Below are 57,671 nucleotides of genomic sequence, written 5' to 3' on the forward strand. Positions count from 1 at the left end.
TAAGTACTGTTAATTTGTCTTAAAACGCAAAGAAAGAAATTTTTATTATGGAAATATAACAATTCGTAAATAAAAATATATTTTTTACAAACCTACGCCTGTCTGGAAATCTCCCATTACAGAAAATATGTAAAAAATGTTAAAGTTTGGGAGGCAAATATAAAACATATAAGATTATAATCAAATAAGATGTTTGAAATATTTCTTTTTTAATTGAAAATAATACCAATTCATTGGCTAGTAAGCTAACAGTTAAAGAACTATTCTGAACGATCAGAAAATAAGCTGTGATAAGGATAATTGAAAAACTCGTAGTTAGGAAGGAGAATGAATTAAAAATCCCAATAAAAGACGTTAGCACTACTGATATTCAGCGAAATCTTCCAGAAAACGAATATCCGATACCATATAACTAATCAAAAAATTCATTACTTTCGCAAATTGATTTTACAAAGCGATAAAAATGAGTACAAAATTTACTGAATACAAAGGACTTGACTTGCCAACAGTGGCATCTGAAGTGCTTGATTTTTGGAAAAAACAAGAGATATTTGAAAAGAGTGTAACCACACGAGAAGGTAACAGCCCTTATGTGTTTTTTGAAGGTCCACCTTCAGCAAACGGATTGCCGGGTATTCACCACGTAATGGCACGCGCGATTAAGGATATTTTCTGTCGCTATAAGACTCAAAAAGGGTTTCAGGTAAAAAGAAAAGCAGGCTGGGATACGCACGGACTGCCTGTAGAATTGGGTACTGAAAAAGAATTAGGAATTACTAAAGAAGATATCGGAAAGACAATTTCTATTGAAGAATATAACGAAGCCTGTAAAAAAACGGTTATGCGTTATACTGATGTATGGAATGACCTGACCGAAAAAATGGGCTATTGGGTAGACATGCAGGATCCGTATGTGACCTATAAGTCAAAATATATGGAAACTGTCTGGTGGCTGTTGAAGCAGATTTATGATAAAGGTTTGCTTTATAAAGGTTATACTATCCAGCCTTACTCTCCAAAAGCAGGAACAGGATTGAGTTCGCATGAAGTCAACCAGCCGGGAGCTTACCGTGATGTGACTGATACTACCATCGTAGCGCAGTTCAAAGCTCTTTCGGAAACGTTGCCTTCTTTTTTGAAAGGACTTGGTGATATCCACTTTTTAGCATGGACAACTACACCTTGGACATTGCCATCTAATACGGCGCTTACAGTAGGGCCAAAAATTGATTATGTTCTGGTAAAGACATTTAACCAATATACATTTGAGCCGGTAAACGTTATTTTGGCAAAGAACTTGGTCGGAAAACAATTTGGTAAAGGATATTTTGAAAGTACAGAAGAAGCTGATTTTGATAAAGTGAAAAACGGCGACAAGCAGTTACCTTATAAAATAGTAGCCGAGACTTTAGGTGCTGACTTGGTAGGTATCCGTTATGAACAACTATTGCCTTTTGTTTTACCATATCAGAATCCTGAAAATGCTTTTAGAGTAATTTCAGGCGATTTTGTTACTACAGAAGACGGTACCGGAATCGTGCATACGGCTCCTACATTTGGTGCTGATGACGCCAAAGTAGCAAAAGAAGCAACACCAGAAGTACCGCCTATGTTGGTTTTGGATGAAAATGGTATGCCGGTTCCATTGGTAGACCTGCAAGGGAAATTCACCTCACATATGGGTGAGTTTGCAGGGAAATATGTAAAAAACGAATATTATAATGCAGGTGAGGCTCCTGAGAAATCAGTAGATGTGGAAATTGCAATTCGTTTAAAAGAAGAAAACAAAGCCTTTAAGGTTGAAAAATATGTACACAGTTATCCGCATAGCTGGAGAACAGACGAACCATTGTTGTATTATCCGTTAGATTCCTGGTTTATCAAGGTTACGGATATAAAAGACAGAATGTTTGACCTGAATGAAACCATTAACTGGAAGCCTAAATCTACCGGAGAAGGCCGTTTTGGGAACTGGTTGAAAAACGCCAATGACTGGAACCTATCTCGTTCAAGATACTGGGGAATTCCGTTGCCAATTTGGAGGACTGAAGACAAAAGAGAAGAAGTAATTATTGGTTCTGTTGAAGAACTATATAACGCTATTGAAAAGTCGATTGAAGCCGGCTTCCAAAAAGAAAATCCGTTTAAAGGATTTGAAATCGGAAATATGTCGGAAACCAACTATGATTTGGTAGACCTTCATAAGAATGTTGTAGATGAAATTGTATTGGTTTCACCTTCTGGAAAACCGATGAAACGCGAAAGTGACCTGATTGACGTATGGTTTGATTCGGGAGCAATGCCTTATGCACAATGGCACTATCCTTTTGAAAACAAAGATAAGATTGACGGAAATAAAGACTTCCCGGCTGACTTTATCGCTGAAGGAGTAGACCAGACACGCGGTTGGTTCTATACGCTCCACGCTATAGCTGCTTTGGTTTTTGATAAAGTAGCTTATAAAAATGTAGTTTCAAACGGTTTGGTGTTGGACAAAAACGGACAAAAAATGTCCAAGCGTTTGGGTAATGCTGTTGATCCGTTTACGACACTTGCAGAATATGGAGCTGATGCCACGCGCTGGTATATGATTTCAAATGCCAATCCGTGGGATAACTTAAAATTTGATATCGAAGGAGTTGCCGAAGTACGTCGTAAATTCTTCGGAACCTTATATAATACGTATTCGTTCTTTGCTTTATATGCAAATATCGACGGTTTCTCTTATTCGGAAGCCGAAGTACCATTGCAGGAAAGACCGGAAATTGATCGTTGGATATTATCAGAGCTGAATACTCTTATCAAAAATGTTGACAGTTATTATGCTGACTATGAGCCAACAAAAGCGGCAAGAGCTATTTCTGACTTCGTTCAGGAGAATCTAAGTAACTGGTACGTTCGTTTGTGCAGAAGAAGATTCTGGAAAGGCGAATATGCGCAAGACAAAGTTGCTGCATATCAAACACTTTATACCTGTCTTCTGACGGTTGCTAAACTAAGTGCTCCTATCGCTCCGTTCTTTATGGACAGGCTTTACAGAGATTTAACACAGGCAACACATAAGGAAACATTCGATAGCGTACATTTGGCCGATTTTCCGGAATATGCTGATAACTTTGTTGATAAGTCGTTGGAAAGCAGAATGGAGAAAGCGCAGACGATTTCGTCATTAGTATTGTCGCTACGTAAAAAAGAGATGATAAAAGTGCGTCAACCGCTGCAAAAGGTAATGATTCCGGTACTTGACGCCAAGCAAAAAGCAGAGATTGAAGCTGTATCTGACTTGATAAAAGCGGAGGTAAATGTAAAAGAAATTGAGCTGTTAGATGATGCTTCAGGTGTATTGGTGAAGCAAATCAAGCCTAATTTTAAGGCATTGGGGCCACGTTTTGGTAAGGATATGGGTCTGATTTCCAAAGAAATACAAAATTTCTCGCAGGAACAGATCAATGAATTGGACAAAAACGGTTCGCTAGATATTGTTATTTCAGGGAAAAGTATTAATTTAACCTCTGAAGATGTTGAGATTTCCTCTCAAGATATCGAGGGATGGTTGGTAGCAAACGCAAACGGAATTACAGTAGCTTTGGACATCACCATTTCAGAAGAATTGAGAAAAGAAGGAGTTGCAAGGGAATTGGTCAATCGTATTCAAAATATCAGGAAAGACTCAGGATTTGAAGTAACAGACAAAATCAAGGTACAAGTCCAGAAAGACGGAATTATTGAAGAAGCGTTACTAGCAAATCAAGACTATATCAAGGCTGAAACGCTGACAGAAGAGCTGATAATTCTGGATAAAGTAGAAAACGGTATAGAAATTGAGTTTGACGATATAAAAACAAGTATATTAATTTCAAAATAATATAATATGGTAGATGAAGTTGCAAGATACTCAGATGCTGATCTAGCAGAGTTCAAAGAAATTATTTTAAAGAAAATACAAAAAGCACAAGCAGACTTGGATTTGATCAAAAGCGCCTATATGAATGACCTTAACAATGGAACGGATGATACGTCACCTACATTTAAGGCATTCGAAGAAGGAAGCGAAACCATGTCAAAAGAAGCGAACTCTCAGTTGGCGATCCGTCAGGAAAAATTTATCCGTGATTTGAAAAATGCTCTTTTCAGAGTAGAAAACAAAACCTACGGTGTTTGCAAAGTGACAGGAAAACTAATCAGTAAAGAAAGGCTTAAAATCGTTCCTCATGCTACAATGAGTATCGAAGCCAAAAACCTGCAGCGATAGTTGCTTACTAATAACAAATAATAAAAACGCTCCTAATAAGGGAGCGTTTTTTTAATATTTAAAAGCGAAGTCAAAACGAACCCGTCGCAGCAAGTGATTTTATAAATAATATTTCTATTTTTGCGCAATAAAGTAAAGAAAATGTCATTAAAAAAAGCATATTTATTAGTTATCCTAATTCTTATCGTTGACCAGATATCCAAGATATATATTAAGACTAATTTTATCTATGGTGAAGACGGGCAGATAAACGTAGCCAGCTGGTTTAAGATTTTGTTGATTGAAAACGAAGGAATGGCTTGGGGAACCCAAATTCCCGGAGATTATGGAAAACTAATCCTGACGCTTTTTAGGCTTGTAGCCGTTACTGGAATTGGCTGGTGGCTTTGGGATTCTGTCAAAAAGCACAGTTCTAAATATTTAATCGTAGCCATTTCGCTTATTTTAGCTGGAGCTTTCGGAAATATTATCGATTCTGTTTTTTACGGAGTAATCTTTGACCATAGCATAGGCCAGACTGCTACACTTTTCTCCGATCAGCCTTATGGTACCTGGTTTCACGGAAAAGTAGTTGATATGCTCTATTTTCCAATCTGGGAAGGCAATTTGCCACAATGGCTGCCAATCTGGGGAGGCAAACACTTCACCTTTTTTAATGCTATTTTTAATATAGCTGATATGGCGATTTCTACCGGAGTAGGAATATTGATTGTCTTCAATAAAAAAGCATTTTCGGGATCTAATAAACGTTCAGAACTGGCTTAATTTTGTCCCGGAGCATATTTTTTAGCGCTCTTTTCTCCAGTTACTTTTTTAGCCTGTCCCGGAGGCAATGATTTTGTTTTGCTGGATTTGCTAGAAGTTCCGGTGCTGACGCTTGCACTACATCCTGACATTGAAAATACAAGGCAAAGCAAAAACAATCCAATAGATAGTTTAAAAGTAGTCTTCATCTTTTTTATTTAAAGATACGTTTTTTAGAATTTATAAATGTTATCCGGAGTTACGCAAAAATCCAACCTGACGTCATTTTCAAAGACATCGGTAATTTCTTCTTCTGCATCAAAAAAGGAAAGCCCGATTTTGAGTACGTCTTTTTTACACCCGGATAAGAAAAGATCATAAAATCCTTTTCCATAACCCACACGATGTCCTTTCGCGTCAAAAGCCAGTAATGGTACAAAAACCACATCAATTTTATCAGCCGGTACTTCAATTCCGTCAACAGGTTCCGGGATGTTATATTCGTTTTTTCGGAATTTAGTGTTGTCAGTCATTAAAAAATGGGTCATTTTTCGGGTCTCAAAATCTGATTTTGAAACCACAATTTCCTTGTCTTTTCCAGCCAGTACTTGAAGCAGGAATTCGGTATCGACTTCCTTATGTTCGCTGATAGGTAGAAAAATATGATAATATAATCTGTCCCAGATATCCATTCGGGCAATCTGATTGGCAATAGCAAGACTTCGCTCTTCCATGTCTTCTTGCGAAAGTCCGGCCCTTAAAGCCTTATATTTTGATCGTAATTCTTTCTTGTACATTTGTTTTGTTTTTCAATCCTGGTTTTCCAACGCTGTTGTAATATGAAAAATGGCATCGCCCTGATATACGATAGGAGCATCATTGACATTGATGATGTATCCGGAATTGGGAGACTTTACTTTATATTCCACTTTTCCGTAAGGATCTGAAATGGTAGCCAACACCTGACCTTTTTCTACATACGAGCCAATTGTTGTCAGACCATGAAACAGGCCAGATGCTTTGGCTCGAATCCAGGTTGATTTTTCAATATAAATAATCTTTTGATCGGCATCAGTAGCTTTTCTTTTAGGATTCAGCATCTCAAAATGATTGAGAAAGCGTTTTGTACCTTCAATACCATGCTCCGTAATCGATTCGTTAATGTCAAGCGATTTTCCGCCTTCAAACAACAGCATTTTTACGCCCAAACGATCACAGGAATTTCGGAACGAACCCGAAATATTTTTGGAATACAGGGCAAAAGGTGCATGAAAAACATCAGCTAGTGCTTTTAACTCATGATTGTTAGGGACGATGCGTATTTGTGGAGCATTAAATCGGCTGGCACCGCCGGCATGAAAATCAATACAATAATCAACATTCGGAATGATTTCCTTCAAAAGATAGTAAGCAAAGCGACTGGCCAACGAGCCATTTTTACTACCCGGAAAAACACGGTTCATATCGCGACCATCTGGAAATTCACGACTTCGGTTCAAAAAGCCAAAAACATTAATAACCGGAATACAGATAATAGTGCCTATTTTGGGCCTGTTGATTTTCTGTACAATGAGCTGCCGTACAATTTCAATTCCGTTAATCTCATCTCCATGAAGTCCTGCAGAAAATAAAACCGTAGGACCATCTATTTCCGAACGTTCAATAATTACGGGAATCTTCAGCTTTGTCATCGTATGGAGTTTCGCAATTTCCATATTCAGAGTTCGGCTTTCGCCCGGAAGAATAGTTTCGCCCAAAATGGTAAGGCTTTTATAGGATGGTTTCGCCATGTTGTATTTAAAAATATAAATGTATAAAAATTGAGTTTTGGAACGCTAAATATTTCCTAAAACCATTTAAAAATTGAAATAGGGTGCTTGCAATTCGGAATTTTTGAAACTAACTTTGTAAGATGCGAACTCCTCTTGAACTTCAGATTCAGACATTGCCCGATGGACCGGGTGTATACCAGTATTATGATAAGGATGATAAGATTCTGTATGTAGGAAAAGCAAAAAATCTTCGCAAGCGTGTCTCGTCCTATTTCAATAAGCTGCATGACAACGGAAAGACCAATGTTTTGGTTCGTAAAATCGTTTCCATCAGGCACATTGTCGTACCCACAGAAACGGATGCCCTGTTGCTTGAAAATAATCTGATAAAAAAACTCCAGCCACGATACAATGTCTTGTTGAAAGACGATAAGACCTATCCTTGGATTTGTATCAAGAAAGAGCCGTTTTCAAGGATATTCACCACTAGAAATATGATAAAGGACGGATCGGAGTATTTTGGTCCTTATACGAGCTTTAAAACGGTCCACACGCTTTTGGATCTTATTAAAGAACTTTATCCTTTGAGAACCTGCAATTATGATCTTTCGAGAGAAAATATTAATTCCGGAAAATACAAAGTCTGTCTGGAATACCACATCGGAAACTGCAAAGGACCATGCGAAGGATATCAATCTTTGGAAGAATATCAAGGAAATGTAGAAGCTGTTCGCGAAATACTAAAAGGAAACTTCAAGGAAAGCCTAAAAGACTTCAAGACGCTAATGAAAAATCTCGCTTCGGAAATGAAGTTTGAAGAAGCGCAAAAGATAAAAGACAAAATCGAAACCTTAGAGAATTACCAGTCACGATCTACGATTGTCAATCCAAGGATTTCAAATGTAGACGTGTTTTCTATTATTTCTGACGAAAGCATGGCGTATATCAACTTTTTGCAGATTTCACACGGAGCGATCATTCGTTCGCATACGATGGAATTGAAGAAAAAGCTGGACGAATCAGACGAAGAACTGCTGGAATTGGCTATTGTAGAAATGAGAGAGCGATTCAGATTGCTGTCAAAAGAAGTGATCGTGCCATTTGAAGTCGATTTGGGCGAAAACATTAAAGTAACCGTGCCGCAATTGGGCGATAAAAAGCAGATTTTGGAACTCTCAATCCGAAATGCGAAATTCTATCGTATGGATCAGTTGAAACAGCTACAAATTGTTGATCCGGACAGGCATACGAACAGAATCATGGCGCAGATGAAAAAGGACTTGCGTCTTTCTGTCGAACCAAGACATATTGAATGTTTTGATAATTCCAATATTCAGGGAACCAATCCTGTTGCTGCCTGCGTGGTATTCAAGGATGGCAAGCCAAGCAAAAAAGACTACCGCCATTTTAATATCAAGACGGTTGAGGGGCCAAACGATTTTGCTTCTATGGAAGAAGTCGTATACAGAAGATATAAAAGGCTGTTGGATGAAAATCAACCTTTGCCGCAGCTCATTATCATCGACGGAGGAAAAGGACAGCTGTCTTCAGCATTGAAAAGTTTGGAAGATTTGGATTTACGGGGCAAAATAGCAATTATTGGTATTGCGAAGCGTTTGGAAGAACTGTTCTATCCGGGCGATTCGATTCCGCTGTATCTGGACAAGAAATCTGAAACGCTGAAAGTAATCCAACAGCTGAGAAACGAGGCGCACCGTTTTGGGATAACACACCATCGCGATAAAAGAAGCAAAGGCGCTTTGAAAACTTCGATAGAAACCATACCTGGAATTGGTGAAAAAACGATGGTTACTCTGATAAAACACTTCAAATCTGTTAAAAGATTGTCTCAGGCAACAGAAAAAGAAATTTCTGACGTTGTAGGTGTTTCAAAAGCCAAAAAAATTACCGACTTTTACAATTCCACCAAGTAACTTATCCTATGAAAAAAATAGCTCTTATACTTCTGCTGATGTTTTCTGTCTCGGTTGTATTTTCACAAGAGCAGAAAAAACCAAAAATAGGATTAGTCTTAAGCGGAGGTGGGGCAAAAGGACTTGCCCATATAGGAGTTTTAAAAGTACTTGAAGAATCCGGAGTAGAGATTTCGTATATCGGAGGAACCAGTATGGGAGCAATTATTGGCGGACTCTATGCTTCAGGATATAGTGCAACACAAATCGACTCCATTTTTAAAACGACGGACTATGATGCCTTGATACAGGATTATATCCCAAGATCGACTAAAAACTTCTACGAAAAAAGGAATGACGAGCTATATGCACTGACCTTGCCTTTCAAAAAAATGAAAATCGGAATCCCGAGAGCCTTGTCAAAAGGGCTCTATAATTTTAATATGCTCAACAAATTGACACACAATGTGAGGCATATACGGGATTTTAACCAACTGCCAATTCCTTTTTTGTGTATTGCTACTGACATTGAAACCGGACAACAAGTGCTGCTAAATAAAGGTTCCCTGCCACAGGCGATGACAGCAAGTGCGGCTCTGCCATCCTTGTATATGCCTGTTGAAATTGACGGTAAATTGTTGGTAGATGGAGGTGTTACAAATAATTACCCAATTCTGGAAGTAAAAAATCTAGGAGCAGACATCATTATCGGTGTTGATGTCCAAGACGACCTGAAAGACAGAGATGCCCTAACGGATGCAACAAAAATTCTGGTTCAGATATCAAACATGCAGATGATCCAGAAAATGGATCGCAAAAGAAAAGCAACCGATATTTACATAAAACCGGACATTACGGCCTTTTCTGTTATTTCATTTTCTCAAGGTCAGCAGATTATCAAAACCGGAGAAGACGCGGCACGAAAAGTGATTGGCCAGATTCAAAAAATAGGAAATGCTGAAAAGCCGGTAAAACGAATGGTTCCTTTACTAAAAGACAGCCTGATTGTTAGTGAAATCAGGACGCCGCAACTTGAAAACTATACCCGTACCTATGTAATCGGAAAACTTGGGTTTGTGGCAGGCTCTAAAATAAGCTATGAAGATTTGGATAAAGGAATTAATACTTTGAGTGCAACCCAGAACTTTAGTGGTATTGGCTACTCATTTTCCAAATCGGCTTCCGGAAATGATGTATTAAACATGACTTTGGTAGAAAATCCGATCAAGACCTATCTGAAATTCGGACTGCATTATGATGGATTGTACAAAAGTGCCGTTTTATTGAATATAACTCAAAAAAAGCTCCTTTTGAAAAACGATATCGTTGCTTTAGATATCGGATTAGGAGATAATTTCAGGTATTATCTGGACTATTATATCGATAATGGGTTTTACTGGAGCTTTGGTGTCAAATCCAGATACAACACCTTTAATCGCAATGTGCTTACAGACTTTAATAATGGTGAGCTTCTAAGTTTGTACGGTTTAAGTTCCATAAATATCGATTATTCTGATTTTACCAATCAGGCCTATTTTCAAACGCTTTTTGCACAAAAGTTTCTCATTGGAGCCGGGGCAGAATACAAGCATTTGAAAATTAAGACAAAAACATTTGAAGCCACAGATCCCGTATTGGAAAACAGCGATTACCTAAGCCTTATTGCTTATTTGAAATACGATTCTTTTGACAAGAAATATTTTCCAAAAAATGGTTTCCTTTTTAGTGGCGATTTCCAATCGTTTTTGTATTCTTCGGACTATACCGGCCTGTATCAGAATTTTAGCATCCTGAAAGGTGAGATGGCCTTTTCGAAAACCTTTTTTAATAAATTTACGCTAAACCTTCAGTCAGAAGCCGGATTTACGGTAGGCGAACAGACAGTTCCGTTTTTTGATTTCGTACTGGGCGGTTATGGTTACAATATGATTAACAATTTCAGGCATTTCTATGGATATGATTTTGTAAGCCTTTCCGGGAATAGCTATATCAAGGGAGCTGTGGGCGTTGATTATGAAATATTCCGAAAAAACCATTTGAACTTTACGGCAAATTATGCCAATATCGGCTATAAGATTTTTAATACAAACGATTGGATCGAGCGGCCAAGATATTCAGGATATGCTTTTGGGTATGGCTTGGAAACAATTATCGGACCTGTAGAAATCAAGCATTCTTGGTCGCCGGAAACCAAAGACCACCACACTTGGTTTAGCCTAGGATTCTGGTTTTAAAGAATCTATTCCCAAAAAATTATATCTTCCGTTTATGTGTTAATTATTCCATAAAAAAACTATATTTGGAACCAATAAACACTAAACTAATCAAATATATGTCTATTTGGAGAAGAAAATCACTTACACAATTACTAGCAGAAGCATCGGAAGATGAAAAAGGCTTAAAGAAAACATTAACTGCACCAGGATTAGTAGCTCTGGGAATTGGAGCGATCATTGGAGCCGGATTATTTTCAATAACAGGCCTTGCTGCATCAATGAATGCAGGCCCAGCAATTACGATTTCTTTTTTAGTAGCAGCATTTGGATGCGTTTTTGCAGGTTTATGCTATGCTGAATTTTCTTCAATGATTCCGGTAGCCGGAAGTGCCTATACCTATTCATTTGCAACGATGGGAGAATTTGTAGCATGGATCATAGGTTGGGATTTGGTGTTGGAATATGCTGTAGGAGCCGCTACGGTTTCGATTAGCTGGTCCAGGTATCTCGGAAAATTTTTGAGCGGTTATGGAATCCATATAGACGATGCCTATATGCTTTCTCCCTTTGAAGGAGGAATAATAAATGTTCCCGCTGTATTGATTGTTATGATAATGTCATTGGTATTGATGAGGGGAACCAAAGAGTCCGCTTTCGTAAATGGAATCATCGTACTCTTAAAAGTGAGTGTTGTATTGATTTTTATTGCTGTTGGATGGCAATACATCAGACCCGAAAACTATACTCCTTATATCCCGGAAAATAAAGGAACTTTTGGTGAATTTGGATTTTCAGGAATTATTAGGGCTGCCGCTATTGTGTTCTTTGCTTATATCGGTTTTGACGCCGTTTCTACTGCAGCACAAGAAGCTAAAAACCCAAAAAGAGACATGCCGATAGGGATATTATTGTCTTTGGCAATCTGTACTATTTTATATGTACTATTTGCCCATGTAATGACAGGAGTAGTGAATTACCAAGCCTTTGCTGGAAAAGATGGTATCGCGCCTGTTGCAATTGCAGTAGAAGCGATGGGACCTGCAGGAGCAGATGGAATGATTACTCCAGCCTATCCATGGCTTAACAATGCAATCCTTTTGGCGATTTTAGGAGGATATGCTTCGGTAATTTTAGTAATGCTTATGGGTCAGAGCCGTGTATTCTTTTCTATGAGTAAAGACGGGCTTATGCCAAAAGTATTCTCTGAAGTACATCCAAAATTCAGAACACCTGCAAAGAATAATTTCCTGTTCATGGTAATCGTAAGCCTTTTTGCTGCGTTTGTACCTGCCAGAGTTGTAGGAGAAATGACAAGTATCGGAACATTATTTGCCTTTATATTGGTTTGTATCGGAGTATTGATAATGCGTAAAAAAATGCCGGATGCACCAAGAGCATTTAAGACACCGCTGGTTCCGTTTGTGCCGATTGCAGGAGTCCTGGTTTGTTTGTTTATGATGGTGTTTTTACCGTTAGATACCTGGATTCGATTAATTGTTTGGATGATGATTGGTTTTGACCTTTATCTGTTTTACGGAATGAAAAACAGTATCCTGAATAAAGGAAACTTTAGCCTGGATAGCTTTAAAGTAGTAGCTGGTTCCGGATTTGGAATGGTTGTGGCTTTAGTAATAGTAGCAATTATTCACCATAGAGATCCAAATATTGATGACACTTTCTTATATTATTTCTCGTTAGTATTTGCGGCAATCCATGCCTTGATTTATGCTTATAGCTATAAAAAAAGCAGATAGTTTTTTTCTAAAATAAATAAAGGCATTACTGAAAAATTTTACAATCAGTAATGCCTTTTTCCTTTTTATAAATATTTCACAAGAAATAAGGTGAAAAAATTAATTTTTCCGATATTTGTGACTATGAATACAAGTTGGGACGGTTTATTGGCGCATCTGAAGTTTCTCATTAAGAGAAACCCGGAATGAGTTTTTGGATTCTATATCTGAAATCTAAATTCATAATTTATAAATCTAATAATTATGCCACTATATCATAAATTGGGGAATTTTCCCCAAAAGAGACATACGCAATTTGAAAAACCAAATGGCGGATTCTATTACGAGCAGCTTTTTGGTACAGAAGGTTTTCATGGACATTCTTCTCTGTTATACCATGTCCACAGGCCAACGCAAGTGAAAGAAATCAAGGCCTCTTATTCTGTTGAACCTAAAATTGCCATTGGTAAAAATATAAAGTCATTGCTGCTTAAAGGTTTCGAATTGAAGCCACAGGAAGATTTTCTGGATAGTAGAAAAGCAATGCTTGTCAATAAAGACTGTACGATAGGTCTTGCTGCTCCACAAAAATCATTACGCGACTATTTCTATAAAAATGCCGATGCTGATGAAATGATTTTCATCCACAGAGGAAAAGGAACCTTGCGTACTATGATGGGTAACATACCTTTTGAATACGGAGACTACCTGATTATTCCAAGAGGAATTATTTACCAGATCGATTTTGAAACTTCGGATAACCGTTTGTTCTACGTAGAATCTTTCGCACCTTTTTACACACCGAAACGATACAAGAACGAATCTGGCCAGCATTTGGAACATTCGCCATTCTGCGAAAGAGACTTCAAATTGCCGACAGAACTAGAAACCTATGACGAAAAAGGAGACTTCCTGATCAAGATCAAAAAAGAAGGAATGATGCATGAAGTAGTATATGCTACACATCCTTTTGACGTAGTAGGTTGGGACGGATATAACTTCCCTTACGGTTTCAGCATTCATAACTTTGAGCCAATAACCGGGCGAGTACATTTGCCGCCACCAATACACCAGACTTTTGAAACATCAACTTTCGTTGTTTGCTCTTTCTGTCCGAGACTTTATGATTACCACCCAAAATCAATTCCGGCTCCATACAATCACAGTAACATTGATAGCGATGAGGTGCTGTATTATGTTGACGGCGATTTTATGAGCAGAAACAATATCGAGCAAGGACATATCACGCTGCATCCAAAAGGAATTCCTCACGGTCCGGCACCAGGCGCAATGGAAAGAAGTATCGGGAAAACAGAAACCGAAGAATTGGCAGTTATGGTAGATACTTTCCGTCCGTTGATGGTAACCGAAGAAGCAATGGGATTGGACGACGGACAATACTATAAGTCTTGGGTAGAATAACAAAAAAATAAAACAAAAAAACAACTAACAATCTTGGCAGGATTTTAAATCCCGACAGGATTGAAAAAAACATACTAAAATGAGTAAAGAAGTAAAATCAGTAGAATACGGATTAGAAAAAATATTTGAAGGAGCACAAGATTTCCTTCCGCTATTAGGAACAGATTACGTAGAATTTTATGTGGGCAATGCAAAACAGGCTGCGCATTATTATAAAACGGCTTTCGGCTTTCAATCATTGGCCTATGCAGGTCTGGAAACAGGAGTTCGTGACAGAGCTTCTTATGTTTTGAAACAAGATAAGATCCGTTTGGTGTTGACTACGCCTCTAAATAGTGATTCTGTATTGAATGACCACTTAAGAAAACATGGCGATGGAGTGAAAGTTGCTGCTCTTTGGGTTGAAGATGCAAGAAGTGCTTTTGAAGAAACTACAAAAAGAGGTGCAAAGCCTTTCATGGAGCCAACGGTTGAAAAAGATGAATTTGGAGAAGTTGTCCGTGCCGGAATCTATACGTATGGTGAAACTGTCCACATGTTTGTAGAAAGAAAAAACTATAACGGAGTATTCTTGCCAGGCTATAAAGAATGGAAATCAGATTACAATCCAGAACCAACAGGTTTCAAATATATCGACCACATGGTTGGAAATGTGGGTTGGGGAGAAATGAATACCTGGGTGAAATGGTATGAAGACGTGATGGGATTCGTAAATTTCCTTTCGTTTGATGACAAGCAAATCAACACAGAGTATTCTGCTTTGATGAGTAAAGTAATGTCAAATGGTAACGGAAGAATCAAGTTCCCTATCAATGAACCTGCTGAAGGAAAGAAAAAATCACAGATTGAAGAATATTTGGAATTCTATGGCGGTCCTGGTATCCAGCACATCGCAATAGCAACTGACGATATCATCAAAACGGTTTCTCAATTAAAAGCTCGTGGTGTTGAATTTTTGTCAGCTCCACCAAAAGCGTATTATGAAGCAGTTCCGCAAAGACTGGGTGAGCACATGAATATGATGAAGGAAGACATGAACGAAATTGAAAAATTGGCTATCATGGTTGATGCTGATGAGGAAGGATACCTTTTACAGATTTTCACGAAGCCGGTTCAGGATCGTCCGACACTGTTTTTTGAAATCATTCAAAGAATGGGAGCTCGTGGATTTGGAGCAGGGAATTTCAAGGCTTTATTTGAATCTATCGAAAGAGAACAAGAAAAAAGAGGAACTTTATAAAATGGTATAATTTTCTGAGAATAATGCAAAATCAAACCTTTCAAAAAACTATTTTTTGCTAATATTGTGTTAAAGTTGATTTTTTAGTTGTAATACTGTAATTATTACATACCTTTGCACCCGCAAAAAGAGAGGGAGTGGTTTCCTTCGATTTTTATGTAAATTTTTCATAATTTATAGTTTTTTGGTTGGTTAATAGCATAAAAACTCAGTCATATTTTTGACTGGGTTTTTTTGTTTTAATACTTTTGGAATAGAAATTGTATTTAACAGTTGGGAAAAGACATATAAAATTGAATTATGAAAAAAATTATAATATTATTGTTGTTTGCAACTGCGAACCTACAGGCTCAGGATGATAAAGCTTTTGACGTTGGTGAATGGTTCAAATTCAGAATACATTATGGCTTGGTCAATGCAGGCTATGCCACACTTGAAATCAAGGAAGCTACCAAAAATGGGAAAAAAGTTTTCCATGCGGTAGGTAATGGCTATACTACAGGCATGACAAAGTTTTTCTTTAAGGTAAATGATGATTACCAAAGTTACTTTGACAAAAAAACCGGACAGCCTTATCAGTTTGTCAGAAAAATTAACGAAGGTGGCTACACAAAAAACCAAGAAGGTTTTTTTAATCAGTCAGCCAATAACGTACTCGTTAAAGACTACAAGAAAAATACGGAAAAAACCATTTCTGTACCTGAAAACGTTCAAGATATAGTTTCCTCATTCTATTTTTTAAGAAACCATCCTACAATCGACAAGCTCAAAGTGGGTGAGTCCATTGTTATTGATATGTTTTTTGACGACGAAACCACAAAGTTTAAGTTAAAATTTATGGGACGAGAAGTTTTAAAAACTAAATTTGGAAAAGTAAATACGATGATTTTTAGACCTTATGTTCAGGCAGGTCGCGTTTTTAAAGAAGAAGAAAGTTTAACAGTCTGGATTTCAGACGATGAAAATAGAATTCCAATGCGAATCAAGGCAAGCCTCGCTGTAGGTTCTCTAAAAGCCGATTTGGATGGATACAAAGGATTAATACATCCTTTCAAAATTATAGCAGATAAATAAAATGGAGATTACCCCCAATATAAAAGATCAGTTAGATCAACTAGAAAAAAAATTTCAGGCAATAAATCAGAAAACCGAAACCCATCTCGAAGGACTACTTTGGTCCAAACCGATAACCTATTGGGACTATATTCAGACGGATGCCTTATTAAATTTACAAATTCAAAGAACGACGTTACCCGATGAAATGGTGTTTATCATGTACCATCAGGTAAATGAGCTTTTGTTTAAGATGATTTTATGGGAAATGGAGCAGCTTTGCCATACTCCAAAGCCGGAAACTTCTTATTTTACTGAAAAACTAATGCGTATTAGCCGTTATTTTGATATGTTGACCACTTCATTCGACATCATGGGTGACGGAATGGAAATAGAGCAGTATATGAAATTTAGGAATACACTGACTCCGGCAAGCGGCTTCCAAAGTGCTCAATACAGACTGATTGAGTTTTGTTCTACGGATTTGATTAATCTGATTGACTACCGTTTCAGAAAAACAATTGACAGAAATACGCCTTATGAGCATGCTTTGGAACATCTTTATTGGCAGGCAGCCGGAAAAGATTATCATACGGGCGAAAAATCCTATCTGCTTAAAGAATTTGAGAGAAAATACAAGCCGCAGTTCTTAAGCTATATGGAAGAATACAACACCATAAATGTTTGGCAAAAATTCAAAGAATTGCCAGAAGAAGATCAAAAAAATGAAGAATTGATCAAAGCCATGCGACACTACGACCATACGGTCAATATTACATGGGTAATGCAACACTTGAATACGGCAAAAAAATATATTGACGGAAGCGGCAAAGGTGACGGAGAAGCCACCGGCGGAAGCGATTGGAAGAAATACATGCATCCAAAGTACCAAAGAAGGATATTTTTTCCAGAATTATGGTCTCCGGAAGAACTGGCATCTTGGGGAGAAGAAAAAAACGTCTAATAGATTAAAGAATACGATTTGAAATACGCTGTTTTAACCTTACTATTGCTATTTACCCTGGTTTCCTGTAACAAGGAAGAAAAATCCGAAAAAGAAAATATTAAAGAAGTTCCTGTAAAAGAGCCTATCGTTGTTGAATTTGGTTTTACATTAAATGACTTTTTGGTTGTTAATGATACAGTCAAAAGCGGTGATACTTTTGGAACATTGATGGACAAACATGACCTGGGGAAATACAAAGTACATGAAATAACAGAAAAGGCAAGAGATTCTTTTAACTTCAGGGATATTCGCGCAGGAAGACCTTACACTATTTTAAAGTCTAAAAAAGCACCAAATACGGTACAGGTTTTTATATACCAGCCCGATAATATTCATTACAGCGTTATTGACCTGAGAGATTCTATCGTTGCCTATAAAAATCAAAAACCAATAACGATTAAAAGAAGGACAATAGCTACTGAAATTGAAAGCTCATTATCCGAAACGCTAAGCAAGGCAGGAGTTGATGCTTCACTTGCCCAAAATCTGGCGGATATTTATGCCTATTCTGTCGATTTCTTCAAAATCCAGAAAGGTGATAAGTTTGCAGTAACATTCAATGAAAAATACATTAGCGACACTATTTATGCCGGTGTAGAAAGTCTGGAAGCGTCTTTTTTCGAATACAAAGGGAAAAAAATCTACGCATTCCCTTTTAAGCAGGACACTACAGCCAAAAAAGTAAACTATTACGATGAGGAAGGAAAAGTACTCAAGACCATGTTCCTGAAAGCTCCACTGAAATTCGGATTCAGGATTTCCTCAAAATTTTCAACACGAAGATTCCATCCCGTACAACAACGATTCAAGGCGCATAACGGTACTGATTATGCCGCTCCATCCGGAACACCAATTATTACAACAGCAACCGGTGTGGTTGAAAAAACTGGTTATACTGCCGGAAACGGAAACTTTGTAAAAGTCAAGCACAATTCAACCTATTCTACACAATACCTTCACATGTCTAAAATCCTGGTGCGCCAGGGACAGAGAGTTTCTCAAGGTGATGTCATTGGAAAAGTAGGAAGCACAGGTTTGGCAACCGGACCACACGTTTGTTACCGTTTCTGGAAAAATGGCGTACAGGTTGATGCTCTTAAACAGAAGCTTCCGAATTCAATTCCGATGGATGCGAAATACAAATCTCGATTCATGGCTGAAATGACACCACTCAAAAAAGAATTAGACAGTATCGCAGCAATTAAATTCAAAAAATAAATCATTATTGCCTAAATTTGAGCCTTCAAAAGACTACAAATCTAATTCTTTATTACCATGGCTTTAGGCAAAACCAATCCGTCAGGAACAGTTGCTTGGCAAAAACTGCGTGAACATTTCGCTTCAATGCAATATGCTTCAATGCAGGAAATGTTTGCAGACGATAATTCCAGAGCAGAAAAATTCAATCTTCAATGGAATGAATTTCTTGTCGATTATTCTAAAAATATTATCACAGAAGAAACAATAAGCCTGCTTTTGTCATTGGCGGATGAAGTAAATCTAAAAGATGCGATTGCCAAATATTTTAGTGGTGATGTTATAAACGAAACCGAAAACAGGGCGGTACTACACACTGCTTTGCGCGCTCCAGAATCTGCTGTAATTACTGTAGACGGACAAAATGTAATGCCCGAAGTATATCTCGTTAAAAACAAGATTAAGACCTTTTGTGATGAGGTTATTAGCGGACAAAGAAAAGGTTTCACCGGAAAAGCTTTTACAGATGTGGTAAACATCGGCATAGGCGGTTCAGATCTTGGTCCGGCGATGACAGTAGAAGCGCTTCAGTTTTATAAAAATCACCTGAATGTTCATTTTATCTCCAATGTTGACGGTGACCATGTTCAGGAAAAAATCAAAAACCTAAATCCGGAAACAACACTTTTTGTAGTGGTTTCAAAAACATTTACGACACAAGAAACGCTTTCCAATTCGGAAACGGTACGTAAGTGGTTTTTAAAATCGGCAAAACAGGAAGATGTTGCCAAGCATTTTGTGGCTGTTTCTACAAATATCCAAAAGGTAACAGAATTCGGAATTAATCCGGATAATGTTTTTCCTATGTGGGACTGGGTTGGCGGAAGATTCTCTTTATGGAGTGCTGTAGGTCTATCTATTAGCCTAGCTGTAGGATTCGATAATTTCAATAAATTGCTGAAAGGTGCTAATGAAATGGACGAACATTTTAAATCGGCAGAATTCAACCAGAATATTCCGGTTGTCCTGGCACTTTTGAGTGTTTGGTACAATAACTTCTTTGGAGCAGAAAGCGAAGCCCTGATTCCGTATACGCAATACCTTCAAAAGCTGGCGCCATATCTTCAGCAAGGAATTATGGAAAGCAACGGGAAAAGCGTAGGAAGAGATGGCAACCCTGTAAACTACCAGACAGGAACAATCATTTGGGGCGAACCAGGAACCAATTCACAACACGCATTTTTTCAACTGATCCACCAGGGAACAAAATTGATTCCTACGGATTTTATCGGTTTTGTAAAACCTCTATATGGCGATGAAGACCATCATAATAAATTGATGTCAAATTTCTTTGCGCAAACAGAAGCGTTACTGAACGGAAAAACTGAAGAACAGGTAAGGTCAGAATTTACAAAAACAAACTTCTCCTCCGGAGCTGCAGAGTTCCTGACTCCGTTTAAGATTTTTCAAGGAAACAAACCTACCAATACATTGTTAATTCAACAATTGACGCCGGAAACTTTAGGCTCGCTAATTTCATTATATGAGCATAAGATTTTCGTACAAGGTGTAATCTGGAATATTTTCAGTTATGACCAATGGGGAGTTGAGCTTGGAAAACAATTGGCTAATTCGATTCTTGATGAGATCAATTCAGGTGTTGTAAAACAGCATGACAGCTCTACAACACTTTTGCTAACATATTTTTTACATAAGAAATAAAGACCATTCCGGTTAAAGTTTTCAAAATCCTTATGCATGCATAAGGATTTTTTGTTTTTATCTCTTTTTTAAGGGTTATAAATTGAATTTTTGATGCGTTTTCGACCCATTTTTCCTCTCAAAATAGTTTTGTGATTTATAATCTTAACATAACGTTGGGAAATAATTGTTGAAAGACCTTTGTCGAAATCTAACCCAATTATTTAAAAATGAAGAATTTAAAACAATTTATGCTGTCATCACTGCTATTTTTTGTGGCAACTTCAGCATTTTCACAGACGAAAATTACAGGAACGATAGTCGATTCTGAATTGAAAGGTTCGCTTCCAGCTGCGAACATTACTGTCAAAGGTACCGGAGAAGGAGCTTCTACCGATATAGATGGTAAATTTAGCCTCAACACTTCAAAAACTCAAGGAGAAGTTGTAATTACTTTTGTAGGCTATGTTACAAAAACGATTCCGTTTACAGCTAAATCGCAAACTGTCGATTTAGGGACAATTAGTTTGGAATCGGATTCCAGTCAATTAGATGAAGTCGTAATTATTGGTAAAGGAATTATCGATTTGGCAAAGGATAGAAAAACTCCGATAGCCGTTTCAACTTTAACTTCTGCAGAAATCCAGGACAAAGTCGGGTCATCAGACATTACACAAACTATGGTAAATACACCATCAGTTTATGTTGCCGGACAGTCTGGAGGTTATGGAGATTCAAGAATAGCGGTCAGAGGTTTTGCCCAGGATAACACAGCTTTCTTGTTGAACGGTCAGCCAATCAACGGAATGGAAGATGGTTTGATGTATTGGTCAAACTGGTCTGGTATGGGAGATATAGCAAACAATATACAAATCCAGAGAGGTTTGGGTTCTTCAAAATTGGCGATTTCGTCAGTTGGAGGAACGGTAAATTTTGTTACCAAAGCTACTTCTAAAAGAGAAGGCGGATTTGTTTCAGCCGGAGTAGCAAACAATGATTATTTGAAAACTACCGTAGCTTATAACACGGGAATGATGGAAAATAAGTTTGGGGTAAGCGTAATGTTGACTCACTGGCAAGGAGATGGTTATAATGACGGAACCCGTGGTGAAGGACAGAACTATTTTATTTCTTTTGGATATAAGCCGTCTGAAAATCATAACCTGAACTTTTTGATAACTGGTGCGCCTCAAAAGCACGATCAAAACTTTGCAAAAAGACTTTCAGATTACCAAACATATGGCAGAAAGTATAACAACAACTGGGGTCTTCTGAATGGACAATACCAATCAGAAAGAACGAATTATTACCATAAGCCGGTTGCCAACCTTAACTGGGACTGGGAAATTAACAGCAAATCAGAATTGTCTACCGTATTATATGCCTCTTGGGGACGTGGTGGAGGAACTGGAAACTATGGAGCCTCTGCTATCAGAACAAATGGTCAGATTGATTTTGATGCTATTGAAGCAAGAAATAGGAGTGTTGGAAATGGAGTAATGGGAGATAACAAATCCTATCTGATACGTTCTTCTGTAAACAACCACAACTGGTATGGGCTTGTGTCTAATTTTAAGCATCAACTAAATGAAAACCTGGTTTTTAATGTAGGAGCAGATTTAAGAACGTATTATGGAACACACTACCGTCAGGTTGAAAACTTCCTGGGATTGAATAATTGGACAGAAACAAGAACTTTAAGAGACGGTACGGATCAGCCGGTAGGAAGTCCGGTTTCAAACACAGTCACAGATTCTCAAAGAGCAGAACCATGGGGAGCTACTTTCAATTCTCTTGGTGAAAACCAGAGAATCGATTATGATAATAGTGAAAGAATATCATACGGTGGACTTTTCGGTCAAGTTGAATATTCAAATGACTTATTCTCTGTCTTTTTCCAGGGAGCAATTTCAAACCAAAGACACCAGAGATTTGACAGATATGACTATTTGAGACAATACAAAGATTCAGAAAAGGTTAATAATACAGGATTCAACGTAAAAGGAGGAGGTAGCTTCAATATCAACGAACAGAATTCAGTATATGTAAATGCGGGCTATTATTCACGCCAGCCATTTCATGATAATATCTACCTGAACTTTACCAACCAGGTAAACCCATTGACAGAAAATGAAAAGATTTTAGGTCTTGAAGCCGGGTATAGCTTTAAAAGCACCTATTTTTCTGCCAATCTAAATGGTTACAGAACTTCGTGAAAGGACAGAGTAAAGACAACTTCAAGAATTGCAGCAGCGGGTGAAATAATTAATGGAAATCCTATTACAGTGGGAACAGAACTTTTTACTACAAATGAAGGTGTAGAGCAGCTGCATACAGGTCTTGAACTTGATTTTGTAGCAAAACCATTACCAAATCTGGATTTAAGAGGATTTGTTTCTGCCGGAAACTGGGAGTATAAAGGAAATGTGGTAACAACAATTAGAGATCAGGACAGAAACACACTAGATGTTACCAAAACTGATGTAGATGGAGGAAAAGTTGGAGATGCAGCTCAATTCACGGCTGGAGCTGGATTTAAATATACGATTGTAGAAAGACTATCTGTTGATGCGGATTATAGATTCTACGACAAAATCTACTCTAATGTTGGAGCTGTTAAAGAAAACTTGGAAATCCCTTCTTATGGAGTGGTAGATTCAGGAGTTTCCTATAAGATGCTGGTTGGAAAAAACAAATCCCAATCAGTAAACTTCAGACTTAATGTAGATAACCTGCTTCATAAGATCTATATTTCTGAATTAAGAACCAATATTAAAGTTACAGATAGAGTAAATCCTAACAGTGCTACAGATTTATCTACGTATCAGTCTTCAGGGAAAATATATAATGGAATCGCTAACGGTAACCAAGGCTACTTCGGTTTAGGAAGAACTTGGAATTTTACAATTCGTTATAATTTTTAGTTTGTGTGCAGTTAGTTGAAAAAGCCTCTCGATTGAGAGGCTTTTTTGTTTATTCTTCCGTATTGTTTTCAGGAGTTTCTTTATTTCCTTTTAGGAATTTCACCACTAGCGGAATAGTAGTAATCGCTACGATAATAAGAATGATGATTTCAATATGGCTCTTTAAATCAATATCAAACTTGGTTAAAAACAAACCATAAAGATAATGTCCTGCCATGATTAAGCTGAAAGCCCATAAGAACGAACTTAATATATTGTAAAACACGAAACGTTTTTTGTCCATCTGCACGATTCCGGCAATAATCGGGGCAAAGGTTCTTAAGATAGGCATGAAACGTGCAATGATAATTGCTTTCCCGCCATATTTCTCAAAAAACACACGAGACTGTTCAAGATATTTTTTCTTGAACCAGAAGCTGTCCTCTTTTTTGTAGAGGTACCATCCGCTTTTTGCTCCAAACCAATAACCGACCGTATTTCCGATAATTCCGGAAATAGCAACCAGTGTAGCCAATAAAGCAACATTGCCAAAGTCGCTTTCAATAAGAATAAGATTTTCTACAAGTTCCCGACTGTAGATTCCGGCGAGAAAAAGAAGACTATCGCCCGGAAGGAAAAAACCGGCAAACAATCCTGTTTCTGCAAAAACAATAAAAAGCACAACATACAGTCCAATGCTAACGCCCCCAAGTTCCATTGCAATGTAGAATTCAGGGTTAATGAGCTGTTTCCAATCGAAATTATCCATTTTAGAATTTAGTTAAGTAAATAAATATTAAGAAGCATTTAGTGTAATAGAATTCATTTTTTTCTTATCGCCAACAATCCATATAATATCGTCTTTTTCAAGCACGACGTGCGATTCTGGATTCATCATTCGGCGGCCTTCCCGTTCAATTCCCACGACCAGACCGTCTGTTTTTTCTCTAAGTTGTGACTCGCGAATAGTCTTGCCGATAAAATCTTCGTTTTTCAACTCGAAATTTTTCAGGACAGTTTCAGCATTGTTTTCAGGAACTGCAACAAAGCTCTGTTGCAGATAGGTCTTGAATTTTTCTATCTGCCTGTCTGTTCCTATCACATAGAGAAGATCATTTGGATAAATCTGCTCGTTGCGGTTAGGAACGTTAATCGTAATATTTCCACGCTTTATGGCGGCTATATTGATTCCAATCTTTTCGCGAAGTTCCAGCTGGTGGAGCGGTTTTCCAACAATATTGGATTCAGCGCTGATTTCAAAAGTGGTCATGTGTGCATCCCACGGAGAAAGCTCTCGCTTGCTTTTTGATGCTTCCGTATTTTCTCTATCGTTAAGGTTCTGCATAAATCGGTTTTCGATCCTGTCATACAGTGTTTGTAGCCTTTTTGGGAAAACCATATATGCTACGGCAAAAATAACCAGTGCCGTAAAAGCAATAAAATTAGAAAAGAAGCTGTTTAGCAGTAATCCGATAAAGAATAAGGTAAACAGGATGCGGATGATATTGACAATTTTTACCGGACCCAGGAATTTCCTTTCCTTTTTTAATTCCTCATAAGCGGTAGGCGCGACTTTTCTGAATGACAATGCCCATAAGAAAGGGGAGATAAACAAAAGTGTCAGGACAGCTATTGCTACATTAGCCCATTGAGAACCATTTACAAGAGGAAGCACTACTCTTGAAGAAAGCAGGATAATAGCAATTATAATCACAGAATAGATAATAATCTGGATGATGCTGGATCTTAAAAATAAAACCCAGTTGCTTGTAGCCTTTATAGTTTGCGAACTTGAACTGTAGCTGTCGATGGCTTTCGTCCATTTTTTAGGAAGTCTTCTTTCCAGCATATTAGCAACCGGAATAGAAAGCTTGATCATAAAAGGAGTTGTAAATGTCGAAATGGCGGAAACGGCAACTACAATAGGATAAAGGAAATTGCTCGTTACGCCTAATGTCATCCCTAAAGTAGCTATGATAAATGAAAATTCACCAATTTGAGCAAGGCTCATTCCGGTTTGTACAGACTGTTTTAAAGGCTGACCGGAAATAAGAGTCCCGATAGTAGAACTTAATGTCTTTCCAAAAACCGTCAGCAAGGTGATGATAATTACTGGGACTGCATATTCAGCCAAAGTGCTTGGATTGATAAGCATTCCAACTGATACAAAGAAAACGGCTCCAAAAAGGTCTTTTACAGGTTTTACGAGATGCTCAATGCGTTCGGCTTTGGTAGTTTCAGCAATAATAGATCCCATGATAAAAGCACCCAAAGCAGGTGAAAATCCGGCCATAGTAGCAAGGATTACCATCATAAGACATAAAGCTAAAGAAACAATTAGCAAAGTCTCATCGCTTAAAAGATTCTTGGCTTTTTTTAGTAAGGTCGGGATGAAAAAAATTCCACCCACAAACCATAATATAAGGAAAAATAAAAGTTTTAGTACCGATTCAAAAAGTTCCATTCCCGAAAACTGCTGACTCACAGCAATAGTAGAAAGTAAGACCATCATCAGAATGGCTACAATATCTTCAACAATCAGTGCGCCAAAAACAATTCCGGCAAATTTCTGTCCCTTAACGCCTAATTCGTCAAAAGCACGGAGTATGATAGTTGTTGATGAAATGGAGAGTATGACACCTAAAAAGATGCTGTCCATAGAAGACCAACCCATAAGCTGTCCACACCAATACCCTAAAAACACCATAGAGAAAATCTGTACCAGAGCAGTAATTGAGGCTGTTCCGCCCACTTTCATCAATTTCTTAAAACTGAATTCCAGTCCCAGGCTGAAAAGTAAAATAATAACTCCGATTTCTGCCCAGACTTCAACGTTTTGCACATCTTTTACCGAAGGGAATAATGTGAAATAGGGGCCGGCCAAAAATCCAGCAATTAAATATCCAAGAACCAAAGGCTGTTTTATCTTCTTGAAAAGTAGAATAGCAACGCCGGCAGTCATAAGAATCAATCCCAAATCGCTTATCAGAGGATAAAGGTGATGCGAGGCCGCTGTTGCAGTATTTTCTAATTCGTTCATATCTGTAGTAATTTAATTGGACAATAATTATGAAGATTCTTGTTGAGAACCTTTAAAAAAGACAACAATTATTTATTACCAAAAAGCCTGAAAAGAATAGAATATGGATAATAGTTTCCCTTTATGGCAGAAAGAACCAAGTAATGAATGTTTTTCGAAAGGACTTGCCGAAGCTAAATAAGTCTCAAAAACAAATTTTGAAGAAGAAACAGCTCCAAAGAGCAAAGATAGATTATAGCATTTTGATAGTCTGGCTATGCTATAACGATAGGGATTAGAGAATCTCTTCTTTTTATGAATTTTATCAAATGTGTCGTGCGCAACGGAAAATTCTTTTTTCGGCTGGCTGTAACGGCATGTTTTTAATTGCTGATTGCCGTTAGTTTCGAGAAAAGTCAATGATAAATTTTTCTTATTGCTGGCATCGCAACGCATTCCCAGCAGAAAGAATAAGCACAAAAAAGTAATATGTACGGCTTTTTTCATCATTTCCGCAAATTTATGATATTGAATTTTAAAACTGGGATCAATTCAATTAAAGAAATGTTAATTGTTAAGATTTTATTTCGTAATTTGGATTCATTATTTATTGGTCTGCTGCGTTCTGATAATTTTGGAACATTTCATTTTTTGATATATTTGTAAAAACAATTTTGACCATGGATACTTACAAAATTATTCTAGAAGCCCACTCCGGTATTGCCTATGTAGCCCTTTTTACAATTGGCGTTGCTGCAATCAATTCCCTAATAGGACTATCTGCAAAAAACGAATTTAAACCAAAAGACAGAAGAATTGCGCTCTTTGGTTTGATAGCTGCTCACCTTCAATTTGTTTTTGGATTGATTTTATATTTCATTTCACCAAAAGGATTTGCTCTTTTCGGACAAGTAGGTATGAAAGAAATTATGGGTGATAGCAATTTACGCATGATGGCAGTCGAACATCCTTTTGTAAATATTCTGGCTATAGTGCTAATAACTATAGGATGGAGTACTCATAAGAGAGTGGAAGGTTCGGATAAAAAATTCAAAAAAATAGCCATATTCTATATTTTAGGTTTTCTGTTATTGATATCAAGAATTCCTTGGGATGTATGGTTCTCATAAAGTATAAAGCTCAATTTTTTGAGCTTTTTTAATTTTGGGTATAGTAATTGTAAGATGAATTGGCCAAACATAAAAAAATTTATCATGAAGTATAAGACTACCATTCTTTTGCTGGCCTTCATTGCTTTGGTCTTTTCGAGCGGTTTCTCACTACGAGATAGAAATTTCCAAAAAACACCTCCTGAAAAAACACAGGTATATCAAGACTCAGTAAAGAAAGTCGCCATAGAAGATAGCTTAAAATTAGCCGAATCAAAAAAATATAAGCTCCATAAGAAAAATGCCCACGCATCCTATTATGCTGACAAATTTACAGGACGCCGTACGGCAAGCGGAAAAATCTTTGATAATAAGAAATATACCGCAGCACACAGAAAATTTCCTTTTGGAACCAAGCTACGAATCACTAATGAAGCCAATGGAAAATCAGTTATTGTTGAAGTAACAGATAGAGGACCATTTACCAAAGGAAAAGAGATAGACCTTACTAAGAAGGCCTTCATGGAAATTGCATCATCCCGTTATGGAGGACACTTAAAAGTAACCATAGAAATCATACAATAAGCCATGAAAACCAGGATGTTTTTGTTTATCGCAGCTTTTGGAACCCTACTGACGAGTTGTTCGTCTAGCAAGTCGGTTTCCGGAAAAGTGTATAAGAAAAATGTCCACGCGTCCTATTATGCTGATAAATTCAACGGAAGAAAAACAGCAAGTGGGGAAAAATTCCACAACGGTAATTATACTGCTGCCCATAAAAAGCTGCCATTCGGAACAAAAGTTAAAGTAACCAATATCGCCAATGAAAAATGGGTTATAGTTGAAATAAATGACAGAGGGCCATTTACACCAGGCAGGGAAATTGATCTTACTAAAAAAGCTTTTATGGAAATAGCAGACAGTAAAAATCACGGTTCTTTAAAAGTAAACATTGAAATTATAAAATAGCAAGCCAGCATTATGCTGGCTTTTTTATTGCTTAAAATTGATAATAAAAAATTAACACAAATTTAAGTTCGTTTAGTTCGGTAATTACCGAACCTATTTTAACTTTGCGCCAAAATTAACGTATCAATGACAGACATAGCGAAAGAAAGAGATGGATTGGTGGAGATGTTTGGCGTTCATTTTGAAAAGTATTGGAACTTTTCACCTTTGTCAGGACGAATATTAGGATGCCTTATTGTTTGGAATGATGCCAAAGGATTGACGTTTGACGATTTAGTTTCCACCCTTGGAGCCAGCAAAAGTTCGGTTTCGACCAACCTGAATTTGTTGCTGAAGATAGGAAAGATAGAATATTATACTTTTCCTGGTGACAGAAAGAAGTATTACAAACCATCATCTTTTAGTGACAGAATGCAAAATCACCTACAGATGGTTATGGATGAAAAGAAAATGGTAGAAAGAATGATCGACTATAAGAATAAAACAGTTGGCGATGGAGATTGTGCCAGTTTAGAATTAATCAAGATTTACCAGGATCACGTCATAGAATTCGAGAAATTTTTAAATAAAACAATCCAAAAGTTAGAAAAAGTAGAGAACAAATAAAATCAATCAACCTTTTATAAAAATGCAGATGAAGAATAAGTCACTATTCAGTATTGTAATCGCAATAATTACACTTTACTCTTGCGGTAAAAAAGAACAGCAAATGCCTCCACAAGGGCCAGTGCCGTTTCCGGTACAGACTGTTGCAAAACAAGATGCTGTTGTTTATCAAGAATATACAGCCAATCTTGAAGGACAGCAGAATGTTGAAATCCGTCCAAAAGTTAACGGATTTATCCAGAAAATATTTGTTGATGAAGGACAGGTTGTCAGAAAAGGACAACTATTGTTCAAATTAGAAACTCAAACTCAAAATGAAGATGCTTCAGCGGCAAAAGCAGCCGTACAGGCAGCTCAGGTTGAAGTAGATCGTTTGAAGCCTCTTGTTGACAGAAAGATTATCAGTAACGTACAATTGGAAACAGCTAAAGCTAAGTTAGCACAAGCTAAAGCATCTTATGGTGCTATTGCAGCAAATATAGGTTTTGCAACAATCACATCACCAGTTGATGGAGTAATTGGAGGTCTTCCGTTTAGAGAAGGTAGTTTGGTTAGTTCAACCAGCGAGATGCCTTTGACAACCGTTTCTGATACGAGAGTTATCCGTGCCTATTTCTCAATGAATGAGAAACAGCTTTTGTTTTTCAACAAAACCTTTAAAGGAGCAACAACAGCAGAAAAGCTAAAAGCTGCTCCGGAAGTTTCTTTGCTTTTGGTTGACAACACAGAGTACGACCAAAAAGGAAAATTGGCCACAATGAACGGATTGGTTAATCCACAAACAGGAACAACCCAGTTCAGAGCGGAATTCAAAAACCCAGAAGGAATCCTGAGAAGCGGTAGCAGCGGTATCGTTCGTTTGCCAATTGATGAGAAAAATGTAATGCTTGTACCGCAGAATGCTGTATTTGAAGTACAAGGAAAACAGATGCTTTACGTAGTTGGAAAAGACAACAAAGTAAAATCAAGAATTATCGAGACAAAAGGAACGTCTGGATTGAATTTCATCGTGAGCGGTGGACTTGAAGAAGGCGAAGTAATCGTAATCGAAGGTGCTTCTAAGCTAAAAGACGATATGGAAATCGTACCGCAACAAGGAAAACCGGAAGCAGCAGCTCCGGCAGGAAATGCTCCGGTAAAAGATTCTGCAAAAACAACCACACCATCAGCTAAAAAATAATTCTCAATGCTAAAGACATTCATAGAAAGACCAGTTCTTTCGACCGTAATATCGATCCTGATTACCATTTTAGGAATCTTGGGATTGATGTCCCTGCCGATAGAACAATATCCTGAGATCGCTCCGCCGACGGTCCAGGTAAATGCAACCTATACTGGAGCGAACGCTGAAACGGTACTGAACAGTGTCGTAACGCCGCTCGAAGAAGAAATTAACGGAGTAGAGGGAATGACTTATATGACCTCCTCTGCTGCAAACGACGGTTCTGCAAAAATCTCGGTATATTTCGAGCTTGGAGTTGACCCGGATATTGCTGCCGTAAACGTTCAGAACAGGGTTTCCCGTGCTACAAGTAAATTGCCTCAGGCTGTTGTTCAGACAGGGGTTACAACGCTAAAAAGCCAGACTAGTGCCTTGATGTTCTTTGCACTTTATTCTAAAAATAAGCAATTCGACGAAACCTATATCCAGAACTACGCAAAAATCAATCTGGTTCCAAAACTACAACGTGTTAAAGGTGTTGGACAGGTAAACGTATTTGGTGCGAAAGATTACTCAATGAGAATCTGGATCGATCCGGAGAAAATGGCTGCCTATGGGGTATTGCCAAAAGACATCCAGAATGCACTTCAGGAACAAAACGTAGAAGCAGCACCAGGTAAATTTGGTGAAAATGCCGAAGGAGTTTATGAATATGTAATCAAATACAAAGGAAGACTTTCTGTAATTGAAGATTATGAAAACATCGTAATCAAATCTACAGGTAACGGAAACTTCCTTCACTTGAAAGATGTAGCTACCGTAGAATTAGGAGGCTTCAACTATGGTACGAAAAACATTGCCATGGGACAAGAAGGTGTTGCCGTAGGGGTATTCCAGACGTCAGGTTCCAATGCTCAAGACATTATTACGGAAGTAATGTCGATTTTGGAACAATCTAAACCGGATTTCCCTCAAGGAGTTGATTATGTAATCCCTTATAACACTAAAACGTTCCTTGATGCTTCCATCAGTAAAGTAATCTCTACTTTGGTTGAGGCTTTCATCCTGGTATTTATCGTGGTGTTCTTATTCTTACAGGATTTCCGTTCTACTTTAATTCCTGCTATCGCTGTACCGGTAGCAATTATCGGAACGTTCTTCTTCCTGCAATTGTTCGGATTCTCGATCAACATGTTAACCTTGTTCGCGATGATCCTTGCCATTGGTATTGTGGTCGATGACGCCATTGTCGTCGTGGAGGCGGTGCACGCCAAACTCGACGAAGGGGCCAAATCCGGAAAAGAAGCTACGCTATCTGCGATGAGCGAAATCTCTGGTGCGATTGTTTCGATTACATTGGTAATGTCGGCAGTATTTATTCCGGTATCGTTCCTAAGCGGACCTTCGGGAGTATTCTACCAGCAGTTTGCAATTACGTTGGCGATATCGATTTTGATTTCGGCAGTAAACGCGTTAACGCTAAGCCCGGCTTTGTGTGCCTTGTTCCTGAAACCGCATAAAGATTCGGACCACCATAAAAAGAACCTAAAAGACAGATTCTTCCTTGCCTTCAACACAGGCTTTAACAAGATGAACGAGAAATATACAGGCTCGTTGCGATTCTTGGTAAGAAAAAGATGGGTAACAGCAGTAGCGCTTTTGGTTTTCTGTGGTATCACTTATTTCTTATTCCAGACCACTCCATCAGGATTTATTCCTAATGAAGATAGAGGAATCATCATGGCAGATTTAACCTTGCCTCCTGGAACAACATTAGAAAAAACACAAAAAGCGGTAGACGAACTAGACTCTATATTAGCATCAATGGATATCGTTGAAGCAAGGATGAGCGTTGTCGGATTCAGTTTATTGAACAACGTAAACGGTGGTTCATACGCCTTTACGGTAATAAAACTAAAAGATTGGGCCTATCGTAAAGAAGCAAACCAACAGGTTGATGCAGTTGTAGGTGAACTTTTCGGAAGAACAGCGCACTTTAAAGATGCAAGAGCCTTATTCTTTACACCTCCGAGTGTACAAGGTTTTGGTACAGCCGATGGTTTTGAATTCAAGATACAGGATAAAGGGGATGATGACTGGGCTACGGTAAGTAAAGTCAGCAACGAGTTCTTGGGCGAATTGATGAAAAGACCGGAAATCCAATATGCGATGACCAACTTTAACCCGAACTTCCCGCAATACCAGATGGATATCAATGTAGAAAGAGCAAAAGACGCCGGAGTATCTATTTCCGATATCTTCAACACTATGCAAGGATATTACGGAGGATTGTATACAACAGATTTCAACAAATTCGGTAAACAATACCGTGTCATGATTCAGGCAAAACCGTCTGACAGGGCTACAGAACAATCGATTAATAATATTTATGTTAGGAATGCCAATAACCAGCAGGTAGCGATCAGCCAGTTCGTCGATTTCAAGAGAATTTACGGACCGGAAGCAGTAGCGAGATTTAACATGCTTAAGGCAGTAAACGTAAACGGAAAAGCGAAACCAGGTTACAGTTCCGGAGATGCTATTAAGGCAATTCAGGAAGTTGCAGCACAACACTTGCCAAAAAGTTATACCTATGAGTTCTCAGGGATGACCCGTGAAGAGATTTTGGCAGGAACACAGGCGGCAGGAGTATTCCTTTTGAGCTTAATATTTGTTTACTTCCTTTTGAGTGCACAATATGAAAGCTATTTGGTTCCATTGTCGGTATTGTTATCATTGCCGGTAGGTATTGCCGGAGCCATCGGATTTGTGAAACTGGCAGGATTAGAAAACAACATCTACTTCCAGGTAGCTTTAATCATGCTTATTGGTCTCCTCGCGAAGAATGCCATTCTGATTGTGGAATTCGCCATCCAAAGGCGACGCCACGGAATGGATCTGATGCAGGCTGCTATCGAAGGTGCAAAAGCGCGTCTTCGTCCAATTTTGATGACTTCATTGGCCTTTATTTTTGGTCTGTTGCCATTAGCCTTGGCCTCTGGAGTTGGAGCAGTAGGTAACCGTTCTATCGGTATGGGAGCTGTTGGAGGAATGTTAATCGGAACTGTATTTGGAGTATTCGTAATTCCGGTATTGTTCGTGATCTTCCAATCATTGCAGGAAAGAATCTCAGGTAAGCCTTTTGAAGAAAAACGGTCTGATGATGTTATACTTTTAAACGAAGAATATGAAGAATAAGATATATAAAATAGGCTTGCTCGTTTTCGCGGCAGCCGTACTGCAATCTTGTTTCGTTGCAAAGAAATATGAAAGGCCGGAACTAAAAACGCAAGATCTTTACAGAACAGAAGTGGTTTCTGCAGATTCTACGTCACTTGCAAATGTTTCATGGGATAAGATTTTTACAGATCCTATCTTGCAAGGCTATATCAAAAAAGGATTGCAGAACAATCTGGATATCCGAATTGCAATACAAAACATTGCAGCTGCAGAAGCTACAATGAAACAAGGCAAAGCAGGTTATTTCCCAACGCTTTCTGGAAATGCTGACTGGACACACCAGCAGCTTTCTAAAAACAGCCAGTTGGGTGCTTTCTTGCAAGACAGAAGCACAGACCAATATCAGTTAACAGGAACACTTTCCTGGGAAGCTGATATCTGGGGAAAAATCAGAAGTAACAAGCGTGCGGCAAATGCAGTTTACCTTCAGTCGATAGCAGCCAACCAGGCGGTTAAAACGCAGTTGATTTCAAGCATTGCTTCTACTTACTACCAATTGCTTTCTTTGGATGCCCAAATTAAGGTAGCAGAAGAATCATTGATTAACAGAAAGGAAAGCGTTGAGACGATTATTGCTCTTAAAGATGCAGGAAATGTAAATGAAGTAGGTGTAAAGCAGACGGAAGCGCAGAAATATGCAACTGAAATTATCATTGCTGATTTAAAGAACAACGTAATCATATTAGAAAACACCTTAAGCAATCTTTTAGGGGAAGGATCTAAGAAAATTGAAAGAGGTACTTTTGAATCTCAGGTAATGCAGCCAGAAATTACGCTTGGTGTTCCGGCAACTTTATTGAGAAACAGACCGGATGTTATCGCGGCAGAATACAACCTGATTTCTACTTTTGAGCAAACAAATGTTGCAAGAAGTAATTTCTATCCTACGTTGAAAGTAACAGCAACAGGCGGTTTTCAAAGTATCGACTTGCAACAATGGTTCAGTGCTAATTCGTTCTTCTCAAATGTTGTTACCGGATTGACACAGCCAATCTTTAACCAGAGACAAATCAGAACGCGTTTTGAAGTGGCAAAAGCCAATCAGGAAAAAGCATATCTGCAATTTGAGCAATCGCTGTTAACAGCCGGAAAAGAAGTTTCTGATGCTTTAGCACAATATAGCAATGAAACGGCTAAAATAACAATCCGCGAAAAACAAGTAGATGCACTTAAAAAAGCAGCTGACTATTCAGATGAACTATTGACATACGGTTTGGTAAACTATTTAGAAGTATTGACTGCAAAAGACAATGCCTTGAATACGGAACTAAATCTGATCGACAATAAATACAGACAATACAATGCCATTATCCAATTATATAGAGCCTTAGGTGGCGGATGGCAATAATATAGTTCCGCTTGCGGGATTATGATTGATTTTGTTTTTGTTCAAAACCACCGGACATTTCGATGTTCGGTGGTTTTTTGTTTAAGAGACTTATTGGCATTGATTTTGGTGTAATTCGAGAAACAATCTTAAAACAGTATAGTATGAAAACGGATTTTTACACCAAAGCAGTCTTGACAATCATTGCAGTTTGCCTGACCGTATTGACTTTGCAAAATGTAGACATCATTCCTAAGGCGTATGCTGCAGAAAAAAAGAATAATCTGAATACGATTCCTGATAAGAATTATGCATTAGTTCCTGTGAATGAAAATGGAACAATTGATGTAGTTATTAAAGGAATAAATACGTCTGATGAATTGGATGTGAATATTGACGAAGTAGGAGGTTCTTCCGTTTATAGTGCTATTCCGGTTAGGAATGAATAAGTTAAAGCATGGATAAGAATAATCCTGGTGCGTTTTCTTAATCTACTTCAAGTTTTCTAACCGGAATATTTTTGAAATTTGCTAAAAGTAATTCCTATAAAAATGAAGACATTCTCTCAGGTTTTTTTAAGAACAGCTCTTTCGGTATCTTATCTATCGGCAGTGGCAGACCGTTTCGGTATATGGGGCGCACCCGGTAGCCAATCAGTCAGTTGGGGAAATTGGGATAATTTTCTGGCGTATTCCAATTCGGTTAATTCCTTTGCCTCTCCTGCAATAGGAACACTATTGGCCTATGTTGCGACGGCTTTAGAAATACTATTGCCTGTATTGCTGCTTATTGGTTATAAGTTAAAATGGGTTTCCCTATTTTCTGGAGTATTGCTTTTGGGTTTTGCCCTTGCTATGACACTGAGTTTCGGATTGAAAACTCCTCTGGATTATTCCGTATTTACAGGATCGGCAGCTTCTTTTCTTTTAAGTACTTTGGATAGTTACAAGTATAGTTTGGATTATTTTTTGGCGAAAAATAAGGATTGAGTATCCGAAACTTTACACCAAAATATATTTCGATACAGTCAATCGTTTTATGTTTTGCGGTTCTGCGCCTTTGCGAGAAAATAGTTGCTCGCAAAGACGCAGAACCGCAAAGTTTGTAAAAGGAAAATCATCGTGCAATACTATTTTTAATGGCTTCTTTTATTTGATGTAAACTTTCTGATAGTCCTTAAATAATGAGCCATAACTTAACATAAAGGAAGTACTAAAATGAGTATTTTTGTAAGTGGAGCAGCCCATATAGCCGCTTTGCAAGAATTGAATTATGAGTTTTCCAGATGATAAAAAATTAGACAATCCCGTTTGGCATTCGTTATCCGAAAGTCATCGGGATTTTGCAATTGATTATAAAAATATAAAGTTCTACCATCCGGATTATTGCCCGTTTGGTGGTTTTGAAATCCCAAATGATATTTCAGACAGTATCGATGCCTATTCTTTGTTGGCAGATAGTTTTTTTATAGTAGGTGAAAAACCAGTGTTGTCTGACAAGCTGTTGCTGAAAAACGAACTGATTTGCGCACAAATGATTGTTTCTGGTAAAATCCAAGTGGAGTACAAGAATGCCATCGTGCCATTAACACAAAAAGACACCAAAGTTTTATTTGATTTGGTCAATCTGGTACAGCCGGGTTATTTTAAAGAAAAGACGTCCCTACTAGGTGATTATTACGGAATCTTTGAAGAAGGTCAGTTGGTAGCCGTAACCGGTGAACGAATGAAAATGGATGATTTTGTCGAAATCAGTGCCGTTGTCACACATCCTGAACATACCGGAAAAGGCTTGGCAAAACAATTGGTTGCCCATACAGCCAATGCTATAATCAAAGAAGGAAAGACACCTTACCTTCATGTTGTTGAAAGCAATGTAGGCGCTATAAAATTATATGAAAAGCTCGGTTTCACAACAAGACGAAAAATCAGTTTCTGGCACATTGCAAAATTGACAACTTAACCCTAGCAACTATTACCATGATTTCTTTACATGATTTTATAACCGATTTCAATCTGGATTTTCCTTCTCATGTGAACCTGTTGCCTTGGGAAATAACCAATAATCTCAAAGAAATCCTGTATGGAATAATTTCAGGATTAGGCGATGAATATAAAATACAAGATGGAGTGGCTATACACAAGACAGCAACAATAGAAAACGGAGCTGTTTTAAAACAGCCTGCAATAATTGGAGAGAATTGTTTTGTTGGAGCAAACGCTTATTTTAGAGAAGGCGTTTTTCTTGGCAAATCGGTTAAGATTGGACCGGGATGCGAAATCAAGAACAGCATTATCAGTTCCGGAACGGCTATCGCACATTTTAATTACGTTGGTAATAGTATAGTAGGAAACAATGTCAATTTTGAAGCGGGTTCAATCGCCGCCAATCACTATAATGAAAGGACAGTCAAAAACATTTCTGTTCTTTATAGGGGACAGATTATTGACACAAAATCAGATAAATTCGGCTCGTTGATTGGAGATAATTCCAGAATAGGAGCCAATGCAGTATTATCACCCGGAACACTATTAGAGAAAAATTCAGTTGTAAAAAGACTGGAATTGATAGAGCAATATAAAATATAATGCAAAGGATAAAGGATACTTAGAAATAAAATAGGAAGAATAACCATAGTAATAATGACAATCGTATTATTTTGGTGACTATAAGACTGTCCGCACATAAACGCTCTCTTGGAATTTTAGTACTGCACTCTTCGGCTCTTATTTTGTAGCTTTTTTGGTTGTAGCTCTCCTAAAAGCAACTGAGATTATAAGCAAGTCTCTTTTTTATGTTTTTTTAGCATTCTTATTTACTTCGTTTTTCGTGTATCATCTAGCTATGACAGCTATAACGAAACCTGAAGCCTGTTTTGCGGCTTTAACGGTGAATAATTTCTAATCACAGAACCTATAAGCAGCCGATAATTCATTCCTTTTTCCGGTTGGTACTATTTCATGCTTTTGGAATTTTTTTCCGGCTAAAACATCATTCAGGAAATTTAAAATTGTGTGGTGCTCTTTTTCAAAAAGATAACCGCTGTATTCATGTCCACCACCACAAAACGTATAAAGCGTTCCGGATTCATCCAGACTTATAATATGGTTATAGATAGAATAGGAACCAAAAAGCATTAGCCATCCGGAAGCATCAGTTTTGCAATAATGATGTGGCGCTGTACCATAAGGCACGGTCTTATCTCCATTGCCGTGAAAGAAAAACATAGGAATCGCATTTGTTTTCGTAATAAGATTTAAGTCCATGATGGCTCCGGCGCCAGACACAAGTCCGGCATATTTAAATCCGGCAGGTAGCGAATTATCATACAGATTCATCGTTTTAAAATCCCAAAAAGCAGCATGGAGTACGGTTTCGGCTCCGGCACTAGACCCTGCAATGAATATTTTTGAAGTATCGATTCCATATTTTTCGCTGTTTTTTATAAAAAAGGAAGTCGCCAGCCACAAATCGTTTACTGCATATTGAAAAGCCTTAATCTTTTCAGAAAGAATGCCATCACAACTAAACTTTTTGCCTTTGGCGTACAACGTATAGGTAATCGTAGCGCTTGCGTAGCCGTTTTGTGCCATATAATTGCATAGACTATGGCCGGACTGTCTTTCGCCTCCAGAAAATCCGCCGCCATGCACATATAAAAGCAATGGGAGTTTTTTACTAGAAGTTTTTGCCGGCAGAAACAAATCCAAATCCAGTTTTAGCGTGTCATTCTGGAAATAAGTCAATGTTGTCATCTTTTGCGCATTTCCCTGATAAAATGACAACAGAAACAAAAAGACAATCAGGAATTTTTTCATTGTAACTTGGATAAATAGATTATAATTGGTCAAAGCAAGAATCCTATTTCAAAATTATTTCCATCTCTTATAAGGATGATGGCTCAAAAAGGCGTTATAATAACGTTCATCGTTTGTAACTTCATTGCCTAACCAATCAGGTTTTTCAAAAGATTCATCTTCAGATTTCAATTCAATTTCTGCAATAACCAAACCTTCATTTTCGCCAAAAAACTCGTCTACCTCAAAAACATGGTTGCCGGATTGTACTTCATAACGTATCTTATCAATAACGCCCTTTTCGCAAAGCTGGATCAGATGTTTGGCCTCTATAAGCGGAATTTCGGTTTCCCACTCAAAACGGGAAACTCCGGATTCGTTTCCTTTTCCCTTAATGGTAAGAAAACCGCTTTCTCCTTTGATTCTGATACGGACTGTCCTTTCCGGATGGCTGTTGAGGTAACCTTGGGCAATTTGGTTTTTGGTAAAAGCGAGTGATTTAAACTGGTCTGAATTGACTAGGAATTTTCTTTCTATCTCAAGCATGGTCTATCTTTTTATCAACGAAGTTACAATAAATGCTCTTCTATTCGTATTTTTACGATGAAAGCTTAAGTTAAAACTCCATGAAAATTAGAAAATCGAAGCCAAAAATCTCCATTGCCTCTTTTTTGAAGCATTATTTTGATGAAAGTCAGTTATGGACACTGGCAAATGATGAAATTGAATTACTGGTACAGCTGGTGAGTATTATACGCCCAAAAAAACCTAAAACGGTTCAGGTTGTCGATATTCAGGAATTGTTGGAATTCCTCCAGAAAAATGATTTCATACGATTGCAATTTTCTTACTATGTAAAAGAACTGCTTCATAACAAAAAATTCAATAAATTCCTTTCCGATGCGGGAATTCTCCGTGACGTTGATTTTATATTTGAAGTCCGAAAAAGGATTTTTTCCAAATTGCTGCCTTACCAACCAAATAAAGATTCGTTGGAATATATTCTAAATCAGGTTTTTTATTTGCCAACCGACACGATTTGGGTAAACAAAATTCCAATTTCGCAAATTGAGGAGCTTTATGATCTGTTGCTTTTCAAACCGATTTACAATACTGTAGAAGAAAAATCTGTATTGTCTGAAATGCTGCTTTCTATGAGTATTATCACACAGCGTATCAGTGGTCGTGCTATGGAGACAGATGTCATAAAAATGGTTCCGGAATATGATAATCTTGAAAGTCCTTTTGCTGCTTTTGAAAAAGAGCTTCATCAGATTGATGATACGATCAGGAATGCGGAAAGCAATCATTTTATTACTTCTTCAGATCTCTACTATAAACAGCTATTGATATTACATAAACAATGCAATGATTTTGTAGAAAAAGCTTTTGCCAATTCCTCAAAATATGGTATTTCGCTTCGCGTAAACCAAAATTTGCTCAGAATACGCCAGCAGCTTTACCGACTTAAAGTGCTGATTCCGCTTTTGGTTGTTGATAGGGAAGAAAACAAAAAAAATAACGGCATACAACTCGCTCTTAAATTGATAAGGTACAACTGCTATAAAAATGATATCAGAGACCTGGTAAACGAAAGTACGCAGCTCTTGTCGTATGAAGTTACCCAACATACTGCAAAAACGGGAGAAAAGTATATTACAGAAACACGACAGGAATATTTTAAGATGTTCAGGGCGGCTTTGGGCGGCGGACTGATTGTTGGTGTTTTATGTATCATTAAAGTAATGCTGGGCAAGGTAGAAACCAGCGGTTTTGGACATGCTTTTTTATACAGCATGAATTATTCAATAGGGTTTATTGCTATTTATCTCTGCGGATTTACACTGGCTACAAAACAACCGGCCATGACAGCGTCTGCATTAATCAGGGCTTTGGAGCAAGGAATGAAAAAACAAGGGAATTCGTCTGAAAAACATCAGGCATTTGCCGTATTTTTTGCACGGGTTTTCAGGTCGCAGTTTATTGCCTTTGTCGGGAACGTTATTATGGCATTTCCGGTTGCACTATTGGGAATCTGGCTGATTGATTATGCTTTTGAGTACAATATAGCTGCTTCTAAATGGACAAAACTGCTAACAGACATAAGTCCGGTTCATTCTCCGGCCATTTTCCATGCAGCCATTGCCGGAGTATTTCTTTTCCTTTCGGGTATTATTTCGGGAAGTATTGCCAATAGAGACAAACACCATCAGGTGTATTACAGAATACAGGAACATCCCGTGCTAAAGATGACTTTTGGCAGGGAAAAGACAAAAAAACTCGCTGATATTTATGAGAAAAAATGGGCAGGTATTATTTCAAACTTCTGGTTTGGTGTTTTTATGGGTTCAACAGCCTCTATCGGGTTGTTTTTTGGATTAAATCTGGACATCAGGCACATTACTTTCGTAAGCGGTAATTTGGCTTTGGGGCTTTATGGAGCAGATTTTATGGTAACTTTGTCATTGGTAATCTGGTGCATTATAGGGATTGGCGTCATAGGATTGGTCAATTTCCTGGTGAGTTTTGCTTTGTCTTTAGGGCTGGCTTTCCGTTCCAGAAATATTCCATTGCGTGAAATCCGATTTGTTATCTCGTCAATCTGGAAGCATTTCAAGAGCAAACCTATGAGTTTCTTTTTTCCTTCCGAAAGTAAGATAAAAACCCAGGTCGAAGAAGACTATCTGGCTTCGGACACAAAAAAATAAAAAATGATTATTAGAGAGTATACCGTTTCTGACAAACAGAGAATAGTGGAACTGTTACAGCTGAATACACCAGAATTCTTTTCTCCTAATGAAGAAAAGGATCTGCTGTATTATTTGGATAATGAGGCTGACAATTATTTTGTTATTGTTATGGAAGACAGGGTTGTTGGATGTGGAGGTTTTAATCTGACCGAAGATGGCAAAACGGCAAAAATATCGTGGGACATCTTCGATCCATCCTATCAAGGAAAAGGATTAGGCAGTGCCTTAACTCAATTCAGGATTGAAAAGATAAAGGAAAATAAACAGGTCAGGACTTTGTCTGTCAGGACATCACAGCTTGTTTATCGCTTTTATGAAAAATTTGGGCTTGAACTCAGAGAAGTTGTTAAAGATTTCTGGGACGAAGGATTTGATTTGTATCGATTGGATTGTGATATAGAGTCCATTTGATAAATTGGCAGTTGGGATTATGGAGGAGCAGGAACAAATTCAGAATCGTAAAATCATCCACGTCGATATGGATGCCTTTTATGCTTCTGTGGAGCAGATGGATAATCCGGAACTGAGAGGAAAACCTATTGCAGTTGGCGGCGGAGGAAGCAGAGGCGTTGTAGCTGCTGCAAGTTATGAAGCCCGAAAATTTGGTGTACGAAGTGCCATAAGCGGTTATCAGGCTAAAAAAAATTGTCCCGACCTGATATTTGTAAGGCCAAGATTTGAACGCTATAGAGAAATCTCTGAAAAGATACGCCAGATTTTTTTTGACTATACAGATCTGGTCGAACCACTTTCTCTTGATGAAGCCTATCTTGATGTTACCGTAAATAAAAAAGGCAATCCCAGTGCGACATTAATCGCTCAGGAAATCCGCAAAAGAATATTAGAAGAAGTAGGGTTAACTGCATCTGCCGGAATTTCCATAAATAAATTTATTGCCAAGGTAGCTTCTGATTTTAATAAACCCAACGGACAAAAAACGGTCAATCCTGATGAAGTGTTGGCTTTTTTGGAAGAACTTCCAATACGGAAATTTTATGGAGTTGGTAAAGTGACCACGGAAAAGATGTATCAGTTAGGAATCTTTACAGGAAAAGACCTAAAGGAGAAATCGGTAGACTTCCTGGTTAAGCATTTTGGAAAATCCGGAGCCTTTTATTATGCCGTTGTCCGGGGCATTCATAATAGTGCTGTAAAGCCGGAACGCATAGCAAAATCAGTAGGAGCGGAGCATACGTTTCATGAAAACCTGACTTCGGAAATTTTTATGATGGAACGTCTGGAATCGATCGCAGCGACTTTAGAACGAAGACTAAAGAAATATGATATTTCAGGAAAGACGGTTACGTTAAAGATAAAATACAGCGATTTCTCTCTGCAAACCCGAAGCAAGACAATGCCCTATTTTATTTCTGACAAAAGCCTTATTCTGGATGTAGCCAAAGAACTGTTATACCAGGAAAAAATGAAAGATTCGGTTCGCCTGCTTGGAATTTCACTTGGAAATTTGAATACGGAAGTGAAAAAGACAGTGGCTGTTCAGTTAAAGTTTGATTTTTAATTTAAGATTTAAGATTTAAGATTTAAGATTTAAGATTTAAGATTTAAGATTTAAGATTTTTGACTTAGGGTATCTAAAATCAAAAATCATAAATCAAAAATAAAAGAGTTTCTCGACCACTTTCTGTCAAAGATTTATATTTGCTAAAATTATCACCATGTTAGACCTAAACGAATATGAAAATGCACAAAAGGAACATTCCGCTATGCGGAACGGTATTCCCATGCCTTTGTATTCGTGGGATTTTTTTGGAGATTATTTGGAGCACCTTAAGATTATCCTTTCTGATTTGTCAAAATTAAAGACGCTTTCAAAATCAAATCAATGGAAGTTTAATTGGAATTTTGAAGAAGAGCTGCAAAAAGACCATGTAGTAGTTGTTACAGACAGTTTTTTGAATATTGTATTTGCTTCAGAAAATATTATTGGAATGACAGGCTATGCTTCGAAAGAAGTGCTTGGAAAAAGCCCGAAATTGTTTCAGGGAGCTAAAACTTCAAAAAATGACCTCAAACTCATCCGGGAAGCCATTAATGCTAAAATCCCTTTTGAAAAGACAATTACCAACTACAAGAAAAATGGCGAAACCTACTCCTGTCACATCAAGGCTTTTCCTGTTTTCAATCGCAAAAAACAGGTTATAAATTTTATTGCATTTGAAAAAGCAGCTTAAAATTTCTTGTTATAAGCCGTTTTTTTCTTTTCAAGTCTCCTTAGTTTAATTTTTTCTAAAACATTTTTCTTTGCGTCTCTGCGCCTTTGCGAGCGAAATTTTCACGCAAAGGCGCAGAGACGCAAGGCTTATGGATGAAATTCCTTTGTAAATAAACGACTGGTTTAATCGTTAAAGTTTTTCTCCCCTGAAAAAAAGGGGAAATTTCCCCTTGTCTCGTTTATGCCATCAGTATAGCTTTGTAACATAATCACAGGCATTGGGAATTTACATGAATTGCACAAGTTCTTCCCAAACAATGTGTCGTTGAATTATAATGGGGGTGTATGACTTTCTGCAAACAGGGTTAGTGGCTGTTTTGCAAAAGTCATCTGGAAAAAAAAAGGTTTGACTTTCGTCAAACCTTTTTTGATTTTAATAATTTTTTATTTTTAGTTTCTGCTCGAAAGCTTAGAAAGCAATCTTAGAAATTCAATATAAAGCCATACCAGGGTAATCATTAATCCCATAGCTCCAAACCATTCCATGTATTTAGGCTGGCGGTTTTTAGCTCCTTTTTCAATCAGGTCAAAATCCAGAAATAAATTCAAGGCAGCAATAATGATTACAACAACACTGATTCCGATGCTCATTGGAGAATTGCCATAATGTACAGGAACAAAGCTGGTAAACATAGAAAGTAGCCAGGAAATAAGATAGTAAGTAGCAATAGCTAATGTAGCAGCGATAACTACAGATTTGAATTGCTCATTTACTTTTACAATCTGATATTTATACAGACCAAAGCATATTAAAAATGTTACAAATGTAGCGCCAACAGCTTGGATCACAATTCCAGGATACATCGCTTCAAATACTGCTGAAATACCACCAATAAATAATCCTTCAACTAAAGCATAAGCAGGAGCCAGATACGGAGAATATTGCGGTCTGAATGATGAAATTAGGACAAGTACGAATCCAACGATTGCTCCTCCTATTGCCAAAGGAAGCGGATTAGTGCCATTAAAAGCCAACCACCATGTTAAAGAAGCAGTAGCAGTTAACAACAAGAGCATAAAGAAACTTTTGTTGATGGTTCCCGAAATAGTCATTTCCTGACCATAATCAATTAAAGTGTTGTTTTCGTCATGGCTATAAGAATGAACAGTTGGTTTGCTGAAATTCTTGTTGCCTAAAAATGGATTATTTGACTTAAAATTCATAATCGTTTGTTTTAATATCAGCCCAAATATAATTTTTTCTTTTCTATTTTTTCTGGTTACAGCAATAAAAAATCCGTTAGGCGACTAACGGATTTGATTTTTGTCTTGTTTTGTGTCTATTCCATTTCAGAAACTCTCAGCGTATTTACCATACCTTTGTCGACTACCGGCATTGCTGCAAGATTAATAAGGAAATCGCCTTTGTCAACATATCCTTTTTCTTTTGCAATTTCATTGATATCTGTAACGGTATCGTCTGTACTTACAAACTTGTCGTAGTAGAATGAATTTACGCCCCATAAAAGATTCAATTGTGTCAGGATCTTTTTGTTGGATGTAAAAACCAAAATATGGGATTGTGGTCTCCAGGCCGAAATCTGGAAAGCTGTATAACCGCTATTGGTTAGCGTACAGATTGCTTTCGCCTTGATTACGTTAGCCATCAAAGCCGCGTGATGACAGATGGATTTCGTAATAAAACGTTTCGTTCTGATTTGCGGCGTATTTTGAGGTACTTGAATTAGTGGAGAATCTTCCACAGCTTCAATAATCTGTGTCATTTTTTCAATTACCTGTACCGGATAGTTTCCTACAGAAGTTTCTCCTGAAAGCATAACGGCATCAGCGCCATCCATTACAGAGTTGGCTACGTCATTTACTTCTGCACGGGTAGGCGTAAGACTCGTAATCATTGTTTCCATCATTTGAGTAGCAATAATTACAGGAATACGGGCTGTTTTAGCTCTGTGGACCAATTTTTTCTGGATTAAAGGTACTTCCTGTGCTGGAATTTCAACACCAAGGTCGCCTCTGGCTACCATCAAACCGTCGCAAAAAGCAACAATCTTATCGATGTTTTCAACACCTTCCGGCTTTTCGATTTTAGCAATAATCGGAATTTTATGTCCTGAATTTTTAGAAATAAGGTCTTGCAGTTCCTGAAGATCTTCTGCTGTTCTTACAAAAGAAAGTGCAATCCAATCCACCTGATTTTCTATAGCAAAAAGAGCATCCTTAATGTCTTTTTGTGTCAAGGCTGGTAAAGAAACTTTAGTATTTGGAAGGTTTACACCTTTTTTAGATTTTAGAGGTCCACCTTGAATAACTCGGCAAATTACTTCTGAAACGCCATTGGTTTCAATAGCTTCAAACATTAATTTTCCATCATCAAGAAGGATTTTTTCTCCCGGGTTTACATCAGCAGGGAATTGTTTGTAGTTCATGTAGACTCTGTCGGCTGTTCCGGGAACATCTTCGGCAGTCTGGAATGTGATGATATCTCCTTTGCTGACAACGACATCTTCTTTCATCACTCCAACACGAAGCTTAGGACCTTGAAGGTCGGCTAAAATAGCGGTATTATATCCAAATTCATCATTCAGTTCGCGGATCATATCTATTCGGGCTCTCACATCGGTGTAATCTGCATGGGAAAAGTTAATCCTAAATACATTTACTCCAGCATCGATCATGTCTTTAAGGACATCTTTAGTGCTGCAGGCGGGACCTAATGTAGCTACGATCTTTGTTTTTTTTCTTGTCGACATTATTAGAAAATTAAGTTGTTTTTAGATTTTATATTGTCTGGAATCAGCTCGTAAACAGTCGTGATCCATTCTATTTTATTTAATTGTTGTACAATCTCTTCAATTTCAAAAGTGTTGCAGTTGTTTTCTATCTTCAAAAAGTAGTCTACTTTTTTAAGTTCAGGAAGAAGATATACTTTGGTGGCAATTTCTACATTTTCGTCTAAAAAAAGATCCTGCTTACCGCTTTTCTTATGGGTAATAATCTCATTTTTGTTTTGAACCAGACTCCATTGGATGTCTTTTGCCGTATCATCATAGCTGAATTTTGTAAACGCAGCTTCTCCTTCTTTGGTCGTAATGCCAATCTCGTCATTGCTTCGGCTTAGGAGAATAGGTAATTGCTGATTGATGAAGAAAGCCAATCTGAAATCTTCTAATGAAGTGTGGATAGCAATAAGCTCATAATCAACTTCATCAAATTCGTCAAGATGTAACTTATGGATGCCCATATTGAATTTAAATAAGTCGTAAATATAGCTATATTTGATGAGGAATTATATAAAATACAATTAGGTTAACGTTAATTTATCAACGAAAACGATATAGTTTTAAGGGATTGATGATTATTTAGTATTGAAAAAAAGCAAAATTGATTTCAATGAGTGTTATTTTTTTTAATCGTAGCCTTGAGATTTTCAATTGTTGCAAAAAAGACTTTTCTTTCCTTGTCAAAGGTTTCTAATAATACTTGGATTTGTTGAATGAAAAACTCGCGTTCTTCAATAGAGGACGTGAACTTAAATTTTTCAACCGAAAAAAAGCTTTCGATATTTTTATTAAAGCATTTTTCAAATACTTTGCTTTCGTCAAATGCTAATAATTCATCTAGCTCAATTCCATAGACTTCTGCAATTTGAGTTATTCTCTCCATGTCAATTTTAGTGACATCGTTCTCAAGATTAGCATATGATCGTCTCTCCATATTTAGCTTTCCGGCCATAGTTTCTTGCGTATATCCTTTTAGTTTGCGTAATAATCGTAGCTTTTCTCCTATTTTCATGGCGTTTAATTGTTTTGATATATGCGACAAACACATATGTTTTAATTATTTATTCCGATTTGTGTGTTGTTTTTTCCATAATGGAAAAACAGATTTATTTAATTTTAAAGAAATTAATATTTAACAAAATAATATGTTTTTTTAAAATATTTATAAATTTAAAACAATTTTACATGAAAAAGATGTTGTTTGGTTTAATTGCTTTTATTTGTATTACTAATTTTTCGTTAGGACAAACTGAGAAGATAGATGTCCTGTCAGAAGAGTTTTTTAAAGCAGGAGTTAATTATATTGTTAAAGGAAAAACAAATGAGGGATTACTATTTAGCTTCGAGACTTTCAATAGATTTTATTTTAGAAATAAAAAAGTAAATCTTAAGAGGTACACGATAGAACTAAAGAAAAATACTTATTTTTTAAATGATATAGAAAATAGCGGTATAGATAATTTGTATTCGGCTTATATAAAGAATAATTCAGTGTATTTATCTACTCCATACTTAAAGGGTATGATTGAAGAATTTGGGGATAAGGTTTTTGAGGATCAGAATGTGTGTGTACTATTGTTATTTGTTAGGGAAAGAATGTTGGAAGAAAAAGAGAAGACAACTTTTGAAATGTTTAAGAGAAATAAAAAAGGCTGTGCTGCAGGAGATACTTACTATTCTGTGGGTTGGGGTTTGTCAACTGACTCTTCACAAAGTCATTTAGCAAATGTAATAAAGGAAGCGGCGTCAGAGGGTGCATTTAATGGATGTGCTGAAATATCGAAAGATTTTACAACAAGTTGCGCTAAAGGGAATCATATATGCGTATCAACTTTTGCATGGTGTTGTAAAAAATAATTAAATATAGATGATATGGGAAAAGTAAATTCGTACACGGTTCTTTCGTTGCTGTTGTTGTATTTGTCGCTTGTAGTATATTCTTTAGTTCTAATCTTCAGGAGAGAAGTTAAGTTTAGATTTTTATTTTCTGTTTTAATAGTTTTCTTTTTGCCCATTATTGGGCCACTTTCTTACATTATTTTTTATCATAGTAAGAAATCGGATAATACCCATATTTAAAATCTCAAACTTGGCTTGATTAGCGAGCTTTAAATTTAAATAGTAAGATAAAAAATAGGACTTTTATAAGTCCTGTTTTATTTATTATTGATTTTTTCCTGAAAAGCAAAGTAGGCTCTTTGGGAAGCTTTTTCTTCGGCTTTCTTTTTTGAAGTAGCCCTGGCTTTGGCCACTACTTTATGGTCAATACTGAGCTTGACACCAAAGAAACGCTGGCCGTCAATGCCATTGTCTTCATAGACATCATAATGGAATGCTTTTTTTTCTTTCTGGCACCATTCAATCAGCAGGCTTTTGTAGCTGATGACTTTGCCTTCCAGCTTAGCAATATCCACATATGGAGTGATGACTCTTTTTTTGATAAACTTTTCGCAGTAAGTATAGCCTTTATCAAGATAGATGGCTCCTACAAGTGCTTCAAAGATATTACCGTGTATGTTTTCTCCAAAATGCTGGGCCGGGACTTTGCTTTCGATAAAGCGAATCAGGTTGAGGTCACGTCCAAGCTCGTTCAAATGTTCGCGGCTTACTATTTTAGAACGCATTTTTGTAAGATATCCTTCGTCTCCGGAAGGAACCTGATTGAATAAGTGAGCAGCAATTACTGAACTCAGCATGGCATCTCCCAGAAATTCCAGACGTTCGTAGTTAATCTGGTTTCCATCGGCATCCAGTTTGTTGGAAGAACGATGCGTGAAAGCCCTGCGGTAACACTCAAGATTGACAGGTTTGAAGCCTAGTATTTTATAGATTTCACTAAAAAAAATCCCGTCTTCATGAGAACGGGAATTTGGAAATATTTTTCTGATGATGTTCATCCGAATATTATAGTTCTAGTTTTTTAACCAAAACGCAAGCATTGTGTCCACCAAAACCGAAAGTATTACTCATTACTACTTTCATGTCTCTTTTTTGAGCCTTATTGAATGTAAAATTCAATTTTGGATCAATGTTTTCATCATCCGTAAAATGGTTGATGGTTGGAGGAACGATACCGTGTTTGATCGATAAGATAGAAGAAATTGCTTCGATTGCTCCAGCAGCTCCTAATAAATGTCCTGTCATCGATTTGGTGGCATTCAAATTCAAAGTATATGCATGCTCACCAAATACGTGCTGAATAGCTTTAGACTCAGCGATATCTCCAAGTGGAGTAGAAGTTCCGTGCATGTTAACGCCATCAACATCTTCCGGTCTTAGGCCGGCGTCTCTAAGGCAGTTAAGCATTACGTTTTTAGCGCCCAATCCTTCCGGATGTGGTGCAGTGATATGATGCGCGTCTGCAGACATTCCGCCACCGCCTATTTCACAATAAATCGTTGCACCACGCGCAATAGCATGCTCGTATTCTTCAAGAACCAAAGCTCCTGCTCCTTCACCTAAAACAAATCCTTCACGGTCTTTGTCCATTGGTCTTGACGCTGTTTTTGGATCGTCATTACGGGTTGAAAGTGCGTGCATAGCGTTAAATCCGCCCATTCCTGCAATAGTTACAGCGGCTTCTGAACCTCCGGTAACCATTACATCAGCATGATTCAGACGGATATAGTTGAAAGCATCAATAAGCGCATTGGTAGAGGAAGCACACGCAGAAACTGTCGTGAAGTTTGGTCCTCTGAAGCCATATTTGATAGAAATATGTCCACCGGCTATATCGGCAATCATTTTTGGTATAAAGAAAGGATTGAATTTCGGAGTGCCGTTTCCTTTTGTGAAGTCCATAACTTCCTGCTGGAATGTTTCAAGACCTCCGATTCCAGAGCCCCAAATTACACCGACTCTGTCTTTGTCTAATTTGTCAAGGTCGAAATTGGCATCTCTTACAGCCTCGTCAGACGATACTATAGCATATTGTGCATAACGATCCATCTTACGGGCTTCCTTGCGGTCTATAAAATCTTCTGCATTAAAGTTTTTCAGCTCGCATGCAAATTTAGTTTTGAAATGAGTGGTATCAAAATAAGTTATGGGAGCAGCACCGCTAACACCATTGATAAGTCCATTCCAATATTCCTGAACGGTATTTCCAATGGGTGTCAAGGCACCTAAACCAGTTACTACGACTCTTCGTAATTTCATACTTATAATTTTATAGTTATAAATTTATATAAAAAATACCCATGCTTTCTTCTTAGTCATAAAAAAGAGACAGGGGTATTGCATAATATCTTAATGATTGAAAGCAATCAAATTGAATCTTTTGTAAAAATAATAACTCCCGTGGATTCTCAAGGAAAACACGGGATGTCAATTGTTATTATTTTTTTGCTTCTTCTATGTAAGAAATTGCTTGACCTACAGTAGCAATGTTTTCAGCCTGGTCGTCTGGAATTTGGATGTCAAATTCTTTTTCGAATTCCATAATAAGCTCAACAGTGTCTAATGAATCAGCTCCTAAATCATTTGTGAAGCTAGCTTCTGTTACAACTTCGTTTTCGTCAACGCCTAATTTGTCTACGATAATCGCCTTAACTCTTGATGCAATGTCTGACATAATCTTTTAATTTTTGAATTTAATTGTTGGCAAAAATAAAAAACTTTATTTTAAAACAACGTTTTAGTTGATAAATGTGAGTACTAATTTAAAAAAAATATTTCACAAAGGCTTTCAAAATACATTTAATATCATTTATTATTCTTTTTTTTGTGCTATAATTAATGACGTTTCCATGAAAAAAATCATCCTGTTTGCTTCGGGTTCCGGTTCCAATGCCGAAAATATTGTCCGCTATTTTCAGGATAAAAAAACGGCGGAAACTGTGGCGGTTTTTTCAAACAATCCCGATGCCCAAGTTTTAGATAAAGCACAAAAATTGGGAGTGCCGGGTTATGTATTTACAAAAGAAGAGCTCAATTCAGGTAAAGTGTTGGAGCAAGTGCTGGCGCTGAATCCGGATTTGATTGTATTGGCCGGGTTTTTATGGAAATTCCCAACCGATATTGTGGCAAAATATCCGAATAGAATCGTTAATATCCATCCTGCATTGTTGCCAAAATACGGCGGTAAAGGTATGTATGGGATGAATGTGCACAGAGCAATTTTAGAGAATCAAGAATCATATTCAGGAATTAGTATTCATTATGTAAATGAAAATTATGACGAAGGCGCAATGATTTTTCAGGCTGAAGTTGCGGTTGATAGCTGTACGACTCCTGAAGAAATAGCGTTAAAAGTACAGGAATTGGAACACTTGCATTTTCCTCAAATAATTGATAACCTTTTACATTCATAACTATGAAATACCTATTGCTTTTAATTTTGGTTTGCCTTGCAGGTTGCGGAAGCCGAAATACGATTCAAGGTACATGTAACCAAGATTTTGATTCCTTTTTTGAAAAATTCGCAAGCGATAGCCTGTTCCAAAAAAAGCATGTGGATTTTCCGATTATGGAGTATTACTCTGATGAGGACTTTCCGCTTGATATGATGGAAAGGATGACGGATGAAGATACTTTTGAAACCATTGATTTTGATAAGAATGCCAAAAGTGGCAACAAACCGTATGAAATTAATATAGACAAGAAAACGGATAGTGTTTTTTGCTATAAGAAGGGTATAAATAACGATATTAATACTAAGTATACCTTTGTCTGTAAAAAGGATTCCTGGTTTTTGGTTGAGATAACCGATACTACTGATTAAACAAATTCACAATGCACCAAGTACATATTTATACCGATGGCGCTGCCAAAGGAAACCCTGGTCCCGGAGGTTATGGCGTGGTGATGGAATGGGTAGGCAAACCCTATAAAAAAGAATTTTATGAAGGTTTCCGCCATACTACCAACAATAGAATGGAACTTCTGGCGGTTATTGTAGGTTTGGAAAAACTCAAATTGCCAAACACCAAGGTCTTGGTTATTTCCGATTCCAAATATGTTGTTGATTCTGTCTCCAAAGGCTGGGTCTTTGGCTGGGAAAAGAAAGGCTATAAAGACAAGAAGAATCCGGATTTATGGAAACGCTTCCTTATTATTTACAGAAAACATCAGGTCGATTTCAAATGGATAAAAGGCCATAACAATCATCCGCAAAACGAACGTTGCGATCGATTAGCGGTTATGGCATCGGGATTGCCTAATTTGTCGGTTGATGCTTTTTATGAGAGGGAAGAGAAGGGGTTCTAGTTATAATAAAGAGCGGAAAAATATCCGCCCTTTATTTTTTTATAATTTAAAACGAGGATTACTTAAATCCAGCCTTAATGTTGTTGTATTTATCTTCTTCTTAGGCCAAGCTGAATAATTTATCATGCGAAAATTGTCTTAGTTAAAGCAATATTACTGCTCTTTAATAAATTGTGTTAAAAATATTGCTTTTTAAGCTTATTGTCAATAAATTTTATTTTGACGACTAATTTAAAAATATTTAAATATTATTTTGTACGGTTTTCCATAAATGCATAAAATAATCCTTTGAATTGATTTTTGATTCATAAATAAAAACCACCCTAAACTGGGTGGTTAGTTTTTATTCCAAAATTATTTATTACATTCTAACTTATTAGATTCTGTGAGATATTTTATTAGTTCAGGATATGTGCTAAAATTAATTTTTTCACGCTTAGAAATATTCATACCATTACTCTTATAAATATTTAGTTTAACTGAACTGGAGACCTTTTTACTATGATTGTATTCTATACAATTCCATGTACTGCCATAAGAGGAAAGACTACTCCAAAAGTACCCTGTAAATATTGGTTCTTTATCTTGACAAATGGCGAACTTTATGCCATGTTTCATAGAAGATTTAAGACTTATAATTTTGTTAATCGCCTCTGCAGATAATTCTATTTTTCCTGAAAGAGTATCCAAACACAAGACTTCTTTACTTACAATTAAAGGGTTTTCATTCAACAAATTCTTTGTCACTTCAAATTTTGGAGCATAGATAAATTCTTTTTTTACTGAATCATACGGAACCTCAATCTTTTCATCGCTTGATTTGAGTGTGTAAATTTCAATTTCGGATTTTTTGTCCTTTTCCTTGCAAGAAAAACAAAGTAGTCCAACAATTGGAAATAAAAAATTAATCGCTTTATTTTTGAGGTTCATAATTTAATAGTTTTGGGTTAGTATTGTCTGGATATATATCTTTTAATTCTTGCTTAGTAAAAACAGCAGGTTTTTCTGTTGCGCCATTTTTTGAAAAGTAGTATTCAGTCCCACCGTTATCAGTGCCATAATATACTGCAGAATGGTCGCCAAAACTTAGAATAGTTTTTCCGAAAACTGCTTCTTCGGTTGACGAAACTTCTGTCAAGTCTTTTTTTACATCTTTTACTTCACTACTAAATGGGTCTGCTAAATCTTTAAAGCCTGCAGTTTCAGGGGTAATTTCTTCTCCTTTTACTGTGGCAATAGCAGCACCATGACAATTATAACAATCTGTTCCAGCATTATATTCGCTTGTTGTACTTGAATTTTCAATTGAACGAGTCATGTTATTATTTAATTTTACTGTTTTACCTTCAGTAAATTGATAATTTTCTGGAACATTTTCACCTGTTGAATTTAGTTTAAATCTATTAGATATATCTTTTGAGGTCGTTCCTAGAAATTTTGCTAAACTAGCAACATTATCTCCTTTTTCAGCTATCAAATTTCCATTTCTATCGGGTTTCCACTTAGCTTGCATTCCATCAGGGTCAACAAATATTATTGGATTATCATAACAATAAGTGTACGGCGACCATCGTCTTGATGATTCAGCTTTCGGGTCAATATTCATCCACCTTCCAATCGCAGGGTCATAATTCCTTGCTCCGTAATCGTACATACTAAGCCCCAGCTCGTCTTGGAACTCCTTCCCGTTGTACTTATAATTATAAGGAAGCGGATCTAAAACCGGTTCTAACCCGCCAAAGTCCTTAAGTACTACACCTCCTTTAGATTGTTGATGTATTAGTTGGTCAGAATTATAATTCGTATTTTTTAATCCAAAAGGATAATAATGGTTTTCTTCAAGAATACTAAGTGTTCCCGGATTTTGAGGGTTTTCAGCATAACTCAATCGGATATTGCCTAAATGGTCGGTATAGTTAAATACATAGCTATAGGTATAACCACCAGTGCTGTTCAGAGTAGCTCTAACATAACCTTCTGCAGTTGGAAAAAATTCGAGTAAGTTGTTCTTATATTGAAAACCTCCCAAATAGTCAACAATTCCGCCTGTTGTCAATCTTGAACCGGTGATTGTTTTTTTAATCTTAGTTCCAGTTGCGTCATAAAGATATTCAATTTTATTGCTTTCTGATCCAAAGACAATTTTTATTGGCAGATTCAAATGGTTGTAACGGATCTCGGTTATGCCTTTGTTGAGATCCTGAGTCATGTTTCCGTTGGCATCATAGAAGTATTCAGGATAGTCAATAGCCCCATCTTTGAAACCCTGAGGATCCCCGGTATTGTCTTCTATAGATGTTATTCTATTTCGATTTTGTCCATCGTAAGAATAAAAAAGATCGTCAATTTGGACATAAGCTCCCGAATCTGAATCGAGTCCGCCATTTCTTTGTAGTATAGTAATGTTACCGTTCTTGTCATATTGTATGTATTCATTATAGGATTCGGTCATCCTATTTTCCTTACTATAAACAGCATTGGTGAGCCTATTGACAGCGTCATATGAATAGCTGTATTTTCTGGTCTTATTGTCACTTGCAGTCTTCCATTCAGTCTCAGTTATGTTGCCATTAAAAAGCGGTTGTGCAACTATCGGTGAGTCGTAGTATATTTTAAAAGCAAAGAGATCGGTAGGGTCTCCGACTCTCGTCAGTGACGTAGTATTGTTGATTTCTTTCAGCCAGTTGCGAACAGTATAGGCATAGTCGATTTTTTGGAAAGCTGAATTTCCGCTGATGTCGGTACCTCCCACATTTTTGCGGACAAGCTGTCCCAGATTATTATACTCATTCTTTGCTAATAGTTGCGGGATTCCTGTATTAATAGTATGAGTAAGAGTAAGCAGGCGGTCTTGATCGGAATAAGTATAATCTTCACGAACTTTTAATTCTGCATCAGAGGTGGTTCGTTTGTGGTAAATAATAGTATAGAGGGTTTTTCCTGAAAAATCGAGTTTATTATCTGTACGGGTATAACCTCCCAGATAATTCATTGTTTTTTTCTGTATTGCTCTTGCTTTTTTGTCATATAAGATGTAGGAAGTTTCACCTGTATATATTGTGCTGGTTTGTAAAGCACGTGTCCATGAGCCTGTGGATAGACCTTTCGGTTTTATTGAAAGGTTATAATATACGGTATCTCCTTCAACGTTTCCAAAAGAAGAGGGAGCATTTGGAAAATTATAATCATCATAATAGTTTACTGTAAGTATGTGGTATCCTGTCGCAGGCCATGCAATGTTGGTATAGTGTAAGACTACACCATTTACGTTATTATCTGATGCGCTTTTGGTTTCACTCAGGTTGCTAGTTTGGGCATGACGAGCAACCTGCAATGTATTTCTCTCATTGCTGGTTACCGTGGCCGGCATCCATCCTGTATAAGCAATGCGGTCAAATTCATCATATTTAGTAATTAACCAACCGGTTGAGCCAGCCGGTAAGTCCGAAAAAGGAGAAAAAGTAGGGCCAGTAGCGATAATTCTATCCAGATTGTCATAAACAATAAATTCCCACTGTTTACCCGGAAGCTTTTTTTCTACGAGGCGATTACGTTTGTCATAGCGGTATTGGTAGCATAGACCGTCAATCTGTGTTAATGTTATTGGACTGCTTAATAAGGGAGGCAGTACGAAGGCTAAATTACCGAATTGATTGTATACATAATAGGTCTCCATAGGTTGAATGACCTTATTGCCTCTTAGATTATAAATAGCGTAGGTTTTTTTAAGTATAATCCGGCCTTCTTTGTCCTTGAATTCTTCTGTTGTATTTAGCGTGCCGGAAGTCCAATTTTCGTTCTTTATAACAGTTTTGTAGAGTTGTCCTGCTGCATATCCTTCAGCTTGCTGAACTAAGGTCGAAGTATAGAGCCCTTGTGAAGCTTGCCATATTGCTGTGGCACTAAAAGATCTAACTTCACCTGCAATATTGCTACTATACTCCGTTTTTATTTCGTGCCCCGAACCCATAGCCCAAGAATTACCGGGAGCGGCCTGTTTTATTACTCGATTTAATGGAGAATTCTCGAATAATGTTTCACTAAAAGGATTTCCTGTAGTTTCAAACCCTGGAGATAAAGGCTGTGAAGTATTATAGTAGTTTAAAGAGGCTCCCTCGGCGTTGGTATCAAAAGCTAATGTAGCTGTTGTTGTCGGATAGGGTAGATACTTTTTAGTTTGTCTGCCAAGACCATCATAGCTTATATGAGTTACTAGATCAGTTCCTGCTCCGGACTGTCTGTGCGCGCGTTCTTGATTGGGTCTTCCTAATCCATCAAAATAAATGATATTTTGTGTTGCCTGAGCAGCTGTGGGATTAGATAGCGATGATGTAGAAGATACTTTGTAATTAGTAGTCTTTATATAATTTTGACTCTGGCTTTGAATCAGCATTGGCAATAATATAGCTGCCAGAAATAATATCTTTTTCATGTCGTTTAATTTTGAATCCAGTAATGATATTGGTTCTCAGAAAGAATGTTGCCCTGACTATCTTTAACCCGTTTCAATCGTCCAGAGCTGTCATATTCGAAGAATGCAGTCTCTCCTTTTGGGTCGGTTATATTACTGATTCCTATCAATGGTTCATATACATATGTTGTTATCATTGCCTTTTGCATGTTGATGTCAACACTGGCTCGTAATCCATTCAATGCTGTACTAATCGATGAATCAGTTGCGTTTTGGATAGTTGTGATTAAATTTCCGGGAATATTAGCATAGCTAATATTTTCAAGCTTGGCAACTAGCTGGGTATTTCCATATCCCCATATTAAAGATATAGGTATGCCGTTTTCTTTTTGATATTCAAGTATATTTCCCCGATCATCCCTTTTATTGACGCGAATTTTAATTTCAGGATTTAATTCATCTCTTCTTTGGCTTATATGTTCCAGCATGACAGAACCATTTTGCCATGTTTTATATGCATATTCATTTTCATTAATGTTTTCTTGATTTGTTGTTTTTCTTGTTCCTGTTTTATAAGGGATTAATATGTTTTTTGTCAGCATTTGACTCAACCAGGGCTTGTTGCTATTAGCCTCGGGATATAAATAATATTTTTCAAATTGTTCACCTTTGCTATTGCTAAAGTATTCTAAACTTAAATTTCCGTATGGATTATTAGAATAATTGTAATCATATTGTTCAACAATATCACCTGTGCCAAAATGAGTTGTTACAGTTTTGTGTTCCAAGAAGATTTTGGAATTGTATTTTATTGGTTTAACTGAAAACAAATACAAGCCATGATAGTTTTGGATATCTGTTTGTGTTATCGATGAGCCAGAAGATAATAGCTTATGGTATTTTTTAAATTCCTTCGTCGCATCATTAGAGTCATAAAGGTGCATTTTT

51 protein-coding genes (1 of these 51 running past the window's edge) are annotated in these 57,671 nt (G+C 37.3%); 33 read left to right on the forward strand and 18 right to left on the reverse strand.

The features are described 5' to 3' along the window. The first annotated feature begins 463 nt into the window (after nucleotides 1–463). The 3 genes from ileS (at nucleotide 464) to ABH942_RS15795 (ending at nucleotide 5,017) form a co-directional block, all read left to right on the forward strand. A complete protein-coding gene (gene ileS / locus ABH942_RS15785) occupies nucleotides 464–3,865 on the forward strand; it encodes an isoleucine--tRNA ligase (RefSeq protein WP_370033646.1) in 3,402 nt (1,133 codons plus the stop codon). Nucleotides 3,866–3,871: 6 nt separating this feature from the next. Further along, nucleotides 3,872–4,252 carry a TraR/DksA C4-type zinc finger protein gene (locus tag ABH942_RS15790; protein ID WP_056067507.1) on the forward strand — a complete coding sequence of 127 codons (381 nt, stop codon included), beginning with the start codon at nucleotides 3,872–3,874 and terminating at the stop codon, nucleotides 4,250–4,252. 141 nt (nucleotides 4,253–4,393) lie between these two features. Next, entirely contained in the window at nucleotides 4,394–5,017 is a 624-nt protein-coding gene (locus ABH942_RS15795) for a lipoprotein signal peptidase (RefSeq protein ID WP_370033649.1), read from the forward strand. Here the strand turns inward: ABH942_RS15795 and ABH942_RS15800 are convergent. The 3 genes from ABH942_RS15800 to ABH942_RS15810 are packed head-to-tail and all read right to left on the reverse strand — an operon-like array spanning nucleotide 5,014 to nucleotide 6,786. After that, entirely contained in the window at nucleotides 5,014–5,205 is a 192-nt protein-coding gene (locus ABH942_RS15800) for a hypothetical protein (RefSeq protein ID WP_370033651.1), read from the reverse strand. The two genes, ABH942_RS15795 and ABH942_RS15800, sit on opposite strands and share 4 nt — an antisense overlap. A gap of 24 nt (nucleotides 5,206–5,229) precedes the next feature. Then, the gene (locus tag ABH942_RS15805; protein WP_370033653.1) at nucleotides 5,230–5,793 is read right to left on the reverse strand and encodes a 5-formyltetrahydrofolate cyclo-ligase; all 564 of its coding nucleotides are present in this window, start codon (nucleotides 5,791–5,793) and stop codon (nucleotides 5,230–5,232) included. A gap of 12 nt (nucleotides 5,794–5,805) precedes the next feature. Next, the gene (locus ABH942_RS15810; RefSeq protein ID WP_370033655.1) at nucleotides 5,806–6,786 is read right to left on the reverse strand and encodes a succinylglutamate desuccinylase/aspartoacylase family protein; all 981 of its coding nucleotides are present in this window, start codon (nucleotides 6,784–6,786) and stop codon (nucleotides 5,806–5,808) included. Nucleotides 6,787–6,908: 122 nt separating this feature from the next. On the opposite strand from ABH942_RS15810, the gene uvrC reads away from it, so the two are divergent. From uvrC to ABH942_RS15865, 11 genes are all read left to right on the forward strand, one after another. Continuing rightward, nucleotides 6,909–8,702 carry an excinuclease ABC subunit UvrC gene (uvrC, locus tag ABH942_RS15815; RefSeq protein ID WP_370033657.1) on the forward strand — a complete coding sequence of 598 codons (1,794 nt, stop codon included), beginning with the start codon at nucleotides 6,909–6,911 and terminating at the stop codon, nucleotides 8,700–8,702. Nucleotides 8,703–8,710: 8 nt separating this feature from the next. Further along, entirely contained in the window at nucleotides 8,711–10,915 is a 2,205-nt protein-coding gene (locus ABH942_RS15820) for a patatin-like phospholipase family protein (RefSeq protein WP_370033659.1), read from the forward strand. A 98-nt stretch (nucleotides 10,916–11,013) separates the two neighbouring features. After that, nucleotides 11,014–12,651 carry an amino acid permease gene (locus ABH942_RS15825; RefSeq protein WP_370033661.1) on the forward strand — a complete coding sequence of 546 codons (1,638 nt, stop codon included), beginning with the start codon at nucleotides 11,014–11,016 and terminating at the stop codon, nucleotides 12,649–12,651. A 243-nt stretch (nucleotides 12,652–12,894) separates the two neighbouring features. Then, the gene (locus ABH942_RS15830) at nucleotides 12,895–14,052 is read left to right on the forward strand and encodes a homogentisate 1,2-dioxygenase (protein WP_370033663.1); all 1,158 of its coding nucleotides are present in this window, start codon (nucleotides 12,895–12,897) and stop codon (nucleotides 14,050–14,052) included. Nucleotides 14,053–14,131: 79 nt separating this feature from the next. Next, nucleotides 14,132–15,292, forward strand: a complete 1,161-nt coding sequence (gene hppD / locus ABH942_RS15835; protein ID WP_370033665.1) for a 4-hydroxyphenylpyruvate dioxygenase — start codon at nucleotides 14,132–14,134, stop codon at nucleotides 15,290–15,292. A gap of 300 nt (nucleotides 15,293–15,592) precedes the next feature. Then, the gene (locus ABH942_RS15840) at nucleotides 15,593–16,366 is read left to right on the forward strand and encodes a DUF3108 domain-containing protein (RefSeq protein WP_370033667.1); all 774 of its coding nucleotides are present in this window, start codon (nucleotides 15,593–15,595) and stop codon (nucleotides 16,364–16,366) included. 1 nt (nucleotide 16,367) lies between these two features. Next, nucleotides 16,368–17,309, forward strand: coding sequence for a tryptophan 2,3-dioxygenase family protein (locus tag ABH942_RS15845; RefSeq protein ID WP_370033669.1), 942 nt, complete (start codon nucleotides 16,368–16,370; stop codon nucleotides 17,307–17,309). Between the two features lie 18 nt (nucleotides 17,310–17,327). Next, nucleotides 17,328–18,569 carry a peptidoglycan DD-metalloendopeptidase family protein gene (locus tag ABH942_RS15850; protein WP_370033671.1) on the forward strand — a complete coding sequence of 414 codons (1,242 nt, stop codon included), beginning with the start codon at nucleotides 17,328–17,330 and terminating at the stop codon, nucleotides 18,567–18,569. 57 nt (nucleotides 18,570–18,626) lie between these two features. Further along, complete coding sequence (pgi, locus tag ABH942_RS15855) at nucleotides 18,627–20,270, forward strand: glucose-6-phosphate isomerase (protein ID WP_370033673.1); 1,644 nt, start codon at nucleotides 18,627–18,629, stop codon at nucleotides 20,268–20,270. Nucleotides 20,271–20,479: 209 nt separating this feature from the next. Next, nucleotides 20,480–22,465 carry a carboxypeptidase-like regulatory domain-containing protein gene (locus ABH942_RS15860; RefSeq protein WP_370033675.1) on the forward strand — a complete coding sequence of 662 codons (1,986 nt, stop codon included), beginning with the start codon at nucleotides 20,480–20,482 and terminating at the stop codon, nucleotides 22,463–22,465. Nucleotides 22,466–22,534: 69 nt separating this feature from the next. Next, entirely contained in the window at nucleotides 22,535–23,173 is a 639-nt protein-coding gene (locus ABH942_RS15865; RefSeq protein WP_370033677.1) for a hypothetical protein, read from the forward strand. Between the two features lie 49 nt (nucleotides 23,174–23,222). Here the strand turns inward: ABH942_RS15865 and ABH942_RS15870 are convergent, their stop codons facing one another. From ABH942_RS15870 to ABH942_RS15880, 3 genes are all read right to left on the reverse strand, one after another. Then, nucleotides 23,223–23,921, reverse strand: coding sequence for a DedA family protein (locus ABH942_RS15870; RefSeq protein WP_370033679.1), 699 nt, complete (start codon nucleotides 23,919–23,921; stop codon nucleotides 23,223–23,225). 27 nt (nucleotides 23,922–23,948) lie between these two features. Next, nucleotides 23,949–26,192: a cation:proton antiporter gene (locus tag ABH942_RS15875; protein ID WP_370033681.1), complete on the reverse strand. Its 2,244-nt coding sequence runs from the start codon at nucleotides 26,190–26,192 to the stop codon at nucleotides 23,949–23,951. Between the two features lie 75 nt (nucleotides 26,193–26,267). Then, a complete protein-coding gene (locus ABH942_RS15880; protein ID WP_370033683.1) occupies nucleotides 26,268–26,681 on the reverse strand; it encodes a hypothetical protein in 414 nt (137 codons plus the stop codon). Nucleotides 26,682–26,851: 170 nt separating this feature from the next. On the opposite strand from ABH942_RS15880, the gene ABH942_RS15885 reads away from it, so the two are divergent. From ABH942_RS15885 to ABH942_RS15935, 11 genes are all read left to right on the forward strand, one after another. Beyond that, nucleotides 26,852–27,301 (forward strand): hypothetical protein, encoded by a 450-nt coding sequence (locus ABH942_RS15885; RefSeq protein ID WP_370033685.1) that lies wholly within the window; start codon nucleotides 26,852–26,854, stop codon nucleotides 27,299–27,301. A gap of 84 nt (nucleotides 27,302–27,385) precedes the next feature. Beyond that, nucleotides 27,386–27,865 (forward strand): septal ring lytic transglycosylase RlpA family protein, encoded by a 480-nt coding sequence (locus ABH942_RS15890; protein ID WP_370033687.1) that lies wholly within the window; start codon nucleotides 27,386–27,388, stop codon nucleotides 27,863–27,865. Nucleotides 27,866–27,868: 3 nt separating this feature from the next. Further along, on the forward strand, nucleotides 27,869–28,249 hold the full coding sequence (locus ABH942_RS15895; RefSeq protein WP_370033689.1) for a septal ring lytic transglycosylase RlpA family protein: 381 nt from the start codon (nucleotides 27,869–27,871) through the stop codon (nucleotides 28,247–28,249). 126 nt (nucleotides 28,250–28,375) lie between these two features. Then, nucleotides 28,376–28,855: a GbsR/MarR family transcriptional regulator gene (locus ABH942_RS15900; RefSeq protein WP_370033691.1), complete on the forward strand. Its 480-nt coding sequence runs from the start codon at nucleotides 28,376–28,378 to the stop codon at nucleotides 28,853–28,855. A 28-nt stretch (nucleotides 28,856–28,883) separates the two neighbouring features. Beyond that, a complete protein-coding gene (locus ABH942_RS15905) occupies nucleotides 28,884–30,035 on the forward strand; it encodes an efflux RND transporter periplasmic adaptor subunit (protein WP_370033693.1) in 1,152 nt (383 codons plus the stop codon). 6 nt (nucleotides 30,036–30,041) lie between these two features. After that, nucleotides 30,042–33,215, forward strand: coding sequence for an efflux RND transporter permease subunit (locus ABH942_RS15910; RefSeq protein ID WP_370033695.1), 3,174 nt, complete (start codon nucleotides 30,042–30,044; stop codon nucleotides 33,213–33,215). Next, a complete protein-coding gene (locus ABH942_RS15915) occupies nucleotides 33,205–34,605 on the forward strand; it encodes an efflux transporter outer membrane subunit (RefSeq protein ID WP_370033697.1) in 1,401 nt (466 codons plus the stop codon). Before ABH942_RS15910 ends, ABH942_RS15915 begins: the two co-directional genes overlap by 11 nt. A gap of 143 nt (nucleotides 34,606–34,748) precedes the next feature. Then, nucleotides 34,749–35,033 carry a hypothetical protein gene (locus ABH942_RS15920; protein ID WP_370033699.1) on the forward strand — a complete coding sequence of 95 codons (285 nt, stop codon included), beginning with the start codon at nucleotides 34,749–34,751 and terminating at the stop codon, nucleotides 35,031–35,033. A 102-nt stretch (nucleotides 35,034–35,135) separates the two neighbouring features. After that, the gene (locus ABH942_RS15925; RefSeq protein ID WP_370033701.1) at nucleotides 35,136–35,573 is read left to right on the forward strand and encodes a DoxX family membrane protein; all 438 of its coding nucleotides are present in this window, start codon (nucleotides 35,136–35,138) and stop codon (nucleotides 35,571–35,573) included. A gap of 283 nt (nucleotides 35,574–35,856) precedes the next feature. Beyond that, a complete protein-coding gene (locus ABH942_RS15930; RefSeq protein ID WP_370033703.1) occupies nucleotides 35,857–36,546 on the forward strand; it encodes a GNAT family N-acetyltransferase in 690 nt (229 codons plus the stop codon). Between the two features lie 17 nt (nucleotides 36,547–36,563). Then, a complete protein-coding gene (locus tag ABH942_RS15935; protein ID WP_370033705.1) occupies nucleotides 36,564–37,172 on the forward strand; it encodes a DapH/DapD/GlmU-related protein in 609 nt (202 codons plus the stop codon). A 312-nt stretch (nucleotides 37,173–37,484) separates the two neighbouring features. Here the strand turns inward: ABH942_RS15935 and ABH942_RS15940 are convergent, their stop codons facing one another. Further along, nucleotides 37,485–38,402, reverse strand: coding sequence for an alpha/beta hydrolase (locus ABH942_RS15940; RefSeq protein ID WP_370033707.1), 918 nt, complete (start codon nucleotides 38,400–38,402; stop codon nucleotides 37,485–37,487). A 54-nt stretch (nucleotides 38,403–38,456) separates the two neighbouring features. Continuing rightward, nucleotides 38,457–38,927 (reverse strand): CYTH domain-containing protein, encoded by a 471-nt coding sequence (locus ABH942_RS15945; protein WP_370033709.1) that lies wholly within the window; start codon nucleotides 38,925–38,927, stop codon nucleotides 38,457–38,459. Between the two features lie 80 nt (nucleotides 38,928–39,007). On the opposite strand from ABH942_RS15945, the gene ABH942_RS15950 reads away from it, so the two are divergent. From ABH942_RS15950 to ABH942_RS15965, 4 genes are all read left to right on the forward strand, one after another. Continuing rightward, entirely contained in the window at nucleotides 39,008–41,089 is a 2,082-nt protein-coding gene (locus ABH942_RS15950; protein WP_370033711.1) for a site-specific recombinase, read from the forward strand. Nucleotides 41,090–41,092: 3 nt separating this feature from the next. Further along, nucleotides 41,093–41,542, forward strand: coding sequence for a GNAT family N-acetyltransferase (locus tag ABH942_RS15955; RefSeq protein WP_370033713.1), 450 nt, complete (start codon nucleotides 41,093–41,095; stop codon nucleotides 41,540–41,542). A 19-nt stretch (nucleotides 41,543–41,561) separates the two neighbouring features. Further along, on the forward strand, nucleotides 41,562–42,650 hold the full coding sequence (gene dinB / locus ABH942_RS15960; RefSeq protein ID WP_370033716.1) for a DNA polymerase IV: 1,089 nt from the start codon (nucleotides 41,562–41,564) through the stop codon (nucleotides 42,648–42,650). 157 nt (nucleotides 42,651–42,807) lie between these two features. Further along, nucleotides 42,808–43,323 carry a PAS domain-containing protein gene (locus ABH942_RS15965; protein ID WP_370033718.1) on the forward strand — a complete coding sequence of 172 codons (516 nt, stop codon included), beginning with the start codon at nucleotides 42,808–42,810 and terminating at the stop codon, nucleotides 43,321–43,323. Between the two features lie 431 nt (nucleotides 43,324–43,754). On the opposite strand, the gene ABH942_RS15970 is transcribed toward ABH942_RS15965, so the two are convergent. The 4 genes from ABH942_RS15970 to ABH942_RS15985 form a co-directional block, all read right to left on the reverse strand. Next, complete coding sequence (locus ABH942_RS15970) at nucleotides 43,755–44,528, reverse strand: Bax inhibitor-1/YccA family protein (RefSeq protein WP_370033720.1); 774 nt, start codon at nucleotides 44,526–44,528, stop codon at nucleotides 43,755–43,757. 116 nt (nucleotides 44,529–44,644) lie between these two features. Beyond that, complete coding sequence (gene pyk, locus ABH942_RS15975; protein WP_370033722.1) at nucleotides 44,645–46,075, reverse strand: pyruvate kinase; 1,431 nt, start codon at nucleotides 46,073–46,075, stop codon at nucleotides 44,645–44,647. A 2-nt stretch (nucleotides 46,076–46,077) separates the two neighbouring features. After that, nucleotides 46,078–46,566, reverse strand: coding sequence for an IPExxxVDY family protein (locus ABH942_RS15980; protein ID WP_370033724.1), 489 nt, complete (start codon nucleotides 46,564–46,566; stop codon nucleotides 46,078–46,080). Between the two features lie 146 nt (nucleotides 46,567–46,712). After that, nucleotides 46,713–47,117, reverse strand: coding sequence for a helix-turn-helix domain-containing protein (locus ABH942_RS15985; protein ID WP_370033725.1), 405 nt, complete (start codon nucleotides 47,115–47,117; stop codon nucleotides 46,713–46,715). Nucleotides 47,118–47,290: 173 nt separating this feature from the next. Between ABH942_RS15985 and ABH942_RS15990 the strand changes: the two genes are divergently transcribed. Then, nucleotides 47,291–47,962, forward strand: a complete 672-nt coding sequence (locus ABH942_RS15990) for a hypothetical protein (RefSeq protein ID WP_370033727.1) — start codon at nucleotides 47,291–47,293, stop codon at nucleotides 47,960–47,962. 299 nt (nucleotides 47,963–48,261) lie between these two features. Here ABH942_RS15990 and rnc read toward each other — a convergent pair whose 3' ends face one another. From rnc to ABH942_RS16005, 3 genes are all read right to left on the reverse strand, one after another. Further along, complete coding sequence (gene rnc / locus ABH942_RS15995) at nucleotides 48,262–49,002, reverse strand: ribonuclease III (protein WP_370033729.1); 741 nt, start codon at nucleotides 49,000–49,002, stop codon at nucleotides 48,262–48,264. Between the two features lie 7 nt (nucleotides 49,003–49,009). Continuing rightward, the gene (gene fabF / locus ABH942_RS16000) at nucleotides 49,010–50,263 is read right to left on the reverse strand and encodes a beta-ketoacyl-ACP synthase II (RefSeq protein ID WP_370033731.1); all 1,254 of its coding nucleotides are present in this window, start codon (nucleotides 50,261–50,263) and stop codon (nucleotides 49,010–49,012) included. Nucleotides 50,264–50,441: 178 nt separating this feature from the next. Further along, complete coding sequence (locus ABH942_RS16005) at nucleotides 50,442–50,678, reverse strand: acyl carrier protein (RefSeq protein WP_007137004.1); 237 nt, start codon at nucleotides 50,676–50,678, stop codon at nucleotides 50,442–50,444. A gap of 175 nt (nucleotides 50,679–50,853) precedes the next feature. Here ABH942_RS16005 and ABH942_RS16010 point away from each other — a divergent pair, with 175 nt between their 5' ends. From ABH942_RS16010 to rnhA, 3 genes are read left to right on the forward strand one after another with little or no spacing between them, the layout of a single operon-like run. Further along, nucleotides 50,854–51,417, forward strand: coding sequence for a phosphoribosylglycinamide formyltransferase (locus ABH942_RS16010; RefSeq protein WP_370033734.1), 564 nt, complete (start codon nucleotides 50,854–50,856; stop codon nucleotides 51,415–51,417). Nucleotides 51,418–51,419: 2 nt separating this feature from the next. Beyond that, nucleotides 51,420–51,827 carry a DUF4348 domain-containing protein gene (locus ABH942_RS16015; protein WP_370033735.1) on the forward strand — a complete coding sequence of 136 codons (408 nt, stop codon included), beginning with the start codon at nucleotides 51,420–51,422 and terminating at the stop codon, nucleotides 51,825–51,827. Nucleotides 51,828–51,838: 11 nt separating this feature from the next. Next, nucleotides 51,839–52,312 carry a ribonuclease HI gene (gene rnhA / locus ABH942_RS16020; RefSeq protein WP_370033737.1) on the forward strand — a complete coding sequence of 158 codons (474 nt, stop codon included), beginning with the start codon at nucleotides 51,839–51,841 and terminating at the stop codon, nucleotides 52,310–52,312. Between the two features lie 354 nt (nucleotides 52,313–52,666). Here the strand turns inward: rnhA and ABH942_RS16025 are convergent, their stop codons facing one another. The 3 genes in view from ABH942_RS16025 to ABH942_RS16035 are tightly spaced (at most 5 nt apart) and all read right to left on the reverse strand, a layout consistent with a single transcriptional unit that may run on beyond the window. Next, nucleotides 52,667–53,242 carry a hypothetical protein gene (locus ABH942_RS16025; RefSeq protein WP_370033739.1) on the reverse strand — a complete coding sequence of 192 codons (576 nt, stop codon included), beginning with the start codon at nucleotides 53,240–53,242 and terminating at the stop codon, nucleotides 52,667–52,669. Then, nucleotides 53,226–56,744 (reverse strand): DUF6443 domain-containing protein, encoded by a 3,519-nt coding sequence (locus ABH942_RS16030; protein WP_370033741.1) that lies wholly within the window; start codon nucleotides 56,742–56,744, stop codon nucleotides 53,226–53,228. Before ABH942_RS16030 ends, ABH942_RS16025 begins: the two co-directional genes overlap by 17 nt. Nucleotides 56,745–56,749: 5 nt before the next feature. Next, nucleotides 56,750–57,671: the final stretch of a hypothetical protein gene (locus ABH942_RS16035; RefSeq protein ID WP_370033743.1), read on the reverse strand. It continues 2,666 nt past the right edge of the window; the window shows 922 of its 3,588 coding nt (coding positions 2,667–3,588); its start codon lies off the right edge, out of view; the stop codon is at nucleotides 56,750–56,752.

It is taken from the genome of Flavobacterium sp. 28YEA47A, assembly GCF_041262125.1.
GTDB lineage: Bacteria > Bacteroidota > Bacteroidia > Flavobacteriales > Flavobacteriaceae > Flavobacterium.

Coding starts and splice junctions, on each gene's coding strand:
- ileS (WP_370033646.1), top strand. CDS start 464: ATGAGTACAAAATTTACTGAATACAAAGGACTTGACTTGCCAACAGTG.
- ABH942_RS15790 (WP_056067507.1), top strand. CDS start 3,872: ATGGTAGATGAAGTTGCAAGATACTCAGATGCTGATCTAGCAGAGTTC.
- ABH942_RS15795 (WP_370033649.1), top strand. CDS start 4,394: ATGTCATTAAAAAAAGCATATTTATTAGTTATCCTAATTCTTATCGTT.
- ABH942_RS15800 (WP_370033651.1), bottom strand. CDS start 5,205: ATGAAGACTACTTTTAAACTATCTATTGGATTGTTTTTGCTTTGCCTT.
- ABH942_RS15805 (WP_370033653.1), bottom strand. CDS start 5,793: ATGTACAAGAAAGAATTACGATCAAAATATAAGGCTTTAAGGGCCGGA.
- ABH942_RS15810 (WP_370033655.1), bottom strand. CDS start 6,786: ATGGCGAAACCATCCTATAAAAGCCTTACCATTTTGGGCGAAACTATT.
- uvrC (WP_370033657.1), top strand. CDS start 6,909: ATGCGAACTCCTCTTGAACTTCAGATTCAGACATTGCCCGATGGACCG.
- ABH942_RS15820 (WP_370033659.1), top strand. CDS start 8,711: ATGAAAAAAATAGCTCTTATACTTCTGCTGATGTTTTCTGTCTCGGTT.
- ABH942_RS15825 (WP_370033661.1), top strand. CDS start 11,014: ATGTCTATTTGGAGAAGAAAATCACTTACACAATTACTAGCAGAAGCA.
- ABH942_RS15830 (WP_370033663.1), top strand. CDS start 12,895: ATGCCACTATATCATAAATTGGGGAATTTTCCCCAAAAGAGACATACG.
- hppD (WP_370033665.1), top strand. CDS start 14,132: ATGAGTAAAGAAGTAAAATCAGTAGAATACGGATTAGAAAAAATATTT.
- ABH942_RS15840 (WP_370033667.1), top strand. CDS start 15,593: ATGAAAAAAATTATAATATTATTGTTGTTTGCAACTGCGAACCTACAG.
- ABH942_RS15845 (WP_370033669.1), top strand. CDS start 16,368: ATGGAGATTACCCCCAATATAAAAGATCAGTTAGATCAACTAGAAAAA.
- pgi (WP_370033673.1), top strand. CDS start 18,627: ATGGCTTTAGGCAAAACCAATCCGTCAGGAACAGTTGCTTGGCAAAAA.
- ABH942_RS15860 (WP_370033675.1), top strand. CDS start 20,480: ATGAAGAATTTAAAACAATTTATGCTGTCATCACTGCTATTTTTTGTG.
- ABH942_RS15870 (WP_370033679.1), bottom strand. CDS start 23,921: ATGGATAATTTCGATTGGAAACAGCTCATTAACCCTGAATTCTACATT.
- ABH942_RS15875 (WP_370033681.1), bottom strand. CDS start 26,192: ATGAACGAATTAGAAAATACTGCAACAGCGGCCTCGCATCACCTTTAT.
- ABH942_RS15880 (WP_370033683.1), bottom strand. CDS start 26,681: ATGATGAAAAAAGCCGTACATATTACTTTTTTGTGCTTATTCTTTCTG.
- ABH942_RS15885 (WP_370033685.1), top strand. CDS start 26,852: ATGGATACTTACAAAATTATTCTAGAAGCCCACTCCGGTATTGCCTAT.
- ABH942_RS15890 (WP_370033687.1), top strand. CDS start 27,386: ATGAAGTATAAGACTACCATTCTTTTGCTGGCCTTCATTGCTTTGGTC.
- ABH942_RS15895 (WP_370033689.1), top strand. CDS start 27,869: ATGAAAACCAGGATGTTTTTGTTTATCGCAGCTTTTGGAACCCTACTG.
- ABH942_RS15900 (WP_370033691.1), top strand. CDS start 28,376: ATGACAGACATAGCGAAAGAAAGAGATGGATTGGTGGAGATGTTTGGC.
- ABH942_RS15905 (WP_370033693.1), top strand. CDS start 28,884: ATGAAGAATAAGTCACTATTCAGTATTGTAATCGCAATAATTACACTT.
- ABH942_RS15910 (WP_370033695.1), top strand. CDS start 30,042: ATGCTAAAGACATTCATAGAAAGACCAGTTCTTTCGACCGTAATATCG.
- ABH942_RS15915 (WP_370033697.1), top strand. CDS start 33,205: ATGAAGAATAAGATATATAAAATAGGCTTGCTCGTTTTCGCGGCAGCC.
- ABH942_RS15920 (WP_370033699.1), top strand. CDS start 34,749: ATGAAAACGGATTTTTACACCAAAGCAGTCTTGACAATCATTGCAGTT.
- ABH942_RS15925 (WP_370033701.1), top strand. CDS start 35,136: ATGAAGACATTCTCTCAGGTTTTTTTAAGAACAGCTCTTTCGGTATCT.
- ABH942_RS15930 (WP_370033703.1), top strand. CDS start 35,857: ATGAGTTTTCCAGATGATAAAAAATTAGACAATCCCGTTTGGCATTCG.
- ABH942_RS15935 (WP_370033705.1), top strand. CDS start 36,564: ATGATTTCTTTACATGATTTTATAACCGATTTCAATCTGGATTTTCCT.
- ABH942_RS15940 (WP_370033707.1), bottom strand. CDS start 38,402: ATGAAAAAATTCCTGATTGTCTTTTTGTTTCTGTTGTCATTTTATCAG.
- ABH942_RS15945 (WP_370033709.1), bottom strand. CDS start 38,927: ATGCTTGAGATAGAAAGAAAATTCCTAGTCAATTCAGACCAGTTTAAA.
- ABH942_RS15950 (WP_370033711.1), top strand. CDS start 39,008: ATGAAAATTAGAAAATCGAAGCCAAAAATCTCCATTGCCTCTTTTTTG.
- ABH942_RS15955 (WP_370033713.1), top strand. CDS start 41,093: ATGATTATTAGAGAGTATACCGTTTCTGACAAACAGAGAATAGTGGAA.
- dinB (WP_370033716.1), top strand. CDS start 41,562: ATGGAGGAGCAGGAACAAATTCAGAATCGTAAAATCATCCACGTCGAT.
- ABH942_RS15965 (WP_370033718.1), top strand. CDS start 42,808: ATGTTAGACCTAAACGAATATGAAAATGCACAAAAGGAACATTCCGCT.
- ABH942_RS15970 (WP_370033720.1), bottom strand. CDS start 44,528: ATGAATTTTAAGTCAAATAATCCATTTTTAGGCAACAAGAATTTCAGC.
- pyk (WP_370033722.1), bottom strand. CDS start 46,075: ATGTCGACAAGAAAAAAAACAAAGATCGTAGCTACATTAGGTCCCGCC.
- ABH942_RS15980 (WP_370033724.1), bottom strand. CDS start 46,566: ATGGGCATCCATAAGTTACATCTTGACGAATTTGATGAAGTTGATTAT.
- ABH942_RS15985 (WP_370033725.1), bottom strand. CDS start 47,117: ATGAAAATAGGAGAAAAGCTACGATTATTACGCAAACTAAAAGGATAT.
- ABH942_RS15990 (WP_370033727.1), top strand. CDS start 47,291: ATGAAAAAGATGTTGTTTGGTTTAATTGCTTTTATTTGTATTACTAAT.
- rnc (WP_370033729.1), bottom strand. CDS start 49,002: ATGAACATCATCAGAAAAATATTTCCAAATTCCCGTTCTCATGAAGAC.
- fabF (WP_370033731.1), bottom strand. CDS start 50,263: ATGAAATTACGAAGAGTCGTAGTAACTGGTTTAGGTGCCTTGACACCC.
- ABH942_RS16005 (WP_007137004.1), bottom strand. CDS start 50,678: ATGTCAGACATTGCATCAAGAGTTAAGGCGATTATCGTAGACAAATTA.
- ABH942_RS16010 (WP_370033734.1), top strand. CDS start 50,854: ATGAAAAAAATCATCCTGTTTGCTTCGGGTTCCGGTTCCAATGCCGAA.
- ABH942_RS16015 (WP_370033735.1), top strand. CDS start 51,420: ATGAAATACCTATTGCTTTTAATTTTGGTTTGCCTTGCAGGTTGCGGA.
- rnhA (WP_370033737.1), top strand. CDS start 51,839: ATGCACCAAGTACATATTTATACCGATGGCGCTGCCAAAGGAAACCCT.
- ABH942_RS16025 (WP_370033739.1), bottom strand. CDS start 53,242: ATGAACCTCAAAAATAAAGCGATTAATTTTTTATTTCCAATTGTTGGA.
- ABH942_RS16030 (WP_370033741.1), bottom strand. CDS start 56,744: ATGAAAAAGATATTATTTCTGGCAGCTATATTATTGCCAATGCTGATT.